53 protein-coding genes and 1 tRNA gene (2 of these 54 cut by a window edge) are annotated in these 56088 nt (G+C 75.6%); 29 read left to right on the top strand and 25 right to left on the bottom strand.

Features of this window, described 5'->3' with window-relative positions; genetic code table 11:
* A protein-coding gene (locus ACI79B_RS17535) for an AAA family ATPase (protein ID WP_456926960.1) crosses the window boundary here: on the top strand, positions 1-2547 show its 3' portion. It extends 297 nt beyond the left edge of the window; the window shows 2547 of its 2844 coding nt (coding positions 298-2844); its start codon lies beyond the left edge, outside the window; it ends in the stop codon at positions 2545-2547.
* Between the two features lie 310 nt (positions 2548-2857).
* Here the strand turns inward: ACI79B_RS17535 and ACI79B_RS17530 are convergent, their stop codons facing one another.
* On the bottom strand, positions 2858-3409 hold the full coding sequence (locus ACI79B_RS17530; RefSeq protein ID WP_456926961.1) for a TetR/AcrR family transcriptional regulator: 552 nt from the start codon (positions 3407-3409) through the stop codon (positions 2858-2860).
* Positions 3410-3484: 75 nt separating this feature from the next.
* Between ACI79B_RS17530 and ACI79B_RS17525 the strand changes: the two genes are divergently transcribed.
* Both ACI79B_RS17525 and ACI79B_RS17520 read left to right on the top strand, forming a co-directional pair.
* On the top strand, positions 3485-4150 hold the full coding sequence (locus tag ACI79B_RS17525; protein WP_456926962.1) for a GAP family protein: 666 nt from the start codon (positions 3485-3487) through the stop codon (positions 4148-4150).
* Positions 4151-4199: 49 nt separating this feature from the next.
* The gene (locus ACI79B_RS17520) at positions 4200-4784 is read left to right on the top strand and encodes an excisionase family DNA-binding protein (protein WP_457000217.1); all 585 of its coding nucleotides are present in this window, start codon (positions 4200-4202) and stop codon (positions 4782-4784) included.
* 496 nt (positions 4785-5280) lie between these two features.
* On the opposite strand, the gene ACI79B_RS17515 is transcribed toward ACI79B_RS17520, so the two are convergent.
* On the bottom strand, positions 5281-5613 hold the full coding sequence (locus ACI79B_RS17515) for a GYD domain-containing protein (RefSeq protein ID WP_456926963.1): 333 nt from the start codon (positions 5611-5613) through the stop codon (positions 5281-5283).
* Positions 5614-5989: 376 nt separating this feature from the next.
* Between ACI79B_RS17515 and ACI79B_RS17510 the strand changes: the two genes are divergently transcribed.
* Positions 5990-6178, top strand: a complete 189-nt coding sequence (locus ACI79B_RS17510; RefSeq protein WP_456926964.1) for a hypothetical protein — start codon at positions 5990-5992, stop codon at positions 6176-6178.
* Between the two features lie 15 nt (positions 6179-6193).
* On the opposite strand, the gene ACI79B_RS17505 is transcribed toward ACI79B_RS17510, so the two are convergent.
* Positions 6194-7654 carry a serine hydrolase domain-containing protein gene (locus tag ACI79B_RS17505; RefSeq protein WP_456926965.1) on the bottom strand — a complete coding sequence of 487 codons (1461 nt, stop codon included), beginning with the start codon at positions 7652-7654 and terminating at the stop codon, positions 6194-6196.
* A 183-nt stretch (positions 7655-7837) separates the two neighbouring features.
* Between ACI79B_RS17505 and ACI79B_RS17500 the strand changes: the two genes are divergently transcribed.
* Positions 7838-8404 (top strand): hypothetical protein, encoded by a 567-nt coding sequence (locus ACI79B_RS17500; protein ID WP_456926966.1) that lies wholly within the window; start codon positions 7838-7840, stop codon positions 8402-8404.
* Positions 8405-8416: 12 nt separating this feature from the next.
* Here ACI79B_RS17500 and ACI79B_RS17495 read toward each other — a convergent pair whose 3' ends face one another.
* Positions 8417-9241 carry a M55 family metallopeptidase gene (locus tag ACI79B_RS17495; RefSeq protein ID WP_456926967.1) on the bottom strand — a complete coding sequence of 275 codons (825 nt, stop codon included), beginning with the start codon at positions 9239-9241 and terminating at the stop codon, positions 8417-8419.
* Positions 9242-9349: 108 nt separating this feature from the next.
* Between ACI79B_RS17495 and ACI79B_RS17490 the strand changes: the two genes are divergently transcribed.
* Together ACI79B_RS17490 and ACI79B_RS17485 are read left to right on the top strand one after the other, a co-directional pair.
* A complete protein-coding gene (locus tag ACI79B_RS17490) occupies positions 9350-10969 on the top strand; it encodes an MFS transporter (RefSeq protein WP_456926968.1) in 1620 nt (539 codons plus the stop codon).
* 7 nt (positions 10970-10976) lie between these two features.
* A complete protein-coding gene (locus ACI79B_RS17485) occupies positions 10977-11870 on the top strand; it encodes a YhjD/YihY/BrkB family envelope integrity protein (RefSeq protein WP_456926969.1) in 894 nt (297 codons plus the stop codon).
* 159 nt (positions 11871-12029) lie between these two features.
* Here ACI79B_RS17485 and ACI79B_RS17480 read toward each other — a convergent pair whose 3' ends face one another.
* The 3 genes from ACI79B_RS17480 to ACI79B_RS17470 all read right to left on the bottom strand — a co-directional run bounded on the left by ACI79B_RS17480 (position 12030) and on the right by ACI79B_RS17470 (position 16691).
* Positions 12030-13031: a sigma-70 family RNA polymerase sigma factor gene (locus ACI79B_RS17480; RefSeq protein WP_456926970.1), complete on the bottom strand. Its 1002-nt coding sequence runs from the start codon at positions 13029-13031 to the stop codon at positions 12030-12032.
* Between the two features lie 159 nt (positions 13032-13190).
* On the bottom strand, positions 13191-14966 hold the full coding sequence (locus ACI79B_RS17475; protein WP_456926971.1) for a bifunctional metallophosphatase/5'-nucleotidase: 1776 nt from the start codon (positions 14964-14966) through the stop codon (positions 13191-13193).
* A gap of 93 nt (positions 14967-15059) precedes the next feature.
* Positions 15060-16691: a hypothetical protein gene (locus ACI79B_RS17470; protein WP_457000214.1), complete on the bottom strand. Its 1632-nt coding sequence runs from the start codon at positions 16689-16691 to the stop codon at positions 15060-15062.
* Positions 16692-16916: 225 nt separating this feature from the next.
* Between ACI79B_RS17470 and ACI79B_RS17465 the strand changes: the two genes are divergently transcribed.
* From ACI79B_RS17465 to ACI79B_RS17455, 3 genes are read left to right on the top strand one after another with little or no spacing between them, the layout of a single operon-like run.
* A complete protein-coding gene (locus ACI79B_RS17465) occupies positions 16917-18215 on the top strand; it encodes a sensor histidine kinase (protein ID WP_456926973.1) in 1299 nt (432 codons plus the stop codon).
* On the top strand, positions 18206-18877 hold the full coding sequence (locus ACI79B_RS17460; RefSeq protein WP_456926974.1) for a response regulator: 672 nt from the start codon (positions 18206-18208) through the stop codon (positions 18875-18877). Before ACI79B_RS17465 ends, ACI79B_RS17460 begins: the two co-directional genes overlap by 10 nt.
* 42 nt (positions 18878-18919) lie before the next feature.
* Positions 18920-20161, top strand: a complete 1242-nt coding sequence (locus ACI79B_RS17455) for a GNAT family N-acetyltransferase (RefSeq protein ID WP_456926975.1) — start codon at positions 18920-18922, stop codon at positions 20159-20161.
* Here ACI79B_RS17455 and ACI79B_RS17450 read toward each other — a convergent pair.
* Entirely contained in the window at positions 20158-20649 is a 492-nt protein-coding gene (locus ACI79B_RS17450) for a ribose-5-phosphate isomerase (protein WP_456926976.1), read from the bottom strand. The genes ACI79B_RS17455 and ACI79B_RS17450 overlap by 4 nt on opposite strands.
* A 25-nt stretch (positions 20650-20674) precedes the next feature.
* Between ACI79B_RS17450 and ACI79B_RS17445 the strand changes: the two genes are divergently transcribed.
* Complete coding sequence (locus ACI79B_RS17445) at positions 20675-21343, top strand: DUF429 domain-containing protein (protein ID WP_456926977.1); 669 nt, start codon at positions 20675-20677, stop codon at positions 21341-21343.
* Entirely contained in the window at positions 21340-22101 is a 762-nt protein-coding gene (locus tag ACI79B_RS17440; protein ID WP_456926978.1) for an MBL fold metallo-hydrolase, read from the top strand. The genes ACI79B_RS17445 and ACI79B_RS17440 overlap by 4 nt, the downstream gene beginning before the upstream one ends.
* Before the next feature lie 106 nt (positions 22102-22207).
* Here the strand turns inward: ACI79B_RS17440 and ACI79B_RS17435 are convergent, their stop codons facing one another.
* Complete coding sequence (locus ACI79B_RS17435) at positions 22208-22963, bottom strand: SDR family oxidoreductase (protein WP_456926979.1); 756 nt, start codon at positions 22961-22963, stop codon at positions 22208-22210.
* A 143-nt stretch (positions 22964-23106) separates the two neighbouring features.
* Between ACI79B_RS17435 and ACI79B_RS17430 the strand changes: the two genes are divergently transcribed.
* A complete protein-coding gene (locus ACI79B_RS17430) occupies positions 23107-23592 on the top strand; it encodes an ester cyclase (protein WP_456926980.1) in 486 nt (161 codons plus the stop codon).
* Between the two features lie 67 nt (positions 23593-23659).
* On the opposite strand, the gene ACI79B_RS17425 is transcribed toward ACI79B_RS17430, so the two are convergent.
* Positions 23660-24322, bottom strand: a complete 663-nt coding sequence (locus ACI79B_RS17425) for a mycothiol-dependent nitroreductase Rv2466c family protein (RefSeq protein WP_456926981.1) — start codon at positions 24320-24322, stop codon at positions 23660-23662.
* Positions 24323-24458: 136 nt separating this feature from the next.
* On the opposite strand from ACI79B_RS17425, the gene pepN reads away from it, so the two are divergent.
* Positions 24459-27011, top strand: coding sequence for an aminopeptidase N (pepN, locus tag ACI79B_RS17420; RefSeq protein WP_456926982.1), 2553 nt, complete (start codon positions 24459-24461; stop codon positions 27009-27011).
* 120 nt (positions 27012-27131) lie between these two features.
* Here pepN and ACI79B_RS17415 read toward each other — a convergent pair whose 3' ends face one another.
* Genes ACI79B_RS17415 through ACI79B_RS17405 form a run of 3 tightly spaced genes read right to left on the bottom strand, consistent with a single transcriptional unit; the run spans position 27132 to position 29486 of the window.
* Positions 27132-27584 carry a DUF5130 family protein gene (locus ACI79B_RS17415; protein ID WP_456926983.1) on the bottom strand — a complete coding sequence of 151 codons (453 nt, stop codon included), beginning with the start codon at positions 27582-27584 and terminating at the stop codon, positions 27132-27134.
* A gap of 49 nt (positions 27585-27633) precedes the next feature.
* Positions 27634-28017 carry an aa3-type cytochrome oxidase subunit CtaJ gene (gene ctaJ / locus ACI79B_RS17410; protein ID WP_456926984.1) on the bottom strand — a complete coding sequence of 128 codons (384 nt, stop codon included), beginning with the start codon at positions 28015-28017 and terminating at the stop codon, positions 27634-27636.
* Positions 28014-29486, bottom strand: coding sequence for an amidase (locus ACI79B_RS17405; RefSeq protein WP_456926985.1), 1473 nt, complete (start codon positions 29484-29486; stop codon positions 28014-28016). Before ACI79B_RS17405 ends, ctaJ begins: the two co-directional genes overlap by 4 nt.
* A gap of 38 nt (positions 29487-29524) precedes the next feature.
* Here ACI79B_RS17405 and ACI79B_RS17400 point away from each other — a divergent pair, with 38 nt between their 5' ends.
* Entirely contained in the window at positions 29525-30778 is a 1254-nt protein-coding gene (locus ACI79B_RS17400; RefSeq protein WP_456926986.1) for a kynureninase, read from the top strand.
* A 132-nt stretch (positions 30779-30910) separates the two neighbouring features.
* Here the strand turns inward: ACI79B_RS17400 and ACI79B_RS17395 are convergent, their stop codons facing one another.
* From ACI79B_RS17395 to ACI79B_RS17380, 4 genes are all read right to left on the bottom strand, one after another.
* Positions 30911-31567: a class F sortase gene (locus tag ACI79B_RS17395; protein ID WP_456926987.1), complete on the bottom strand. Its 657-nt coding sequence runs from the start codon at positions 31565-31567 to the stop codon at positions 30911-30913.
* Positions 31567-32730, bottom strand: a complete 1164-nt coding sequence (locus tag ACI79B_RS17390; protein ID WP_456926988.1) for a hypothetical protein — start codon at positions 32728-32730, stop codon at positions 31567-31569. The genes ACI79B_RS17395 and ACI79B_RS17390 overlap by 1 nt, the downstream gene beginning before the upstream one ends.
* Positions 32731-32939: 209 nt before the next feature.
* Positions 32940-33800 carry an SCO6745 family protein gene (locus ACI79B_RS17385; protein WP_456926989.1) on the bottom strand — a complete coding sequence of 287 codons (861 nt, stop codon included), beginning with the start codon at positions 33798-33800 and terminating at the stop codon, positions 32940-32942.
* Positions 33797-34324: an HNH endonuclease gene (locus tag ACI79B_RS17380; RefSeq protein ID WP_456926990.1), complete on the bottom strand. Its 528-nt coding sequence runs from the start codon at positions 34322-34324 to the stop codon at positions 33797-33799. The genes ACI79B_RS17385 and ACI79B_RS17380 overlap by 4 nt, the downstream gene beginning before the upstream one ends.
* A 228-nt stretch (positions 34325-34552) precedes the next feature.
* Here ACI79B_RS17380 and ACI79B_RS17375 point away from each other — a divergent pair, with 228 nt between their 5' ends.
* The 6 genes from ACI79B_RS17375 (at position 34553) to ACI79B_RS17350 (ending at position 42758) form a co-directional block, all read left to right on the top strand.
* Entirely contained in the window at positions 34553-36655 is a 2103-nt protein-coding gene (locus tag ACI79B_RS17375; RefSeq protein WP_456926991.1) for a prolyl oligopeptidase family serine peptidase, read from the top strand.
* Positions 36656-36708: 53 nt separating this feature from the next.
* On the top strand, positions 36709-37716 hold the full coding sequence (locus tag ACI79B_RS17370; RefSeq protein WP_456926992.1) for a mechanosensitive ion channel family protein: 1008 nt from the start codon (positions 36709-36711) through the stop codon (positions 37714-37716).
* On the top strand, positions 37713-38993 hold the full coding sequence (locus tag ACI79B_RS17365) for an MFS transporter (RefSeq protein WP_456926993.1): 1281 nt from the start codon (positions 37713-37715) through the stop codon (positions 38991-38993). The genes ACI79B_RS17370 and ACI79B_RS17365 overlap by 4 nt, the downstream gene beginning before the upstream one ends.
* Positions 38990-39424 (top strand): globin, encoded by a 435-nt coding sequence (locus tag ACI79B_RS17360; protein ID WP_456926994.1) that lies wholly within the window; start codon positions 38990-38992, stop codon positions 39422-39424. The genes ACI79B_RS17365 and ACI79B_RS17360 overlap by 4 nt, the downstream gene beginning before the upstream one ends.
* 53 nt (positions 39425-39477) lie before the next feature.
* A complete protein-coding gene (locus ACI79B_RS17355) occupies positions 39478-41067 on the top strand; it encodes a glycoside hydrolase family 13 protein (protein ID WP_456926995.1) in 1590 nt (529 codons plus the stop codon).
* Positions 41068-41219: 152 nt separating this feature from the next.
* Entirely contained in the window at positions 41220-42758 is a 1539-nt protein-coding gene (locus ACI79B_RS17350; protein WP_456926996.1) for an ATP-binding cassette domain-containing protein, read from the top strand.
* Between the two features lie 137 nt (positions 42759-42895).
* On the opposite strand, the gene ACI79B_RS17345 is transcribed toward ACI79B_RS17350, so the two are convergent.
* Positions 42896-43264 carry a hypothetical protein gene (locus ACI79B_RS17345; RefSeq protein ID WP_456926997.1) on the bottom strand — a complete coding sequence of 123 codons (369 nt, stop codon included), beginning with the start codon at positions 43262-43264 and terminating at the stop codon, positions 42896-42898.
* Between the two features lie 601 nt (positions 43265-43865).
* Here ACI79B_RS17345 and ACI79B_RS17340 point away from each other — a divergent pair.
* From ACI79B_RS17340 to ACI79B_RS17325, 4 genes are read left to right on the top strand one after another with little or no spacing between them, the layout of a single operon-like run.
* Complete coding sequence (locus tag ACI79B_RS17340) at positions 43866-44429, top strand: biotin transporter BioY (protein WP_456926998.1); 564 nt, start codon at positions 43866-43868, stop codon at positions 44427-44429.
* Positions 44426-45166: an energy-coupling factor ABC transporter ATP-binding protein gene (locus tag ACI79B_RS17335; protein ID WP_456926999.1), complete on the top strand. Its 741-nt coding sequence runs from the start codon at positions 44426-44428 to the stop codon at positions 45164-45166. The genes ACI79B_RS17340 and ACI79B_RS17335 overlap by 4 nt, the downstream gene beginning before the upstream one ends.
* Positions 45163-45828, top strand: coding sequence for an energy-coupling factor transporter transmembrane component T family protein (locus tag ACI79B_RS17330; protein ID WP_456927000.1), 666 nt, complete (start codon positions 45163-45165; stop codon positions 45826-45828). The genes ACI79B_RS17335 and ACI79B_RS17330 overlap by 4 nt, the downstream gene beginning before the upstream one ends.
* Entirely contained in the window at positions 45825-46352 is a 528-nt protein-coding gene (locus ACI79B_RS17325; RefSeq protein ID WP_456927001.1) for an MOSC domain-containing protein, read from the top strand. Before ACI79B_RS17330 ends, ACI79B_RS17325 begins: the two co-directional genes overlap by 4 nt.
* Before the next feature lie 4 nt (positions 46353-46356).
* Here ACI79B_RS17325 and ACI79B_RS17320 read toward each other — a convergent pair whose 3' ends face one another.
* Positions 46357-47457, bottom strand: coding sequence for a class I SAM-dependent methyltransferase (locus ACI79B_RS17320; RefSeq protein ID WP_456927002.1), 1101 nt, complete (start codon positions 47455-47457; stop codon positions 46357-46359).
* A gap of 146 nt (positions 47458-47603) precedes the next feature.
* Between ACI79B_RS17320 and ACI79B_RS17315 the strand changes: the two genes are divergently transcribed.
* On the top strand, positions 47604-48044 hold the full coding sequence (locus ACI79B_RS17315) for a YccF domain-containing protein (RefSeq protein ID WP_456927003.1): 441 nt from the start codon (positions 47604-47606) through the stop codon (positions 48042-48044).
* Between the two features lie 27 nt (positions 48045-48071).
* Here ACI79B_RS17315 and ACI79B_RS17310 read toward each other — a convergent pair whose 3' ends face one another.
* The 3 genes from ACI79B_RS17310 to ACI79B_RS17300 all read right to left on the bottom strand — a co-directional run bounded on the left by ACI79B_RS17310 (position 48072) and on the right by ACI79B_RS17300 (position 51002).
* Positions 48072-48485, bottom strand: coding sequence for an acyl-CoA thioesterase (locus ACI79B_RS17310; RefSeq protein WP_456927004.1), 414 nt, complete (start codon positions 48483-48485; stop codon positions 48072-48074).
* Between the two features lie 232 nt (positions 48486-48717).
* A complete protein-coding gene (gene ettA, locus ACI79B_RS17305) occupies positions 48718-50388 on the bottom strand; it encodes an energy-dependent translational throttle protein EttA (protein ID WP_456927005.1) in 1671 nt (556 codons plus the stop codon).
* Positions 50389-50492: 104 nt separating this feature from the next.
* The gene (locus ACI79B_RS17300) at positions 50493-51002 is read right to left on the bottom strand and encodes a single-stranded DNA-binding protein (RefSeq protein WP_456927006.1); all 510 of its coding nucleotides are present in this window, start codon (positions 51000-51002) and stop codon (positions 50493-50495) included.
* A gap of 181 nt (positions 51003-51183) precedes the next feature.
* Between ACI79B_RS17300 and ACI79B_RS17295 the strand changes: the two genes are divergently transcribed.
* A tRNA-Arg gene (locus tag ACI79B_RS17295) sits at positions 51184-51256 on the top strand.
* 737 nt (positions 51257-51993) lie between these two features.
* On the opposite strand, the gene ACI79B_RS17290 is transcribed toward ACI79B_RS17295, so the two are convergent.
* The gene (locus ACI79B_RS17290) at positions 51994-52467 is read right to left on the bottom strand and encodes a hypothetical protein (RefSeq protein ID WP_456927007.1); all 474 of its coding nucleotides are present in this window, start codon (positions 52465-52467) and stop codon (positions 51994-51996) included.
* 552 nt (positions 52468-53019) lie between these two features.
* Between ACI79B_RS17290 and ACI79B_RS17285 the strand changes: the two genes are divergently transcribed.
* The gene (locus ACI79B_RS17285; RefSeq protein WP_456927008.1) at positions 53020-53682 is read left to right on the top strand and encodes a DUF4333 domain-containing protein; all 663 of its coding nucleotides are present in this window, start codon (positions 53020-53022) and stop codon (positions 53680-53682) included.
* Positions 53683-53742: 60 nt separating this feature from the next.
* On the opposite strand, the gene ACI79B_RS17280 is transcribed toward ACI79B_RS17285, so the two are convergent.
* Both ACI79B_RS17280 and ACI79B_RS17275 read right to left on the bottom strand, forming a co-directional pair.
* Positions 53743-54783 carry an LLM class flavin-dependent oxidoreductase gene (locus tag ACI79B_RS17280; RefSeq protein ID WP_456927009.1) on the bottom strand — a complete coding sequence of 347 codons (1041 nt, stop codon included), beginning with the start codon at positions 54781-54783 and terminating at the stop codon, positions 53743-53745.
* A 42-nt stretch (positions 54784-54825) separates the two neighbouring features.
* On the bottom strand, positions 54826-55194 hold the full coding sequence (locus tag ACI79B_RS17275) for a VOC family protein (RefSeq protein WP_456927010.1): 369 nt from the start codon (positions 55192-55194) through the stop codon (positions 54826-54828).
* A gap of 249 nt (positions 55195-55443) precedes the next feature.
* On the opposite strand from ACI79B_RS17275, the gene ACI79B_RS17270 reads away from it, so the two are divergent.
* Positions 55444-56088 carry the start of a putative bifunctional diguanylate cyclase/phosphodiesterase gene (locus ACI79B_RS17270; RefSeq protein WP_456927011.1) on the top strand. 1389 nt of this gene lie beyond the right edge of the window, so 645 of the gene's 2034 nt are visible here — the first part of the coding sequence; it begins with the start codon at positions 55444-55446; the stop codon falls past the right edge of the window.

Here is a 56088-nt window from a genome sequence, read left to right as displayed (position 1 = left end):
CGGCCACAGCAGGAGGCACTGTCGGTCGCTCTCGGCACGGGCACCGGTCGTACAGGCGGCCGGCTCGTGATCTCCGCCGCCGCGCTCGCCCTGCTCCGCCACCTCGCGGAGGAGCAACCGGTCCTGGTGGTCGTCGACGACGTGCAGTGGGTGGACCGCTCGACTGCGCGGGTCCTCGGGTTCGTCGCCCGCCGTCTGGGAGGCAGCCGCGTCGGCTTCCTCGCCGCGGTACGGAGCGAGACCGACTCCTCCCTGCTGCACGCCGGCCTGCCGGAGCACGAGGTACCTCCCCTCGACGAGCTCGCGGCGACGCAGCTGCTGGCCAGCCGGTTCCCGGATCTCGCCGCGCCGGTCCGCCGGCACGTCATCGCGGCGGCGCAGGGGAACCCGCTCGCCCTCCTCGAGCTGCCGGCGACGATGACGGAGGACCAGCGCGTCGCGCGGAACCCCTTGCCGCCCGTCCTCCCGCTGACCGGTCAGCTCCAGAGGCTGTTCGCCCGCCGGCTGCGCACGCTGCCGTCAGCCACCCGCAGGCTGCTCCTGCTGACCGCCCTGGACGGGACCGGGGACCTCCGGGCGCTGCGTGCGGGCTCCTCCGGTGACAGCTGGCTGGACGACCTGGCGCCCGCCGAGCGGGACGGGCTGGTCCGAGTCGACTCGACCACCAACCGGGTGGCCCTCCGGCATCCCCTGATCGGCGCGGCCGCGGTGGAGCTGGCCACCACCGGCGAGCGCCGGCGGACCCATGCCCTCCTCGCCGACCTGCACGCCGACGACCCGGAACGTTGCGCCTGGCACCTGGCCGAGGCCGCGGGCGGCCCGGACGAGTCGACGGCCGCGCTGCTCGAGGTGGCCGCCTCCCGGGCCCTGCACAAGGGTGACGTCGTCCGGGCCGTGCACGCCCGGCTCCGCGCCGCGGAGCTCAGCCCCCGTGGCGCGGACCGTGCGCGCCGGCTGGCCGCAGCCGCCTATCTCGGTGCCGACACAGCAGGGAAGTTGGACAGCGTCCCCCGCCTGCTCGGTGAGGCCCGGCGCGCCGACCCGGACAGTGCGGAGCCCCTCGAGGTCACGGTGGCCGCCGCCTACCACCTCCTCAACGGGGAGGGTGACGTCGACACCGCGCACGCCATGCTCTCCCGGGTGATCGAGGACGCCGTGGAGCAGGGGCGCACCGGCCCGGCGGTCGACGAGGCGCTGCACAGCCTGATGCTGGTCTGCCACTTCAGCGGACGGGACGAGCCCTGGCGCCCGTTCGACTCGGCGGTGACCCGGCTGGGGCCCGGGGTCTCACCGGTCCTGACGGTGTCGAGCAACCTGTACGGCGCTCCCGCCGTCCGCGCGACGTCGAGCGAGCTGGACCGGCTGGACCGGCTCATCGCCACGCTCGGCGCCGAGGTCGACCCCACCCGGATCGTGCGGGTCGCCATCGCGGCCTTCTACGTCGATCGCGTGTCGGCCTGCCGCTCGGCGCTGTCGAGGGTCGTCCGGGACGGGCGCGACGGCGGGGCCGCCACGTCCGCCGTCCAGGCGCTGATGATGCTCTGCCACGACGCCTTCCGCGGGGGACGGTGGGACGAGGCGGCGCGGATGGCCGACGAGGGCATCGCCTGGAGCGAGCTGCTGGGGTACCAGCTGATCTCCCTGCCCGGCGTCTACTGCCGCGCGCTGCTCGCCGCGGCCCGTGGCGGCGACGAGGCCACCGGGTCGCTGACCGAGGAGCTCGTGGCCTGGGCGGCGCCCCGGGGCGCGACGGTGCTCGAGCACTTCGCCAACCGGGTCAGGGCCCTGGCCGCCCTCGGTCGAGGCGACTACGAGGAGGCCTACCGTCGAACGACCGCCATCAGCCCTCCGGGCCTCCTGGCGCCTCACGTCCCGGTCGCCATGTGGGTCGCCAAGGACCTGGTGGAGGCGGCGGTCCGCACCGGGCGTTCCGCGGAGGCTGCGGCACACGTCACCGCCATGCAGCGGTCCGAGGTCTTCCGGCTCCGCCCGCGCTTGGCCCTGCTCGCCTCAGGGTCAGCGGCGCTCGCGGCCTCCGGTGAGGACGCCGGCGATCTCTACCGCGCGGCCCTGGGCGTCCGCGGCGCCGAGGCGTTCCCGTTCGAACGGGCACGCGTGCAACTGGCCTACGGCGAACACCTGCGGCGGACCCGGGCGACGTCGGCGGCCCGACTCCAGCTGACCGCTGCTCGGGAGCAGTTCGAGAGCCTGGGCGCGCACCCCTGGATCACTCGTGCGGACCAGGAGTTGCGTGCCAGCGGTCTGACGCACGGTGCCCGCACCGAGTCATCCGCGGTGGCGACGCTGACACCACAGGAGCACCAGATCGCCTCGCTGGCCGCTTCCGGGCTGACCAACAAGCAGATCGGAAGCCGTCTCCACCTGTCCCCCCGCACGGTCTCCGGCCACCTGTACCGGATCTTCCCCAAGCTCGGCATATCGACGCGCGCAGCCCTGCGCGACGCGTTGACCCGGACATCCCCTGCACCACCGCCGGTGGCGGCTGACCCGGGGCCGGCTGCGCGATCCGGACGACACCCACGGTGACCTGCACATGGTCCTCGCTCTGGTCGGCTTCGACCGGGTCACCTCGCCCCGGCCCCTCTGTCGGCACTGGAGACCGCCACGAGCAGGTGCCACACACTCGTGCACTCCGGGGCCAACGACTCGTTGTGACGAGCGCACCGAGGTAGCGCCGGCGAGCCGATGAGGCTTGGCACCGCAGGGGGCAGACGCCCTTCGTCGCCATCGCCGACGCCCCCGCGGCCGGATGCACGACGTGCGCCCCTCGTGATCGTGAACAGCTCCCCTGGAGGAGCGCCCGTCGGGTCGTGCGACACGGGGGAAGGGCGGCCGGTCAGCGCCGTCCGTGTTGCCGTCTCAACGCGCTCAGGACCGTCTCGGTCACGAGTCGTTCGACCTCTCGTGCGGCGAGTCGTCCGAGCCGGACGCCGTCGGCACCGCCGACGAGCAACCACGTCACCATGATGACGACCCACTCGGCACCGAGGTCGACGCGGAACACGCCGTCCTCCTGGCCGCGGCGGACCAGTGCGCGCAGTTGTTCGTCGCTGTCGCGCACCAGGGTGAGGAGTTCCTTCTCCACCAGGTCGTCCAGCGGCTGGGACGTCAGCAGCCCGAAACGGACTCCCAGTGGCGCCAGGGCGGCGATGAGCCGACGCAGGGCGTCATCCGGCGGACCTTCCTCGAGCCGGGCGGCGTCCGTGGCCGCGACGTAGGCCTCGGCGGCCGCGCGCGCCACCGCTGAGACCAGCACCTGCCGGTTCGGATACCGCCGGAACAGGGTCGCCCGGCTGATGCCCGCAGCTGCGGCGATCTCCTCCATGGACGCGGTCGGCGCCGCCGACAGGACCTCGGCCGCGCGAGACAGGAGCGCATCCTCGGGCACACCGACACCCTACCGGCTTGAGACTCAAACGTCGCACATGAGATATCATCGTCTCGTGGCTCTCCGGGTGACGCGATGACTCCAGCGCTGCTGCTCGGCATCGCCGGGTTGGCGGCACTCGACTCGTTGAACCCGGCCACGATCGCCGGCGTCGCCCTGATCCTGCTGGCGCCTCTGCAGCGCCGGCTCGCCACCGCGCTGGCGTACGTGGCCGGGGCGTACCTGACCGTCCTCGCCATCGGGGTCGCCGTGTACGCCGGCGCGGACCTGGCCGCCGAGGTGGTCACCGGCGGGCTGGCGTGGGTGCGCCGAGGCGCCTTCGGACTGGCCGCGCTGCTCCTGCTGGTCGCGGCCGTCCGTCGACTGCGCCCACAGCAGCGGTCAGCAGTCGTCCTGCCCCGCTGGTTCGGTCCGTGGACCGCTGCCCCCGTCGGGGTGCTCGTCACGGCGGCCGACCTGCCCAACGCCTTCCCGTACCTGATTGCCATCGAGCGCCTGGTCACCGCCGACGTGCCGCTGACGACCGGCCTGTGGGTACTGGCCGGCTACGCCATCGTGTACTGCCTGCCCTGCCTGGTGCTGCTCGCCGTCGGCACGCTCCACGGGGAGCGGGTGCGCCGCCGACTCCAACGGGTCTACGACCGCATCGGCCAGGCGCGCACCGTGCCCCGCAGCATCCCCGCCGCCCTGGGCCTGGTGCTGCTCGGAGCCGCCGTGGCCGCCATCGCAGCACAGGTGTGAACGCGCCCTGCCCTTGGTCAGCCCTCCTGACAGGAGAGGCCCGGGGCTGGTGGTCCTGGAAACTCCGGGCGCCGCAGGAACACGGTTCGACGTGTCCCTCCGGGGGCCGCTTGGGGAGCAACCGTGGGCGGCGACGCACCGCTGGGCCGAAGGGAGGCCCCTGGCGGATGTCCCGAAGGCCGACCGGAGGCCGCTGACCAGGCGCCGGAACACGACGGCGCACCGCACCACCGAACAGCGACACCCCTCCGGCGATCCGCTCCCGACTGTTGCGCAGGCCGGCGAGCACCTCGGCACCGGGGAGCGGTTCGTCCGCCGGCTCATCACCGAACGCCGGATCAGTCGCGTCAAGATCGGCAAGTACGTGCGCCTCAAGCGCTCGGCAGTGGACGCCGGTGCGAGGTCAGCCCCGGCTCCTCCGAGGCGGCCGGCTGAGAGACCGGCCTGGAGCGCCGCCGTCTGGGATACCCCGTTCCCGCCTCCCGCCATCGCGCTGCGGCTCGGCCGCGTCGGGCTGCCGTCCCACCGGCGCCACCCTGGCCGCGCCTGCTGGTGCGATCACCCCGGAACTCACGCGCCGACCCGGCCACTCCCCCACCGCCGCGGCCCCGCTCGACCAGCCCACCGCCGATGACCACGACGCCGAGATCGCCCGTGCCCTCGCCGCCGTGCTGGGTGCAGCCGGCGAGTCGTGGGACGACGATCCGGACGGGGGCGACTGACAGGCTCCCGGCGCGGTGGGTCACGCGTGGGTCGTGCCGGACCGCCGGGTCGCACGTGGGTCACGAGCCCTCGTCCGGAGGTCGACCCAGGCCGCTGACCAGCATGGACAGGGTCACGGGATCCCGCCCTCCGAGCTGGCCCATGCGGGTTCGATTCCCGTCACCCGCTAACGCGTTCTGGCGGGCCGACCGGGCTGTCAGCCTCCTGGGGAAGCGCCGGAGGAGCCTCCGACGGCCGTCAGACCCCCTGCAGGGCCTCGTTCCTCTGCGCTGGCCGGGCGCTGGTCACGCCGGACGGCTCGATGCGGACCGCGCTGCCACCCGTCCACGACCTCGGGGAGCTCGCTCCGCGACCGGTGCGCCGGTCCCGATCCGCCCGGAGGACCTTCCCGGCACGTGCCCCCCGGATCAGCTCCCGGGGCGCCGGAAGGCGTCGCGCCCCCGCCTGGCCTTGTCGAGGACGGACCGCAGCTGCTCCTGGTCCAGCAACTGGTGGGTGCCGAGGCTCCGGACGTCGCCGGAACTCACCGACGCGACCACCGACGCGGTGGCGGTCTCCGCGTCCGGCGCCTCGAGGATGACCATCCCGTCCTGCTCCCCGAGCATCCAGTACAGCGCCTCCAGCCGGGCGCCGACCGCCTCGGCCGACGCAGTCGCGGCAGCGGTGCGATCGCCCGGTCGGTCGATCATCCGGCTCCACGCCTCCGGGGTGTACGAGAAGAAGACGACGAACTTCGGCATCCCGACCACCTCGTCCCGAGTCGTTGCGCCGCCCGATTGCACCAGCAGTCCGGCGGCGCGCCGCGGCCCGGCGACGCGGTGCCGCGGGAGGCGGTGCGCCCGGACCGGGTGCAGTCCCCACGGCACCGTCCGCTGCTCCACACGGGAGCGCCGTGTCGTCCAGCAGGATCAGAGCCGGTCGTGCAGGGGCGGTCCCCGGCACCCGCTGCCACCCGGCGCGGGACCGCAGCGAACCGGAACAGGCCGTCCGTTCCGCGGCCGTTTCGTGCCGAACACGGGGGGTTACGGTCGTCCCGCAGAGGGGCCCTGGATCGAACAGCGTGCCCAGGTCCTCTCCCGTTCCCCGGGCAGGTCCCCGGGACCGGGAGGCGACACGATGGAAGCCAGCGAGCGGGTCACGTGGGAGGACTGCCCGATCTGCCGGCGGCCGGCGGCCGTCGGGTGGGTCGACGGGCAGGCCGTGGAGTTCGACTGCCCGGGCGGCTGCCGCCCGAGCGCGGTGCAGCTGGAGGCCTTCGCGGCCCGGCGGGCCAGGCCGCCGGTGGTCTGGCTGACCCGCATCTAGCGCGCCGGACGACGCTCAGCCGGTGGACCCGCGGGTGAGGCGCCTGCGGACGGTCCCCTGCTGCCGCTCGGCCCGGACCGGCTGCATCTCCAGGGCCAGCCCCGTGGTGCGCCCGCCGGCGTCGCGGCTGAACACGGCACGGATGTCGCCGGTGCCGGGGAGTCCGAGGTCGAGCCGGAAGGCGTAGGGGTCGGCCTCGTCGTCCGGGTGCAGCTCGAAGCCCTTCGCCAGGACGGGCACCGGGGACAGGATGCGCAGCCAGAGCCGGCCGCCGCGGATTGAGACGTCCAGGCCCGCACCGAGGAACGCGGTGGCCCGCACGTCGGTGACCGGACCGGGGACCCGGTACCGGCCGACCAGCTCGCCCCAGACCTCCGGGCGCTGCGGCACGTCGGTGCGGATCCGGCGGTGCGGGATGCCGAGCAGGTCCTCGAGCAGGCCGCCGATCTCGCCGGGCAGCCAGAACGGCCCCCGGTGGGTGCCGTTGGTGAACGCCATCACGCCGACGCCGTCGTCGGGGGCGACGAAGACCTGCGCGTCGAAGCCGGGCATCGTGCCCTGGTGCTCGACGACGCGGTGCCCACGGCCGTCGACGCGCCAGAACGCCAGCCCCATGCCGGGCAGCCGCGGATCGGGCCGGTAGTGCGGCTCGAACACCGTGTCCAGCGTCGCGGGCTCGAGCACCCGGCCGTGCTCGTTGGCGCCGCCGCCGGTCAGCGCCGCCAGGTAGCGGGCCATGTCGCGCGGCGTGGAGTAGACGTTGCCGGCCGCTGCGGTCACCGCGTCGCGCCGCGGCACCGGGCGCGGCCCGGCCGCGGAGAGCCGGTAGCCGGTGGCGAGCCGCGGCCGCAGCCGCTCGGGGAGCACCAGGTCGGAGTCGGTCATGCCGAGGGGTGCGAACACCCGCTCGCGCACGTACCGGTCGAAGGGCAGGCCGCTGACGTCCTCGACGACCTGCCCGACCGCCGTCGGCCCGTGGTCGGTGTACCGGAACCGGGTGCCCGGCTCGACGTCCAGCGGCACCCGCCCGCGGTAGTACTCGGCCGGCGTCGGCACCCGCCCGGGCGGGAAGCCGATCCCGAAGTCCCGGCGGAAGGCGGCGGAGCGCGGCACCTCCTCGGGGACGCCGGCGGTGTGGGTGAGCAGGTGACGCACCGTCGCCGGGCGCCAGCCGGACCTCCGCGGTACGAGCCGGTAGGCGCGCAGGGAGTCGGCGACCGGCGCATCCAGGTCGACCCGCCCCTGCTCGACCAGCTGGAGGACCGCGATCGCGGTGACGGTCTTGGTGATCGAGGCGATGCGGAAGACGGTGTCCTCGGTGACGGGGGTCCGCGACGCGATGTCGGCGAGCCCGTGCGCGGCGAAGGACTCCAGGCCACCACCGCGCACCACACCGACCGCGAGCCCGACGCACGGCTGCCGGCCGCGGATCTCGGCGACCCGCGTCTCGAGCCGGAGCTCCTCCACGGCGGTCATGACCCCTCCCGGCGGACGGACGGCGACCCGCGTCCAGGCTGACCCGCCCGGGACCGGGGGGACGCGTCCGTCCGGCCTCCCCGGCCGGGGCCGGGGACCCCACCGCCCACGGCCGCACGGCCCTGGCAGCCGCCCGCCCCGCGGGTCCACGCTGCGCCCGGGCCCGCGGCGGAGGAGGACGCCATGGACGCACCCGGCACCGCGTGGGACCGCCTCCGGCCGGTCCGGGTGCTCCCGGTCCTCGCCGTGCTGCTGGCGGCGCTCCTCGGCGGCTGCGGCGGCGGGAGCGACGACACCACCCCGCCGGCGGCGACGTCCCCGGCGACCCCGTCCCCGTCCGGTCCGAGCCCCGGGCCCTCGCCGACGGACGAGCCGCCCGACGACGGGCCACCCGACGGCGGGACCCCCGACGGCGGGACCCCTGACGGCGAGGAGCCGGACGACGGGTCCACGCCCGCACCGGGCACGGCGATCCCCGGCGAGGACCTCACCGCCGAGCAGGCCGCCGAGCTGCAGGCGCAGGTCGACGGCGGGCACCAGCCGTGGCGCACCGACGTCGCGGCGGTGGCCGCGGCCTTCGCGGCGAGCGAGCTCGGCTGGGACGACGCCGAGGTCGCCCTCGCCGACCCGCACACCACCGAGGTGACCGACCCGGCGAGCGGGCACGTCGTCACCCTGCAGCTGCGTCAGCCGGCCCGGGAGGGCGAGGGCGGGATCTGGGTCGTCGTCAGCGGGGTCTGGGTCGCCTGACGGGGCCCGGGCTCAGTCGGTGAACCCGCGGGTGAGCAGCACGACGGTCACGAACGTGCGGTAGAGCGCCACCGGGTCGTCGTCGGCGATCCGGACGTCGAGGGTCCCGGCACGCTCGACCCCGACGATCCGGGCGGCCAGCTCGGCGAGGTCCGCGTTGCGGAAGGTGACCTCCAGCGTCGCCGGCAGCTCGATCGCCGGGAGGCCGGCGGCGGGCAGGCCGCGCACGGCGGCGGCCGCCCGCTCGCGGATGAGCGCGCACGCCTCGGCCGGGTGCAGGCTCTCGGCCGCGAACCGGGTCACCGACCGCTTGACGACGGCGGCCTCGATCCCCGGGCACACCGCGCGCGCCTCCTCGGCCGTCGTCTCGTCGCCGGTGACCAGGACGACCGGCACGCCGTGGCCGAGCGCGACCAGCGCGTTGATGCCCGACTCCCCCACCTCGACGCCGTTGAGCCGCACGCGGGCGACCGCCGCCGGGTTGTAGGTGTGCGACAGCACCGAGGACGGCCCGCCCATCGAGCCGTGGTAGCTGACGAGGAAGACGGCGTCGAAGGAGCCGTCCAGCCCCTCCATCATGTACATCGGCTTGTGCCGGCCGGCGAGGTAGCGGGCGTTGCCGAGCAGCTCGCCGGGCCGCAGGTTCTGCATCGTCGAGTGCGAGTCGTTGACGAGGAACTCGGTGGCGCCGGCGTCCACCGCGCCCGCGATCGCGGCGTTCACCTCGTCCTGCAGCAGCCGCCGGTAGTGCTCGTACTCCCCGCCCGGGCCCCGGCACTGTGCCCAGTCGACGACACCCGCGGTGCCCTCCATGTCCGACGACACGTAGACCTTCACGCGCCCATCCTCGGTGGTCGCTCACAGCTCCCCGCACGGCGGTCCGGAGCGCCCGCTCATGCGGGCGGGACGATGCGCCGACGTCGCCGCTGCGGTCAGCGTCGAACGGTGACGCGCTGGAGGCCGATCGTGGTCCTGGGGGCCGCGCAGTTCCTCGCCGTCCTCGACACCGCGGTGATGAACGTGTCGATCAGTCAGCTGGTCGAGGACTTCGACACGACCGTCACCACCATCCAGGCGGTCATCACCGTCTACACGCTCGTCATGGCCGCGTTCATGGTCACCGGGGGGAAGATCGGCGACCGGATCGGCCGGCGGCGCGCCTTCGCCGTCGGGCTCGTCGTCTACGCGGTGGGTTCCCTGATCACCGCGCTGGCCCCCACCGTGCTGGTCCTCGCCCTGGGGTGGTCGGTCATCGAGGGACTGGGCGCGGCTCTGGTGCTGCCCGCGCTCGCCGCCCTGGTGGGCGGCAACTACCGGGGCCGGGACCGGGCGATGGCGTACGGGGTCATCGGTGGGCTGGCCGGGGCCGGGATCGCCGTCGGCCCGTTGCTCGGCGGCTGGGTGACGACCTACCTCAGCTGGCGGCTCGTCTTCGCCGGCGAGGTCGTCGTGGTGCTGGCCGTCCTCGCCGGGCTCCGCTGGGTCGAGGACGCGCCGACGCCGGGCCCGCGTCCCCGGATCGACGCGGTCGGGGCGGCGCTCTCCGCGCTCGGGTTGGCGCTCGTCGTCCTCGGGGTGCTGCAGAGCACCACGTGGGGCTGGCTGCAGCCGCGCGAGTCGCCGGTCACCGTCCTGGGTTTCGCCCTGACGCCGTTCGTCATCGGCGCCGGCCTGGCCCTGCTGGCGCTGCTGCGGTCGTGGTTGCGCCACCGGGAGGCCCGCGGCGAGGAACCGCTGCTGCACTGGCGGCTGTTCTCCGTCCCGCCGCTGCGCGCGGCCGTGCAGACGCTCGTCGCGCAGAACCTCGTCCTGCTCGGGGTCTTCTTCACCGTGCCGCTGTACCTGCAGGTCGTGCAGGGGCTCGACGCCTTCGAGACCGGGCTGCGGCTGCTCCCGGTCTCGGTGCTCATGCTGGTCACGGCCATGAGTGCACCGCTGCTGAACCGGGTCGCCGGCCCGCGCACCGTGGTGCGGGTCGGCTTCGCCGTCCTGGTCGCGGCGTCCCTGTGGCTGCTCGCGACGGTCCGGCCGGAGCTCGACGACCTCTCCTTCGGGCTGGCGATGGCGCTGCTGGGGATCGGGATGGGCCTGCTGGCCGCCCAGCTCGGCAACGTCGCCCAGTCCAGCGCCGGGGAGGCCGACCGCAGCGAGGTCGGTGGCCTGCAGTACACGGCGCAGAACCTGGGGTCCTCGCTCGGGACGGCGTTCGTCGGCTCGGTGCTCATCGGCACGCTGACCGCCGCCTCCGTACGCGGGATCTCCGGCGACCCACGGGTCAGCGACGACGTCGCCGAGGAGGTGGGCGTGGCGATCAGCGGGGGCGCCAGCTTCGTCCCGGTCGACCAGGCGCGGGCCGCGCTCGACCAGGCGGGGATCTCCGCCGCGGAGGTCGACGCCCTGGTGGCGACCTACGCCGACGCGCAGTTGCTCGGCCTGAGGACGGCGCTCCTCGCGGTCGCCGCCGTCGCCCTGCTGAGCCTCTTCCTGACCCGCGCCCTCCCCGCGGCGCGCCTGGCACCGCCACCCACGCCGGCGGAGCCGGCGTCGGCCGCCGTCCGGGGGTGAGGGCGGCATGGTCGTCCGCGGGTCCGGGGTGGTCCTCCGGCGGCTGGAGTCGACGTTCACCGGCCGGTGCGTCGCGGCGTTCCTGGACCAGCGCGGTGTCGACCGGGCCATGGCCGTCTCCGCCCAGGCGTTCACCGCGCTGATCCCGCTGCTCCTGCTGGTGTCCCTGCTGGCCCCGGGGGACGACGGCCCCCTGGTCGCCGAGATCGTGATCGACCGGTTCCGGCTGACCGGTACGGCCGCCGCGGACGTGGAGCAGCTGTTCGCGGCGGCCGGGGACGCCGGCGTCGGCGTGCTCAGCGTCGTCCTGCTCGTGTTCTCCGGCGTCTCGCTGGCCCGCCGGCTGCAGCGGATGTACGAGCAGGCCTGGCGGCTCCCGCCGCGCGCCGGCCTGCGCGGGTCGGTCGACGCGCTGCTGGGCATCGCCGCCCTGCTGCTGGAGATCGTGCTGCTGTCGTTCCTGCACGGGCTGGTGGCTCCCGGCGCCGTCCCGCGGGTGCTGGGCTGGACCGGCCACCTGCTGGCGAACTGGCTGCTGTGGACCTCGATCCCGTGGCTGCTGCTCGGGGGCCGGCTCGCCTGGCGGCGGCTGCTGCCCACGGGCGCGCTGGCGGCCGTCTGCTCCGCGCTCTACGCCGTGGCCACCGCGGTCTACATGCCCCTGCTCATGGAGTCCTACAGCCGCAGGTACGGCCTGTTCGGCGTGACGCTCGCACTGGTGGGCTGGCTGCTGTGCACCGCGGTCATCGCCGTGGTCACGACGATCGCCGGCGCCGAGCTCGACCGCGCGCCGGAGGCGTGGGCCGTGCGGCTCCGGGGCAGGCTCGGCCTGGCGACCGCTCCGGCGACCTCGGGACCGTCCGGCCCGCTCGACGGCGAGCGGCCCGCCCAGCGGCGGTGAGCGGCGGTCAGTGGTGGGCGTGGACGACGGCGTGGCCGGGGCCGCGCCCCATCCAGCCGGCGGTTGACCGGCAGGGTGCCCCCGGACGCGCCACCGCCTCCCGACCCCGGGCGGGGTGGGAGGCGGTGGCGGGGAGGTGCGGGGTCGGCCCGAGAGAGGTCAGCCGGCGGCGGGTGCCGCGTCCGGGGTCGGCGGCAGGCCGAGGCGGGCGAACAGGTCGTTGTCCAGGTCGAGGAAGCTGGTGATGTGCCGGATCCGGCCGTCCTCGATCTCCAGCACGTGCAGCGCCCACGGCGTGTGGCCGCCGTCGCCGGTGGGGCGCCACTGCGCCACCGCCGGGCTGCCGTTGGCCTCGGTGAGCAGCAGCCGGGAGTTCCGGCAGCCGCTGCCCGGGCCGAGCATCCAGGTGCCGATGTCGGCGGCGCTGCCCAGCCACATCTCGAACGGCGGCATGTGCTGGGTGGCGTCCTCGTGCAGCAGGGCGACGAAGGCGTCGATGTCGTAGCGCTCGAAGGCGTCGAGGTAGCGGTCGAGCAGGTCCCGGTGGTCGGGGTCCAGCGGCCGCTGCTCCGGGGTGCCGCCCATGGCCGCCAGCGTGGCGCGGGCCCGCTGCAGCGCGCTGTTGACCGAGGCGACGGTGGTCTCGAGCAGGGCGGCGACCTCGTCGGCGTGCCAGCGCAGCACGTCGCGCAGCAGGAGGACGGCGCGCTGCCGCGGCGGCAGGTGCTGCAGCGCCGCCACGAAGGCCAGCCGCACCGACTCGCGGGCCACCGCGCGCTCGGCCGGGTCGCCGTCCTCGGGCAGCACCGCGCGGTCGAGGACCGGCTCAACCCACGCCTCGGCCGGCCGCTTGGCGGCCAGGGACGCCTCCACCGGCGACCACGGCGAGCCGGAGAGGTCCATGGGCAGGGCCCGGCGCTGCCGCCCGGAGAGCTGGTCGAGGCAGACGTTGGTGGCGATCCGGTACAGCCAGGACCGCAGCGAGGAGCGGCCCTCGAAGGAGCCGAAGCTCTTCCACGCGCGGACCAGCGTCTCCTGCACGGCGTCGTCGGCGTCGAAGGACGACCCCAGCATCCGGTAGCAGTAGCCGGTCAGCTCCCGCCGGTGCTCGAGCAGCCGCGGGTCGAGCTCGTCGGACACCCCGCTCAGCACGCTGGTCACGCGGACCACCTCTCCTCGGTCGCCATCCCCGTCGACGGGCGGTAGTCCACCACGGAGGACCGACGGAACGGGAGTCCCCGGCGGGCTGATCGCCCCCGGACGCCGACCGCCCCGCCGGAGGGCTCCGGCGGGGCGGTCGGGTGAGGTGGGACGGGTGCGTCAGGGCACCAGCGGCTGCCCGTTCACCACCAGCTGCCAGTTGTCGACCGCGAAGTCGGCCGGGTCGATCTCACCGGACGCCTGGGCACCGTCGATCAGCAGCTGCCGGATCTCCAGCTGCTGGTCGTAGACGACCGGTGCGGCTGCGACGTGCGGGAAACCGCCGCCGCCCGAGCGCCGGTAGTTGTTCACCGCGACCACGAAGACGTCGTCGGCCTCGACCGCCGAGCCGTCCGGGTGCTGCAGGCGGGTGATGCGCTCGCCCACCGGCCTGGCCACGTCGATGTCGTAGGAGACCCCGGACAGGACGTCGTAGTTGTAGTCCGGCGTCCCGTCGACCCCGGCGATCGCCGTGGGGTCCACAGCGGGGTCCGACGTCTGCGCGAAGTACTTCGCGGAGTACTCGAGGTAGTCGCGGATCTCGGCGCCGGTCATCTGCACCGCCTGCAGCGTGTTGTCGTAGACGTAGAGCCCGGCGATGTCGCGGATGGTCACCTCGCCCTCCGGGAAGACGGCGTCCCGGCTGAACGGCGCGGCGATCGACAGCACCGGCAGGTCCGCGTACCGCGTGCCCTCCAGGGCTGCGTCGACGGTGTCGGTCTGCACGTCCTGGATGAAGTCGAGGATCGCGGTGTCCTCGTAGCGGCTGGTCACGGCCGAGAGCTCCTCGGTGGACGTCGCCACCACCTGGTTGACGTACTCGACCGTGCGGTCGTGCGCCTCGTCGGTCGCCGCGAGCACCTCCGGGTCCTGCGGGTGGGCGTCGGTGCGCAGCGCCGTGGCCGCGGTGCGTACGACGTCCCACTGGCCGCGGACCTTCTCCAGCCCGATGTCGACCTGGGACACCGTGGCGCCCCAGCGGTAGGGCTGGGTCAGCAGGACGCCGTCGCCGGTGACCTCGTTGACGACGACCTGGCCGGGGGCGTTGCGGTGGGTGTGGCCGACCACCATCGCGTCGATGCCGGGCACCGTCCGCGCGATGACGTCGGTCGGGTTCTCCGTCGGGGCCTGCGACTCGTCGTAGGACGAACCGCCGCCCACGCCGGCGTGCGAGAGCACCACGACGACGTCGGCCTGCTCGTCGACGATCGGCACCCACTTCTCCGCCGCCTCGACCATGTCCTGGAACTCGACCCGGCCCTCGACGTTGCCGCGGTCCCAGATCGCCGAGCCCGGCGTGGTCAGGCCGAGGATGCCCACGGTGACCGGCTTGTGGCCGGGGACGTGCACCCGCTGCAGGGTGTACGGCGGCAGGTACGGCTCACCGGTCGCGGCGTCGAGGACGTTGGCGCCGAGCACCGGGTGGTCGACGTCGTCCGTGTAGGCCTGCAGCAGGTCCAGGCCGTAGTTGAACTCGTGGTTGCCGACCACCTGGGCGTCGTAGCCGATGGCGTCGTAGGCGGCGGCCATCGGGTGCTCGGCGCCGGTCTCGGTGACCGGCTCCTGCCGCGCGTAGTAGTAGCTCAGCGGCGTGCCCTGCAGGAAGTCGCCGTTGTCGACGACCAGCACGCTCTCCTCGCCGCGCGCGTCACGCACGCTGTCGACGACCGAGCCGACCCGGGCCAGGCCCGTGGCGAAGCCCGCCGACTCGGTGTACGGGGCGTCCTTGAAGTAGTCCCAGTCCTGCACCCGGCCGTGCAGGTCGGTGGTGGCCAGCAGGGTGATGTCGAGCTCGTCGGTGGCCGCTGCCGCGGGCGCGGCCGCCGCGGGCGTCGCCGCCCCGGCGGTCACCGCGAGTGCGGCCGCGACCGCGGCCCAGTACCTGCGTCGCTGCATGTGTGCGGATTCCCCTCGGTGTGCCGCCCGTGCGTCCCGGGCGCGGGGGCGACGCTAACTCCTCGGGGTGACGACTCCGTCACACAGGGGGAACTACTGGTAGCTGATCAGCTGGGGTCGCGGGGAGACCTGCGCGATCGTCTCCTCGGGCGTGAGCATCGGCGTGTCCTCGTCGTAGAAGTTCTTCCAGCCCCAGGCCAGCCCCTCGGGACCGGTGCCGTGCAGCACCCGCCACGTGTCCTGCTTGCTGCCCTGCGGGCCCTGCCCGTCGGCGTGCACCATCACGGCGACCTCGTCGCGGGACAGGTCGACCTGCTCGCGGGCGGGGATCATGTCCACCCGGAACTGGTGCAGCACGAGCAGCTTCTGCGGCAGCCGGTTCTCGCGGGTGAGGTCGGCCAGCCAGGTCACGACCCGGTTCACCTCGTCGACGCCGACCGAGCCGATCTGGGTGAGGTGGACCTGGTTCGGCGCCAGCCGCCACTCCGGGTCCAGCGCCAGGCCCACGTGCGGCAGCTCCAGCAGCGGCCGGTAAAGCTCGGCCTGGGTGACGAAGTCGGTGCGGCCGGGCTGCAGGTCCAGGACGACGTAGAGGCCGGCCTCCCCCGCTGCCTCCACCCACGGGCGGATCTGCTCCAGCGGCGCCTCGTAGGAGTAGTCGTTGCCGTCGGTCGGGAACTCCGAGGCCACCGTGGCGATGATCTCGAAGGCGGGGACGACGGTGGCGTCGGGGACCAGCGACTCGTAGGGCGCCGCGTGGTCGCGGGCCCGCTGGACCGCCGCGTCGACGTCCTGCTCGCCGAGCACGCCGAGCGCGCCGGTGCCCGGGTGGCCGTAGAGCGCCACCATGAAGTGCTGCGGGAACAGCGTCTGCCCGCCGCCGGGCAGCTGGGTGCCGGTGGCCGCGGTCTCCAGCTTCCAGTCCAGGCCGTCCTCGGCGCCGAAGCCCGCGCCCAGGGCGACGACGGTCTCCGCGCCGGACACCGCCTCGACCGCGTCGGCCGACGCCCGCGGGTCGGTCTGCCCGCCGGTCACCTGCACGCGCGCCCCGGCGGCCCGGGCGGTGGCGACGCCGGCCAGCGACTCCGGCGCGCCGTCGGCCAGGACGACGGTGCCCTCGAGCGGCTCGGCGCGGGTGACCGCGGGCAGCTCCCCGTCGGCCTCGCCCTCGGCCGCGGCGCCGTCGTCCTCGGGGCGCAGCGCGGCCGGCGCCTCGGCCTCGAGCGCGGCGACGGCGGCCGCCTCGCCGTCGGCGGGCACCGGGTCGGCGTCGGCGAGGTCGAGGCCGGTGGCGGCGGCGACCGCCTCGGCGTTCGCCGGCGCGGCGACGACGTCGGCGTCCCCGGGCGCGGTGTCGGCGCCCACGGCGAGGACCGTCCGCGCGCCCAGCCGGCCGATCTCCTCGGCGACGGCGCCGTCCTCGCCCTCGGGGTCCAGCAGCAGCGGCACGCCCAGGCCGACCGCGGCCGAGGCGCCGAGCAGGGTGGCCGCGCGGTCGTCCTCGGGGGCGACGACGACCACGCCGGCCTCGTCGAACAGCGCGCGGCTGGCGCTGACGGCCGACGCGGCGGGCTCGGCGTCGGCGACGACGGTCAGCCGCTGGCCGGGCGCGGAGGTCGCGACCGAGGCGGTGCCGCCCCCGTCCCCCTCCGCCGCCGTCGACGCCGTGCACCCGGCGGCCAGGAGGAGCGCGCTGAGCGCGACGGGCACCGACTTCGGGCGCACGGGCGGACCTCCGTCCCACCGGGCACGCGGCCGCGCGGGAGCGCGGCGCCGTCGGGCGTGCACGGGGATCGCGCCCGACACTAGCCAGGGCGCTGGACACCGGCCCGGCGCGACCGGGAGCATCGCCGGCGACATGAGGAGCGCAGCGGGTGTCGGGCCAGCCCGACAGCGGATCGACCGGCTGACGGGATCGGCCGGCCGGCCCCGCGCCAGCAGGCTCGCTGCATGACCACCGACACCCTCGTGATGCCCTCCACGACCGCCCCGCCGCACGCCGGCCTGCTGCGCCGACTGCTCGTCGACTCCGGCTACGCGCTGCTGTCGCTGCCGGTCGGGATCGCCGCCTTCGTCGTCGCCGTGACCGGCGTGGCCGTCGGCGTCGGCACGCTGGTGATCTGGGTCGGCCTCGCCGTCCTGGCGCTCACCCTGCTCGCTTCGCGCGGCTTCGCCGCGCTCGAGCGGGCGCAGCTGCCCGCGGTGCTCGGCCGCCCGGTCCCCCGCCCGGCGTACCTGACCCCCGACGGCGGCCGGGTGCGCGGGCTGCTGACCCCGCTGCGCGACCCGCAGTCCTGGCTCGACGTGCTGCACGCCGTCGTCCGGTTCCCGCTGGCGGTCCTGGCCTTCGTCGTCACGGTGACGTTCTGGGCGGGGGCGCTCGGCGGGCTCACCTACGGGCTGTGGGACTGGGCGCTGCCCGACGCCTCCGGGGACCCGGAGAACACCGACCTGCTGGAGCTGCTCGGCCTCGAGAGCACCGCCGGCCGGCGCATCCTGCTCTACACGCTGATCGGCGCCGTCTTCGCGGTGCTGCTGCCGTTCGCCGTCCGGGCGGTCGCGCTGCTGCAGGCCCACCTCGGCCGGGTGGTGCTGACCTCCCGCGCGGCCACCCAGGCCGAGATCGGCCGGCTCTCCCGCGGCCGCGACGCCGCCGTCGCCGCCGAGGCGGTGGCGCTGCGCCGGCTGGAGCGCGACATCCACGACGGCCCGCAGCAGCACCTGGTCCGCCTCGGCATGGACCTCTCCCGCGCACAGCGCCAGCTCGAGCGCGACCCCGCCGCCGCCCGCACGACGCTCGCCCAGGCCGGCGTCCTCGCCAAGGAGGCGCTGGAGGAGCTGCGCGCGCTGTCCCGCGGCATCGCCCCGCCGGTCCTCGCCGACCGCGGCCTGCCCGCCGCGCTGGCCGCGCTGGCCGCCCGCTCACCGGTGCCGGTGGAGCTGGCCGTCGACCTGCCCGACGAGCGGCCGGCGCCGGTCACCGAGAACACCGCGTACTTCGTCGTCAGCGAGGCGCTGGCCAACGTGGCCAAGCACAGCGGGGCCGGCGTGTGCCGGGTCGAGGTGCGGCGGGCCGGCGACGTGCTGCGCGTCGTGGTCGAGGACGACGGCGAGGGCGGGGCGCTGCTGGTGCCCGGGCACGGCCTGGCCGGGCTCGCCGACCGGCTGCGCGCGGTCGACGGCGTGCTGGTGGTCGACAGCCCGCGCGGCGGCCCGACCCGGACGACGGCGGAGCTGCCGTGGGCGTGAGCCCCGGCGACGAGCCGCTGCGCGTGGTGCTCGGCGAGGACTCGGTCCTGCTCCGCGAGGGGCTGGTCCGGCTCCTCGAGGAGGCGGGCACCACCGTGGCGGCCGCCGTCGGCGACGGCCCGTCGCTGGTCCGCGCGGTGGTGTCCGAGCGGCCGGACGTGGCCGTCGTCGACGTGCGGATGCCGCCCACGCACACCGACGAGGGGCTGCGGGCCGCCGTCGAGGTGCGGCGGGTGGTGCCCGGGACGGCGGTGCTGGTGCTGTCGCAGTACGTCGAGGTCGCCTACGCCGACGAGCTGCTGGCCGACGGCCGCGGCGGCGTCGGCTACCTGCTCAAGGACCGGGTGACCGACCTCGACCAGCTGCTGGCCGCGCTCGCCGAGGTGGTCGCCGGCGGCACCGTGCTCGACCCGCAGGTGGTCGCCCAACTGTTCGCCCGCCGCCGCGCCGACGACCCGGTGCGCCGGCTCACCCCGCGCGAGCGGGAGGTGCTCGGGCTCATCGCCGAGGGCCACTCCAACACCGCGATCGCCCGGCAGCTGGTGGTCACTCCGGGCGCGGTGGAGAAGCACACCCAGCGGATCTTCGCCAAGCTCGGCCTCGCGCCCGACGAGGACCGCAACAGCCGGGTGATGGCGACGCTGGCCTACCTCCGCGGCTGACCGCGGTCGCGGGCCGTCGTCCCCGCCCGGTAGACACCAGGAGTGACCGATCCCGCTGACCTCCGCCCCGTCACCGCCGAGGAGTGGCCCGCCTTCAGCCGGGCGATGCTCGAGGTCTTCGGCGACGAGCCGATCGGCGACTTCACCGAGCGGGTCCCGCCGACGGCGGAGCTGGACCGGTCGCTGTCGCTGTGGGCCGCTGACGGGCGGGTGGCCGCCACGGGCGGCATCTACAGCCGGCAGGTGACGGTGCCCGGCGCCGTCGTCCCGTGCGCGGGCGTCACCTGGGTGACCGTCTCCCCCACCCACCGCCGCCGGGGGGTGCTGACCGCGATGATGCGCCGCCAGCTCACGGAGCTGCACGAGCGGCAGGGCGAGCCGCTGGCCGCGCTGTGGGCCTCCGAGGGGCCCATCTACGGCCGCTTCGGCTACGCGCCCGCGACGCAGCGCGGGAACCTGCGCGGCTCGACGCGGGACACGGCCTTCCGCCCCGGCGTCGACCTGGGCACCGGCACGGTGGCCCCGGCCGACCCCGAGGCCTGGCGGGCCGGCGCCGCGCGGGTGCACGAGGCGCTGCGCCGCTGGGTGCCCGGCACGTTCGAGCGCGACGAGCGCTGGTGGGAGCGGGAGCTGCGCGACCCGGCCGAGCGCCGCAAGGGCGCCAGCGCCCGCCGGTACGTGCTGCACACCGAGGCCGACGGCGAGGTCACCGGCTTCGCGTCCTTCCGCGTGCGCTCACGGTGGACCGACGACGGCCTGCCCGACGGCACGGTCGTCGTCGACGACCTGCGCGCCCGCAGCACCCCCGCGTACGCGGCGCTGTGGCGGTACCTGCTCGACCTGGACCTGGTGCGGACGGTGGAGGCCGGCTACGCCCCGGCCGACGACCCGCTGCGCCACCTGCTGGCCGACCCGCGCGCGCTGCACGTGCGCCCGCTGGACGGGCTGTGGCTGCGGCTGGTCGACGTCGGCCGGGCGCTGGCCGCGCGCCGCTACCCGGCGCCGATCGACATGGTCCTCGAGGTGCGCGACCGGTTCTGCCCGTGGAACGACGGGCGCTGGTGGCTGCGCGGGCACCCGGCCGGGGCCTTCTGCGCCCCCACCGACGGCGACCCCGACCTGGTCGTCGACGTCGAGGCGCTGGCCGCGGCCTACCTCGGCGGCGTCTCGCTGGGCACGCTGCAGGCGGCCGGCCGGGTCACCGAGGTGAGCCCGGGCGCGGTCACCCAGGCCGCGACGGCGTTCTCCTGGCCGGTCAGCCCCCACTGCCCGGACCAGTTCTAGACGACGTCCTCCCGCGTGGGCAGGCCACCGGCCGGGCGGTGCCTGTTCTGCTCGTAGTCGTGGATGAGCCCGATCCGGCGGACGTGCCGCTCGTCGTGGCTGAACGGCGTCCGGAGGAACTCGAGCACCAGCGCGGTGGCCTCCTCGATCGAGTGCTGGCGGGCGCCGATCGAGACGACGTTGGCGTCGTTGTGCTGCCGGGCGAGCTGGGCGGTCTCGGTGTTCCACACCAGCGCCGCGCGCACGCCGGGCACCTTGTTCGCCGCGATCTGCTCGCCGTTGCCCGAGCCGCCGATGACCACGCCGAGGGTGCCCGGCTCGGTGACCACGCGCTCGCCGACCTCGAAGCAGAACGGCGGGTAGTCGTCCTGCGGGTCGTACTCGAAGGCGCCGCAGTCGACCGGCTCGTGCCCGGCCTCGGTGAGCGCCTGCTTGAGGTGCTCCTTGAAGTCCAGCCCGGCGTGGTCTGTGCCGACGAAGACGCGCATGCGCCGAGTCTGTCAGGGTCGGGTGGTGGCGGTGCTCGGGGTGGACGGCTGGCGCGGGGCCTGGGTCGGCGCGCTCCTCGAGGGCCGCACGGTGCGGTTGCTCCACCTCCGCGACGTCGCGGCGGTCCTCGCGGTGCCGGACGTCGAGGTGGTCGGCGTCGACATGCCCATCGGCCTGTCCGACGACGGTCCCCGCGCCTGTGACGAGGCCGCCCGCCGCCTGCTCGGCCGGGCCGGCAGCTCGGTCTTCCCCGCCCCGGTCCGCGCGGTCCTCGGCGCCCGCGACTACGCGCAGGCCCGGGAGCTCTCGATCGCGGCCACCGGCGGGCGCTCGCTGTCGGCGCAGGCGTTCCAGCTGACGGCGTCCATCCGGGCGCTCGACGAAGCCCTCGGCGCCCCGCCGCCCGGCCACGTCGTCGAGGTGCACCCGGAGCTCGCCTTTCGGCGCGGGCTGGGCGGCGTCACCGACCCGAAGGTCACCGCCCGGGGCCTGGCCCAGCGGCTGGCGGCGCTCCGGTCCGTCGTGGACGTCGAGGCGGCGCTCCTCGCCGCGCCGCCGCGGGTGCCGGCGGTCGACGCGCTCGACGCCTGCGCCGCCGCGTGGTCGGCCCGGCGGGTCGCCGACGGCGCCGCGGAGTGCGTGGGCGACGGCTCGCTCGACGCCCGCGGCCGGCCGATGCGGATCTGCTGGTGACGTTCACCGAGGTCGCCGACGGCGTCTTCGTCCGCCGGCACGGGTCGCTGGACCTCAACTGCGGGCTGGTCGTGGGTGACGGCGCGTGCCTCGTCGTCGACACCCGCTCCTCCCCCGCCGAGGCCGCCGACCTCGCCGCCGCCGTCCGCCGCGTGACCGCGCACCCGTGGACGGTCGTCAACACGCACGCCCACTACGACCACTGCTTCGGCAACGCCGCGTTCCGGCCGGCGACGGTGTGGGGCACGCGCGGCTGCGCCGCGGACCTGCTGGCCACCGGCGAGGCGCAGCGCGCGGCCCGGGTGGCCGAGCTGCTGGCCGCCGGGGACGACGCGGCCGCGGAGCAGGTGCGGCGGGCGCCGCTGGACCCGCCCGACGCGCTGGTCGACGACGTCGCGGTGCTCGACGTGGGCGGCGTCGAGGTGGTGCTGCGCTTCCTCGGCCGCGGGCACACCGGGCACGACCTGGTCGTCGAGGTGGAGGACGGCACCGTCTTCGCCGGGGACCTGGTGGAGGAGGGCGCCCCGCCGGCGTTCGAGGACGCCTTCCCGGCCGAGTGGCCGGCGACGCTGGGCCGGCTGCACGCGCTGGCCCGCGGGCCGGTGGTCCCCGGCCACGGCGCGGTGGTGGACGCGGACTTCGTCGGCGCCCAGCGGGAGGAGCTGCTGGCGGTGCTGGCCGCCGTCCGGGCCGGCCGGCTCGACCGCGGCCCCTACGACGAGGCGACCATGCGGACCGCGGCGTCCCGCCTCGGGTGAGGCGGCGGGCCACGCGCGCCGAGATCGGCGGTGTCGTGGCGATCCGGCGCTGATCGCCACGAGATCGCCGATCTCGCGGCGCGGCGGGCGGTGGACCCGCCCGCGCTCAGGTGAGGCGGCGGACCACCGGCAGCGGCAGCGCCCGCAGCAGCGCCGACACCGGCCGCCACGGCCACTCGGGCACGTAGGCGCGCACCGGCTCCCGCTCGATCGCGGCGACCAGCGCGTCGACGCCGGTGTCGAGGTCGACGGTGAACGGCCCGCGCCGGCCCACGTTGATGTCGGTCTCGATGTAGCCGGGCAGCACCGTGGTGACCCGGATGCCGGTGCCGAGCAGGTCCGACCGGATGCCCTCGGCGAGCGCGTTGAGCGCGGCCTTGCTGGCGCCGTAGGCGGTGCGGGTGCCGCGCATCCCGCGGACCGAGGCGACCGAGCTGACGACGACGAGGTGGCCCGAGCCCTGCGCGCGGAACAGCTCGACCGCGGCCTCGCACTGCGCGTGGGTGCCGAGGACGTTGGTGAACAGCGTCGCGCGGTTGGCCCAGCCGGCGCCGGTGCCCACCGACGCGCCCTTGCCGATGCCGGCGTTGGCGACGAACCGGTCGAGGCCGCCGAGCTCCGCGGCCAGCGCCGGGACGCCCTCGGCCACGGCCGTCGCGTCGTCGACGTCGAGGGCCGCGGTGACCACCCGGATGCCCGGGTGGGCGGCGAGCAGCTCCTCGCGCAGCTCCTCGAGGAGGTGCTCGCGGCGGGCGACCAGCGCCAGGTCGCGGCCGCGGGCGGCGAAGCGGCGGGCCATGCCCATGCCCAGCCCGGAGCTGGCGCCGGTGATCAGGATGCGCTGGCGGGTCGGTCGCGGCACGCCCGGCAGCATGCCAGCCGTGCACGTCCGCGGATCGGCACGGTGGGGCCCTCGGTCCCTTGCACCCCGCGCGGGCAGGGAGGCCAGTGTGGTGCCGTCAGCCGGTGAGACCGGCCGGCGACCGGACGACCCGAGGAGTCGTCATGGGACGGGCACGAGAGATCATGGACCGCATCACCGCCGCCGTCGTCGCCGGCGACCGGGACGCCCTCCTGCGGGCCTACGCGGCCGACGCCGTCGCCGAGACACCGGAGGGCCGGGACCTGGACAGCGGCGAGGCGATCGCGGACCACCTGCTGTCGTTCCGGCGGGCGTTCCCCGACCTGACCTGGGAACCGAAGACGCAGTTCGAGAGCGGCGACACCGCCATCGACGAGGGCTGGCTCGTGGGCACCCACACCGGCGTGCCGGCCCTGCTGGAGGGGGACGTGCCGCCGACCGGCCGGAGCATGCGGCTGCGGGAGTGCGACCTGCTCACGGTGCGGGACGGCGCGGCGATCTCGCACCGCATGTACTACGACCAGGTCGAGGTCATCGCCCAGCTCGGGCTGGGCCAGGCCGCGGCGGCCGTCCCGGAGCCCCGGGCCGCCGCCGGGATCGAGCAGGCGACCGAGGCCCCCGCCACCTGACCCGCCCGCCGGCCGCGCACGTCCGCGGACCTGCACGGTGCAGGTCCGCGGACGTGCGCCGGCGGGCTCAGCCGTTCCTCAGCTCCAGGGCGTCGGCCGGCACCGAGTCCATGTCCGGGCCGGCGGTCCGGGTCCGCTTGAGCTCCCAGAAGTCGGGCAGGTTGGCCAGCAGGACGGCGCCGTCGAAGGCCCGGCCGGCGTCCTCACCGGTGGGCACCCTGCTGATGACGGGGCCGAAGAACGCGACGCCGTCGATGTGCATGACCGGGGTGCCGACGTCGTCGCCGACCCGGTCCATGCCCGCGTGGTGGCTCTTCTCCAGCGCCTCGTCGTACTCGGTGGAGATCGCCGCCTCGGCCAGCTCGGCCGGCAGGCCGACGCGCTCGAGCGCCGGGGCGATCAGCTCGTCGAGCTCCCGGCCCTCGTGGTGCCGCAGCGTGCCCATGGCCGTGTAGAGGTCGCCGAGGACCTCGTCGCCGTGCTTCTCGGCCGCGGCGATCGCGACCCGCACCGGGCCCCACGCCTGCTCCATCATCCGCTGGTACTCCTCCGGCAGGTCACGCCCGCGGTTGAGCACCGCCAGCGACATGACGTGCCAGTGCAGGTCGATGTCGCGCACCTTCGCCGCCTCCAGCACCCAGCGGCTGGTCAGCCAGGCCCAGGGACACAGCGGGTCGAACCAGAAGTCCACCCGGGCCTTCGTCGGGGCGCTCTGCACTGCCTCGGTCATCGATCGCTCTCCTCTGATCCGTCGTCCTCGGGGCCGGGGCGCACCTCCGGCCACTGCCCGCTGCCAAGTGCCCCGTCCGGCCGGTTGTTCCCGGTGCCCTGCGGGCGTGTCGGCCGTCCGTGGGAGGCTGCCGGGCGTGGCCGTACCCAACCTGACCCGCGACGACGCCGCCGCGCGCGCCCGCCTGCTCGACGTCGACAGCTACGACCTCCGCTTCGACCTCACCGACGGTGAGGGGCGACCGGGCAGCGGGACCTTCCGCTCGACGACGACGGTGCGGTTCACCTGCCGCGAGCCCGGCGCCGCCTCGTTCGTCGACCTGGTCGCCGAGACCGTCCGGTCCGCCACGCTCAACGGGGTCGAGCTCGACGTCTCCACCTGGACCGAGGAGGGCGGCCTGCCGCTGCCCGACCTCGCCGCCGACAACACCCTGGTCGTCGACGCCGACTGCCGGTACTCCAACACCGGCGAGGGCCTGCACCGCTTCGAGGACCCCGAGGACGGGCAGGTCTACCTCTACACGCACTTCGAGCCGGCCGAGGCCAAGCGCGTGTTCGCCTGCTTCGACCAGCCCGACCTCAAGGGCACCTACGAGGTGCACGTCGTCGCGCCGTTCGACTGGCAGGTCGTGTCCAACACCGGCGGCCGCACCATCGAGGCCGGGCCCGCGGGCTCGCAGCTGGTGCACTTCGAGCCGACCAAGCGGCTGTCGACCTACCTGGTCGCGCTCATCGCCGGGCCCTACGCGCGGGTCACCGACTGCTACGAGGACATCCCGCTGGGGCTGTTCTGCCGGGCGTCGCTGGCGAAGTACCTGGACCCCGAGGAGCTGTTCCGGGTCACCAAGCAGGGCTTCGAGTTCTACCACCGGGTCTTCGACTACCCGTACCCGTTCGACAAGTACGACCAGGTGTTCGTGCCGGAGTTCAACGCCGGCGCCATGGAGAACGCCGGCGCGGTCACCGTGCTGGAGGACTACGTCTTCCGGTCGCGGACCAGCCGGGCGCGCTACGAGCGGCGCGCCGAGACGGTGCTGCACGAGCTGGCGCACATGTGGTTCGGCGACCTCGTGACCATGCGCTGGTGGGACGACCTGTGGCTCAACGAGTCCTTCGCCACCTACATCTCCACGCTGTGCCAGGCCGAGGCGACCGAGTACACGACCGCGTGGACGACGTTCGCCAACACCGAGAAGGCCTGGGCCTACGCGCAGGACCAGCTGCCCTCCACCCACCCGATCGCCGCGGACATGGTCGACGTGGCCGCCGTCGAGGTGAACTTCGACGGGATCACCTACGCCAAGGGCGCCTCGGTGCTCAAGCAGCTGGTGGCCTACGTCGGCCGCGAGGAGTTCCTCGCCGGGATCCGCCGCTACTTCCGCACCCACGAGTACGGCAACACCACGCTGGCCGACCTGCTCGACCCGCTGTCGGAGGCCACCGGCCGCGACCTCACCGAGTGGTCGGCGCAGTGGCTGGAGACCAGCCAGGTCAACACCCTGCGCCCGGTGTACGAGCTCACCGACGACGGCCGCTACGCCTCGTTCGCCATCGAGCAGACCGCCGTCCCCGAGCACCCCGTGCTGCGCCGGCACCGGCTGGCCGTGGGCCTCTACGACCGCGGGCCGGACGGGCTGACCCGCACCACCCGGGTGGAGCTGGACGTCGACGGCGAGCGCACCGAGGTCGCCGAGCTCGCCGGGCACCCGGTGGCCGACCTGGTGCTGGTCAACGACGACGACCTCACCTACGCCAAGCTCCGCCTGGACGACCGCTCGCTGGCCACGCTGCGCGAGGCGATCGGCGCGGTCCCCGACTCCCTCGCCCGCGCGCTGTGCTGGGCCGCCGCCTGGGACATGACCCGCGACGCCGAGCTGCCCGCCCGCGAGTGGGTGCAGCTGGTGCTGGCCGGCATCGACGCCGAGACCGAGATCAGCGTGGTGCAGTCGCTGCTGGCGCGGGTGCAGTCGGCGCTCACCTCCTACGCCGACCCGGCGTGGGCCGAGACCGGCTGGGCGGCGCTGGCGGACAAGGCGCTGCAGGCGCTGGAGTCGGCCGAGCCGGGCAGCGACGAGCAGCTGCAGTGGTCGCGCACCCTGGCCGCCGCGGCCCGCACCGAGGAGCACGCCGCGGTGCTGCGCGGGCTGCTCGACGGCTCCCGCACCGTCGAGGGGCTGGCCGTCGACGCCGACGCCCGCTGGGCCTTCCTCAACGGCCTGGTGGCCATCGGCGCGGCCGGCGACGCCGAGATCGACGCCGAGGCCGAGCGGGACGCCACCGCCACCGGGGTCCGGCGCGCGGCGACCGCGCGGGCGCTGCGCCCGACCGCGGAGGCCAAGGCGGACGCGTGGCAGCAGGCGTTCCACGACACGTCGGTGCCCAACGCCGTCCACGAGGCGCTGGTCGGCGGCTTCTGGCACCCGGCGCAGCGGGAGCTGACCGCGGAGTACGTGGACCGGTACTTCGCGGAGGTCGGCCCGGTGTGGGAGCGCCGTCCCGGCGAGATCGCGAAGAACGCCGTGCAGTACCTGTTCCCGCCGGTGGTCGAGGAGCGGACGCTGCAGGCCGCCGACCGGTGGCTCGGCCAGGAGGGGCACCCGGCGCCGCTGCGCCGGCTGGTCTCCGAGGGCCGCGACGGCATCGCCCGCGCGCTGCGCAACCGGGCGCGGGACGCCGCCGAGAGCGCCTGACCCGCGGGACGCGAGAGGCCCAGGACCCGCCGGGTCCTGGGCCTCTCCTCTCCAGCCGTCGTGTCGGCCCCCTGCAGGGCCCGCCGCGAGCCTGCGAGTGGGGGGGCGGGGGGTCCTTCCTCAGTGGGTGCGGGCGCTCCGCGGGTGGCCGGCCTGGTCGGACAGCTGCCGCAGGCCGTTGACGATCCCGCCCACGAGGTCGCCGGAGGCGAAGGAGTTCGTCATCGACAGCACCGCGAGCGCGCACGCCCGGTCGGGCAGCCGGCGGGCGGCCGAGGCACCGGTGACGACCTCGATGACCCGCTGCCCGGGCGAGACGGCCAGCAGCACCGACTCGGCCGGGTCGCCGCCGCGGGCGTGCAGCTCCTCGGCGCGGATGCGGGTCCGGGGCCCGAGGTCGCCGATCCACAGCGTGAACCGCAGGCCGGTCTCGCGCGAGGACATGGTCAGCGCCTCGTCGAGCCGCGCCAGCTCGCGGTAGCTGAAGATCGTGTCGTAGCCCTCGTCGGCCCGGTTGGGCGCGGTGTCGACCGTCCCGGTGTCGTGGGCGTCGGCATCGAGCACGCGGGTCATCGCCGGCCTCCTGAGGCGGTCGCGAGGTGGATGGGGGTCACGGGGGCGGTCACCAGGTGCCGCGGGCGCCGCCGAGCGGGCCGCCGGCGGACGGGGCCGGCGCACCGGCGGAGACGGCGGTCGCGCCGCGCGAGCCGGCGATCACGTGCGAGCCGGTGGTGGTGCCGTGCCCGCCGTGGCCCCCCTCGAGCGCCGCGGGCTCGCCGTACAGCGAGGACCCGACGGCCTGGGTGTCGCCGTGGCCGGCGGCGTGCGTCGGGGCGTCCTTCGGCTGCGGCTCGTACCAGACCGGCTCGTGCTCCCAGGGCTGACCCGGCTTGTACCGGACGCCCTGGCGCTTGCGCCCGCCCGGCAGGTAGGTCAGCGCCCACAGGAGCACGAACACCGCCAGCGGAGCCACGAGGAAGACGAGCAGGGTCTCGACGACGGTCACGCCCGGAATCTACCGGTGTCCGTGGTCGGCTGTGCGCGCGTGTCCCAGCCCGGCGGGTGCCGGTGCGCCCACGGCCGGGCCTGCTCGAGCTGGGCGGCGAGGCCGATCAGCGTGGCCTCGTCCGCGGGCCGCCCCACGAGCATCGTCCCGACCGGCAGGCCGTCGCCGGTCCAGTGCAGCGGCACGCTGACGGCGGGCTGGCCGGTGACGTTGTAGAGCGCGGTGAACGCGGCGTACCGCTTGTTGCGCTCGAAGTCCTCGGCGCCGTCGCCGTCGGCGTCGAACCAGCCCAGCGGGCGCGGCGTCATCGTCGTCACCGGGGCGACGAGGACGTCGAACCCGTCGGTGGCCTCGACGTAGCGGCGGGCGAACAGCCGCAGCGCGTTGAGCGCCTCCATCGCCGCCTGCGCCGACAGCGCCAGCCCGCGGGCGCGCAGCTCCCGGGTGAGCGGCCGCAGCTCCCCCACCCGGTCCGGCGGCACCGGCAGCGTGGTCCCCGACAGCGACCACACCCGCTCGAAGGCGCCGAGCACCTCCGGGGCGAGCAGGCCGGGCGGGACGTCGACCACCTCGTGCCCGAGGTCGGTGAGCAGCGCGGTGGCGTCGTCGAGGGCCGCGGCCACCTCGGGCTGCAGCACCGCGCCGGGCATCGCCGACTCCAGCACCCGGCCGATCCGCAGCCGCCCCGGCGGCCGGTCCGCGGCCGCGAGGAACGTCTCCCCCGGCGGCAGCGGCGGCGCCCAGGCGAAGTCACCGGTGACCGGGCCGGCCATCGCGTCGAGCATCGCGGCGGCGTCGCGGACGGTGCGGGCCAGCGGCCCGTTGGTGCCCAGCCCGGTGACGTCGCTGCCCAGCGGCCCGTTGCTGATCCGCCCGCGGGTCGGCTTGATGCCGAACAGCCCGTTGATGCTGGCCGGGATGCGGATCGAGCCGCCGCCGTCGCTGCCCTGGGCGAAGGGCACCATCCCGGCGGCCACGGCCACCGCCGCGCCGCCGCTGGACCCGCCGGCCAGCCGGGTGGGGTCCCACGGGCAGCGGGCCGGGCCGGCGACGTCGTTGTCGGTGTAGCAGGGGTAGCCGAACTCCGGGGTGTTGGTCTTGCCCAGGCTGATCGTCCCGGCGGCGGCCAGCTTGGTGACGACGGCGTCGTCGACCTCGGGCACGAAGTCGGCGAACACCGCGGAGCCGAAGGTGGTGCGCACGCCGGCGGTGTTGTTGAGGTCCTTGATCGCCGTCGGCACGCCGAGCAGGGGCGGCAGGTCGCCGCCGCGCAGCACCCGGGCCTCGGCCTCGGCCGCCGCCGCCAGCGCCCGCTCGGGCGTGACGGTGACGAAGGCGCCCAGGCCGGCGTCGAGGGCCTCGATGCGGGCGAGGGCGGCCTCCACCAGGTCGACGGGGCTGAGCGTCCGGTCCCGGACGGCGGCCGCCTGCTCCAGCGCGGTGAGCTCGTGCACCTGCGTACCGGTCACGGGCGGCGACGCTAGCCCCGCCCGGTAGACACGTCGCCGTGCACCTCTCCCGCGCGCACGCCGTGGCCCTCGACGACGCCGACCCGCTGGCCGGGTTCCGCGCCCGCTTCGCCGGCGTCGACGACGGCCTGCTCTACCTGGACGGCAACTCGCTGGGCCGGATGCCCGTGGACACCCCGGCGGCGCTGGCACGGGTGGCCGGGCAGGAGTGGGGCCGCGGGCTGGTCGGCTCGTGGGCGTCCTGGATCGACGTCGGCACGCGGGTCGGCGACGTGATCGGCACCGGCGTCCTCGGCGCCCGGCCCGGCGAGGTGCTGCTCAGCGACTCGACCACCGTCGACCTCTACAAGCTCCTCGTCGCCGCGGCCGACGCCCGCCCGGGCCGGGACGTGCTGGTCTGCTGCGCCGACGACTTCCCCACCGACCGGTACGTCGTCGCCGGGGTCGCCGCCGCGCGCGGGATGACCGTGCGCGAGGTGCCCGCCGACGTCGACGAGGGCCTGGACCCGGCGGTGCTCGCGGCCGCGCTGGACGGGCGGGTCGCCGTCGTGGTGCTGTCCGCGGTCGCCTACCGCTCGGGCGCGCTGGCCGACGTCGCGGCGGTGACGGCGGCGGCCCGCGACGCCGGTGCCCTGGTCGTCTGGGACCTCTCGCACGCGGCGGGCGCGGTGGCGCTGGACCTCACCGCGAGCGGCGTCGACCTCGCCGTCGGGTGCACGTACAAGTACCTGAACGGCGGGCCCGGCGCCCCGGCGTTCCTCTTCGTGCGGCGGGAGCTGCAGGAGACGCTGCGCCAGCCGATCTGGGGCTGGTTCGGCCAGCGCGACCAGTTCGCGATGGGGCCGGCCTACGACCCGGTGCCCGACGTCGGGCGGTTCGCCACCGGGACGCCGCCGGTGCTCGCCGCCGCCGCGGTCGAGGTGGGCGCGCGGCTGGTGGCCGAGGCCGGCATCGGCCGGCTGGCGGCGAAGGGGCGGGCGCTGACCGGTCTGCTGGTCGACCTGGCCGACGCGCACCTGGCGTCGCACGGCGTGGCGCTGGCCAGCCCGCGCGACCCGGCGCGGCGCGGGTCGCACGTCACGCTCGCCCACCCGCACGCCTGGCGGCTGACCCGGGCGCTGGTCGACCGCGGGGTGGTGCCGGACTTCCGCACGCCCGACCGCGTGCGCCTGGGCGTCGCGCCGCTGTACACGCGGTTCGCCGACGTCTGGGACGCCGTCGACCGGTTCCGGGCGCTGCTCGAGGAGGGCGGCTGGCGCGCCTACCCCGCCGAGCGCGCGCGGGTCACCTGACCGGTCGGGCGGCACCGCCGCGGTCGCCGGAGACGATCATGGGATCGTGACGGCGACACGCCGGTCGACGTCGGCGCGTTGCCCCCCGGCGCGATGATCGCCGTGGGAAGGGGCGATCCACCCCTGGAGCGGTCACGCGTGCGCGAAGACCACGAGGTTCTCGGTGGAGGCCCGCCCGGCGCGCTGGAGACAGGTGACGAGCACCAGCCGGCCGGGATCGGCCTCCCACACGTCGGCGGCGCCGACCAGCTCGTCCTTGCCGTAGCGCTCGGTCCGCTCGACGGTGTAGTCGACCGTGCCGCCGGGGGTGCTCACCTCGACGACGTCGCCGGGCACCAGCCCCTCGCCGGCGGCCTCGGCGTCCACCAGCGCGTCGAAGCCGTACCGGCCGGTGCCGGTGGCGTGCGCGGCGATGTAGAGGGTGTTGTCGGCCTCCGCCGCCGCGCCGACCGGGTCGCCGTAGGGCTCGATCCAGTAGGCCGCGGTCAGCGTCGGGGGGTTGATGACCCCGTCGCGCGGGGTCAGCGGCAGCACCGGCAGGTCCAGGCCCAGCGCCGGCACGCTCACGTGCACGTCGGAGGACGGCGTCGGCAGCGTCGTCCCCGCAGGCGGCAGCGTCGGCTGCGCCGGCTCCGGGACCGGGACGCCGGCCGTGGCCACCGGGTCGGCGGACCCGGTGGCCACGGCGGCCCGCCCGTCGTCGGTCAGCCCGGTGGCGAGCAGCGTGCCGCCGGCGATGCCGAGGGCGGCGACCGCCGCGATCGCGGCGGTGCGCCGCCCCGGCCGCATCAGGCCTCGCCCGTCCCGGCCTCGACCGCCGGACGGCGGCGGCGGGCGACGACGACGCCGCCGACGCCGGCGGCCAGCAGCAGACCCGCTCCGGCGGCGACGACCGCCGGGCTGCCCGACTCCTCGGCCGCCGAGGCCTCGTACACGCCGGTGTTGGACTTCAGCCCGGTGTTGGCGACGACGGCCTGGGTGCTCGGCGCGGCGGTGGTCGGCGCGGCGGTGGTGGTCGGCGCGGCGGCCGGTGCGGCCTCGACGGTGAGCCCGATCTCGACCACCCCCACGTTGCCCGACGAGGCCTGGTCGACGACGAGGAGGCTGTACTGGCCGGGCGCGGTACCGGCCGGGACGACGAAGCTCGCCGTCGTCCCGCTGACCTGCGCCGTCACCGGCACGAGGGCGCCCGTGGGGTTCCCGTCCGCGTCGACCGGCCCGAGGCTGAGCTCGACGCCCTCGAGGTCGGTGAGGCCCAGCTCGCGGAGCGCCGACTGCTCGCTCAGGTCGAGCGTCACGGTCGAGCCGGCCGTCACCGGGGTCGGGAAGGGGCACGGGTCCTGGGAGAAGAGAGCGCAGGGCAGCGTCGAGTAGCCGAGCAGCACCGGCGCCACGGTCTCCGCGCCAGGCGCCGCGGCGGGGTCGAACGCCAGCTCGTACGACAGCGGGTCGAAGTAGCTGAACGCCGGGCTCAGGGTCGACTCGAGCGGCTCGATGTCCAGCCGGGCGGCGTCGCCAGCGATCGGGTCGTCGGCCGGCAGGGTGATCGTGACGCTGTCGGCGGTCGGGACCACGACCAGGCGGTTCGGGTTGCCGGCCGCGAACCGGGAGGAGTAGGTCGCCTCCGGCGTGCCGTCGCCGTTGTCGTCGAAGACGAGCTCGGCGCCGGCGTCGGAGCCGTCGAGCCCGTCGGGCAGGTCCACGGTGATCGTGCCGCCGTACTGGACGTCCACGGGCGCGCCCGACGCGCCGTCCCAGCCGGTCGACGGGTCCATCGCGCCGCCGGACCCGTCGACCGGGACGGCGCTCAGCGCCACCTCGGTGGGCTCCAGCGGGATGACGACGTCGGTCGCGGCCAGGGCGGGGGAGGCGATGCCGACGAGCAGGACGGCGGTGCCGATGCCGGCGAGGCCGAAGCGCTGCACCACACGGCGCTGGGTGGAGCTGGACATGGAGGACACCTTCCGGCGACTACAGCGCCCAGGTGGCGCCGACTGGGGCGCAACGTACGGCGACGCGATGACACCTGTCGGTAGTGAACACGCGGGAAGGGGTGCGACGCCGAGCCGGGTCCCACCCGTCACACCGGCCCCACCCGGAACGCCGGATGTTGCCGGACCACCCGATCGCGGTTCGTCAGGTGCCCACGGCGACGGCGGGGTCAGCCCGGGTCGGGAGCGCCGATCGGGTTGCGGTCGGGGAAGAGCCCGGCGGTGACGACGGCGCGGCGCACCGGCACGAGGAGCTCGGCGAGCCGGTCGCAGCGCGTGTCGCCGAGCACCCGCCACGGGCCGAGCGCGAGGCGGTCGGTGTCGGCCTCGATCGCGGTGACCATGGCCAGGCCCTCCGCGGACAGCTCGTCCCCGTCCAGCCAGCCGCGCCGGGCGAGCTCCTCGCCGGCGGCCGCCCACGCGTCGTCGTCCCAGCCGCGGGCCTTCTGCAGCCAGTCGCGGTCGACCCGGCCGGCCGCGGCCACCAGCACGTGCGCGCCGACACCGGACACCTCGCGGCCGAGCAGCGCCGCGTTGTGCCCGTCGCCGCGGTGCTCCCGCAGGGTGGTGAGCGCCTGCCACAGCGCCAGGTGCGGCTCGTCCGGCTCGGCCACCGCCGCGTTCGCCGCCGCCAGCGGCCGGCCCGGCAGGTCGACCGCCTCGGCGGCGATGCGTGCGAGCTCCGCGGCCTCCGCGGCGTCGGCCGAGGACGCCCACTCCCCCAGCACCCGGCGCACGACGGCGTCGACGGCGGCCAGCCGGACCCGCAGCGCCCGCTCCGGCGTCACCGCCGACCAGACGCGGGGCACCCGGCGGGCGACGAACGCCGGCGCGAAGTTGTAGAAGGCCGCCGTCACCACCGCCGGCCCCACCGGCCCGAGCGGCGCCGCGCGCAGCGCGAAGTAGGCGGCCCAGAAGCCGGACAGGCCGGCCTCCTCCGCCGCGGACCGCGCCTCGTCGGCGAAGTAGGTGACCGCGTGGTACGGCTCGCCCAGCGCCCACAGCCGCCGGGCCGTCCCGGGGGAGCTCACGCGCTCACGCTCTCCGGCATCCCCAGCCACTCCCGCCAGCGGGGGTCCACGGCGCGCGCGCCCAGCAGCCGCCAGGCCGCGCCGCTCGGGGTCCGCGGCGGGTGCGGCAGCTGCCAGCCCATCTCGGCCAGCGACCGGTCGGCCTTGGTGTGGTTGCACTTCCGGCAGGCGGCCACCACGTTGTCCCACGTGTGCGTGCCGCCGCGGCTGCGCGGGACGACGTGGTCGATGCTCGTGGCCGACCCGCCGCAGTAGACGCAGGTCTGCCCGTCGCGGGTGAACACCGCCCGCCGGGACAGGGGCACCTGCGCGGGGTAGGGCACCCGCACGAAGCGGGTGAGCCGCACGACCACCGGGACGGCGAGCGCCACCCGCTCGGCGTGGACCACCTCCGCGGAGTCGTCCACCGGGACCGCCTTCTCGGCCAGGACCAGGACGATCGCGCGGCGGCTGGAGACCACGCACAGGGGCTCGTAGGTGGCGTTGAGCAGCAGCGTGGCCGACGTCGTGCCGGACGAGGGCACGGGCAGCCGGGGGACGGGAACGGGGTCGCGCCGCGGACCTGGGTGGCCCGCCGGCGACGACCCGGACGCGGAACGCGACACGGATCACCTCCGACACCCCGGACCGCCGTACCGGGGCGGCCGCACAGGGCTGTGCCCATCCTGCCCTGACCTGGGCCTCCGGCGCGCGGGGGAACCGGTCCCGACAGGTGCCGGGCTCCTGTCGGCCCCGCCGTTACGGTGGTGCGGGTGCGCTACCCCGACGCCGAGAGACTCGACCTGGTCGAGGACCTGCACGGTCACCGCGTGGCCGACCCCTACCGCTGGCTCGAGGACCCCGACGACCCGCGGACGCAGGCGTGGACCGCCGCCCAGGACGGCCTCACCGCCGACGTCCTCGGCGCCCTCCCCCTGCGGGCCGACCTCGCCGCCCGGCTCGAGCGGCTGGTGCACGCCGGCGCGGTCGGCGTCCCGGTGCACCGCGGCGGCCGCGCCTTCTCCACCCGCCGCGACCCCGGCCAGGAGCACGCCGTCCTGCGGGTGCGCGAGGCCGACGGCAGCGTCCGCGTGCTGGTCGACCCGATGGCGGTCGACCCGTCCGGGACGACGACGCTCGACGCCTGGGCGCCGTCGTGGGAGGGCGACCGGCTCGCCTACCAGCTGTCCACCGGCGGCGACGAGGAGTCGCGGCTGTACGTCCTCGACGTCGCCACCGGCGAGCGGCTGGACGGGCCGGTCGACCGGTGCCGCTACTCCCCCGTCGCCTGGCTGCCCGGCGGCGAGGAGCTCTTCTACGTCCGCCGGCTCGCCCCCGGCCAGGTGCCCGCCGGCGAGGAGCAGTTCCACCGCCGGGTGTGGCGCCACCGGGTCGGCGCCGACCCCGATGGCGACGTCCTGGTGCACGGCGGCACCTTCGACCCGCCCGCCCTGGACCCCACCAACTACTACGGCGTGCGCACCAGCCGCGACGGCCGCTGGCTGGTCGTCTCCGCGTCGGCCGGCACCGCCCCGCGCGACGACGTCTGGCTGGCCGACCTCGCCGGCGACGGCGCCCTGCGCGAGCTCCAGGTCGGCGTCGACGCGCAGACCGCGGCGTGGGTGGCCCGCGACGGCCGGCTGTGGCTGCTCAGCGACCGCGGCACCCCGCGCTGGCGGCTCGCCGTCGCCGACCCGGAGGACCCGGCCACCTGGGCGGTGGAGGCGTGGGCCGACGTCGTCCCGCAGGCCGAGGACGGCGTGCTGTCCGACGTCGCGCTCGTCGACGGCGCCGACGGCTCGCTGCAGGTGCTCGCCGTCCACTCGGTCGACGCCACCGACCGGCTCTCGGTCTGGGCCGGTGACGGCTCCGGCCGGCTGGCGGAGGTGACCGGGCTGGGCGCCGGCAGCGTCTCCGGCGTCAGCGCCCCGCCGGAGGGCGGGACGACGGCCTGGGTCGGGTACACCGACCACGCGACGCCGCCGTCGGTGCTGCGCTGGGACGCCGCCGAGCCGACGGCGCTCGTGGAGGACGAGCGCGCCCCCGTGGCCGGCGAGGTGCCGGAGGTGACGGTCGTCGAGACGCACGCGACCTCGGCGGACGGCACCCCGGTGCACCTGTTCGTGCTCTCGGCCACCGGGACGCCGGACACCCCGCGGCCGACGGTGCTCTACGGCTATGGCGGCTTCAACGTCGCGCTCACCCCGTCCTACTCGGCGCAGGCGCTGGCCTGGGTGGCCGCGGGCGGGGTGTGGGCGGTGGCCAACCTGCGCGGCGGCTCCGAGCACGGCGAGGAGTGGCACCGCGCCGGCATGCGCGAGCGCAAGCAGAACGTCTTCGACGACTTCGCCGCGGCCGGCGAGCACCTGGTCGCGCAGGGCTGGACGACGCACCGGCAGCTCGCGGTGATGGGCGGCTCGAACGGCGGCCTGCTGGTGGGCGCCACCCTGACCCAGCGGCCGGACCTCGCCGCGGGCGTGGTCTGCAGCGCGCCGCTGCTGGACATGGTCCGGTACGAGCGCTTCGGCCTGGGCCGCACCTGGAACGACGAGTACGGCACCGCGGAGGACCCGGAGGAGCTCGGCTGGCTGCTCGGCTACTCGCCGTACCATGCCGTCCGGGAGGGCGCCGCCTACCCGGCGACGCTGTTCACCACCTTCGAGTCGGACACCCGCGTGGACCCGCTGCACGCGCGCAAGCTCGCCGCCGCGCTGCAGGCCGCGACGAGTGCCGACGCGCCGGTGCTGCTGCGCCGGGAGACGTCGGTCGGCCACGGCGCCCGGGCGGTCAGCCGCACCGTGGGCCTGGCCGCGGACCAGCTGGCCTTCCTCGCCGCCGCGACCGGTCTGTCCGGGTGGCGCGCGGATCACTCCTGATCCGTCGCTCCGACCTGACACCATGGAGAGTGATGACTGCTCCACCCTCCGTAGTGACCGCCGCTGCTGACAGCGGGCTCGCCGGCACCATGCCCGACTGCGTCTCCGACCCGACGACGCTGTGCGCCAAGGTCTACGAGCTGTTCGGCATCGACTGGCTCGCGAACAACGCCGAGGCGCTGATCGAGAAGCCGGCGAAGATCCTGCTGGTCGTGGTCCTCGCCGCGGTCGTCCGGCTGCTGCTGCACCGGGCGATCCGGCGGCTGACCGACCGCACCGCCACCGGGTCGATGCCGACGATCCTGCGGCCGCTGCGCAACCGCACCGCCGCCGGCGGCGACCCGCTCGAGCAGGTGGCCGCCCGGCGCACCCAGCGCGCCGAGGCGATCGGCTCGGTGCTGCGCAGCTTCGCCTCGTTCGTGGTCATGGGCATCGCCGTCGTCCTCGTGCTCGGCGAGCTCGGCATCAACCTGGCGCCGATCGTGGCCAGCGCGGGCGTCGTCGGCGTCGCGCTCGGCTTCGGCGCGCAGAACCTGATCAAGGACTTCATCGCCGGGATCGGGATCATCCTCGAGGACCAGTACGGCGTCGGCGACGTCGTCGACCTCGGCGAGGCCAGCGGGACGGTGGAGGCGGTGGGCCTGCGGATCACCCGGCTGCGCGACGTCAACGGCGTCGTCTGGTACGCCCGCAACGGCGAGATCCTGCGGGTGGGCAACAAGAGCCAGGGCTACGCGCAGGTGGTCATCGACATGCCCGTCGCGCACGACACCGACCTCGAGCGGTGCCGCACCGTCATGCAGGAGGTCGCCGACGCGATGTACGCCGAGGACGAGTGGGCCGCGGTGCTGCTGGCCGAGCCGGAGTCCCTCGGCGTCGAGCAGATCCTCTCGGAGGGCGTCTTCATGCGGGTGCAGGTGCGCTCGACCAACGCCGACCAGTGGCGGGTCGGCCGCGAGCTGCGCATGCGGCTCAAGGAGCGGTTCGTCGCCGAGGGCATCAAGACCCCGCCCCCGCTGATCGGCGCGTCCTCCGGCGCCGCGGCCGTCGGCGCCCGATGAGCACCGGGGACGGTCGGCGCGCGACGTTCGGTGAGGTCTTCGCCGTCCGCGAGTTCCGGCCGCTGTTCGGCACCTACACGCTGTCGACCATCGGCGACGAGCTCGCGCGGGTCGCGCTGACCGTCCTCGTCTACCAGCGCACCGACTCGCCGCTGCTGTCGGCGTTCACCTTCGCGCTGGGCTTCCTGCCGTGGGCGCTCGGCGGCCCGGTGCTGGCGACCATCGCCGACCGCTTCCCGCGGCACCGTGTGCTGATCGCCAGCGACGTCGTCCGCGCGGTCCTGGTGGCCGGCATGGCGATCCCCGGGACGCCGCTGCCGGTGCTGCTGGCGCTGCTGTTCCTGGTGGCGCTGTGCGCGCCGCCGTTCGAGTCGGCGCGCTCGGCGCTGATGGCCGACGTCCTGGAGGGCGAGCGCTACGCCGTCGCCACCTCGCTGACCAACGTCAGCCTGCAGGTGGCGCAGGTGGTCGGGTTCCTCGCCGCCGGCGGGCTGGTGACCGTGCTCAGCCCCTCGGTGGTGCTGCTCCTCGACGCCGCCACCTTCGCCGTGTCCGCGGTGTGGCTGACCCTCGGGCTGCACCGGCGCCCGGCGCCGACCGAGGAGCTCGCGGCGCCGTCGTCGGTGTGGCGGGACGCCGCCGAGGGGCTGCGGCTGATCGGGGGCAGCCCGCGGCTGGTGGCGATCATCGCGCTGCTGTGGGTCGGCACGCTGTTCGCCAACGCCGCCGAGGGCATCGCCGCCCCGCTGACCGACGAGCTCGGGGAGGGCGCGGTCCAGGTGGGCGTGCTGCTGGCGGCCAACCCGCTCGGGGTCACCGTCGGCGGCCTGGTGGTCGCCCGCTTCCTCGGGACGGCGCGCAGCGACCGGCTGATGCCGGTGCTGGTGACCCTGTCGCTGGTGCCGGTGCTGCTGGCCGGCCTGGTCGCCGCGACCGCGGGCCCCGGCCGGGGCGCGTTCGCCGTCGTCGTCGCGCTGATGTTCGTCGCCGGGCTCGGCGCCTCCTGGACCATCCCCCTCAACGTCGCCTTCGTGCAGGCGGTGCCGCCGGCCTACCGCGGCCGGGCCTTCGGCGTCGCGGTCAGCGGGCTCTACGGCATCCAGGGCGTCGGTGCGCTGACCGCCGGGCTCGCCGCCGAGGGCCTGCCGCCGAGCGCCGTCGTCGCGCTGGCCGGCGGGATCGGGCTGGTCGCGGTCGTGCCGCCGCTGCTCGCCTACGGCCGCACCCGGGCCCTCGTGGCGGAGGACCGCCCGGCTGCGGGACCATCGGTGTCATGAGCGAGGCGAGCCGGTCCCTGCCGTCGGCGCGGACCTTCTACGACGAGGTCGGCGGGGAGCCGACCTTCCGGCGGCTCGTCGCCCGCTTCTACGCCGGCGTCAAGGCCGACCCGGTGCTCGCCCCGCTCTACCCCCAGGACGACTGGGAGGGCGCCGAGACCCGCCTGCGGCGCTTCCTCGAGCAGTACTGGGGCGGCCCCACCACCTACTCGCAGGAGCGCGGGCACCCGCGCCTGCGGATGCGGCACGCCCCGTTCGCGATCGGCCCGGCCGAGCGCGACGCGTGGCTGCGGCACATGCGGGACGCCGTCGACACCCTCGACCTCACCGAGGAGCAGGACGCCACCCTGTGGGGCTACCTGCAGATGGCCGCCCGCAGCATGCAGAACCGCTGGCCCGACGACGCGCCCGGCGACCTCTCCCCCGCCTGAACGAGGCCCCCGCCCCCGCGAGGGGGCCGTTCCCCACGTCACCTAGGAGCCCGGTGAGTTCCCTCACCCCTGCCCGCCCGTTCCGCCGCACCGACGCCGACTGGTGGCGCGACGCGGTCTTCTACCAGGTCTACATCCGCAGCTTCGCCGACGGCAGCGGCGACGGCGTCGGCGACCTCGCCGGCATCCGCGCCCGGCTGCCGCACCTGGTCGACCTCGGCGTCGACGCGTTGTGGATCACGCCCTTCTACCCCTCGCCGATGGCCGACCACGGCTACGACGTCGCCGACCCGCGCGACGTCGAGCCGGTGTTCGGCGACCTCGCCGAGTTCGACGCGCTGCTGGCCGAGGCGCACGCGGCCGGCATCCGGGTGACCGTCGACCTGGTGCCCAACCACAGCTCGCACCAGCACGAGTGGTTCCAGGCGGCGCTGGCCGCCGGCCCCGGCTCGCCCGAGCGGGCGCGCTACCTGTTCCGGGACGGCCGCGGGCCCGACGGCGCCGAGCCGCCGAACAACTGGCCGTCGGTCTTCGGCGGGCCGGCGTGGTCGCGGGTGCCCGACGGCCAGTGGTACCTGCACATCTTCGCGCCCGAGCAGCCCGACCTGGACTTCACCAACCCCGAGGTGCTCGCCGACCTCGAGGAGACCATGCGGTTCTGGCTCGACCGCGGCGTCGACGGCTTCCGCATCGACGTCGCCCACGGGATGGCCAAGCCCGACGGCCTGCCCGACATGGAGCCCATGGAGGACACCGGGCTGCTCGACGACCACGGCCCGGGCGACCACCGGTTCGACAACGACGGTGTCCACGAGGTGCACCGCCGCATCCGCGCCGTCCTCGACGGCTACCCCGGCACCATGGCCGTCGGTGAGGTGTGGGTCTCCGACGACGACCGGCTGGCCGACTACCTGCGCGCCGACGAGCTGCAGCTGGCGTTCAACTTCAAGCTGCTCACCGCCGACTGGACGCCCGAGGACCTGCGCGACGCCGTCGTCCACTCGCTGGCCACCGTCGACGGGACCCCGGCGCCGGCCTGCTGGGTGCTGTCCAACCACGACCGGCCCCGGCACGTGACCCGCTACGGCGGCGAGACCGGCACCCGGCGGGCGCGGGCGGCGGCGCTGCTGCAGCTGGCGCTCCCCGGCGCGGCCTACGTCTACAACGGCGACGAGCTCGGCATGCCCGACGTCGACCTGCCCGACGAGGTGCTGCAGGACCCGATCTGGGAGCGGTCCGGGCACACCGAGCGCGGCCGCGACGCCTGCCGCGTCCCGGTGCCGTGGTCGGGCACCGAGCCCTCCTACGGCTTCTCCGCGCAGCGGGAGACCTGGCTGCCGATGCCCGAGGGCTGGGGGCCGCTGACCGCCGAGGCGCAGGCCGCGGACCCGTCGTCGGTGCTGTCGCTGTACCGGGCGGCGCTGGCGCTGCGGGCCTCGTCGCCGGCCTTCACCGGCGAGTCGCTGGAGTGGCTGCCCGCGCCCGAGGGGTGCCTGGCGTTCCGCCGTCCCGGCGGCCTGGTGTGCCTGGTGAACCTCTCCGCGGAGGCCGTGCCGCTGCCCGAGGGCCGGGTCCTGCTGGCCAGCACCGACGTCGCCGGCGGCGCCCTGCCGGCCGACGCCGCCGTCTGGCTGCACGCCTGAGCAGGGCGGGGACGGCGCCCTCCGCCTCGGGAGGCGCCGTCCCCGCGCGCGGGTAGCATCGGGACCGGAACAGAGCGTCACGGGGGGACGCTGACGCCGCGGTCGACCGACCCAGTGTCGGCGGCCCTGTGCCGGGGGAGGCGCGCCCACCCATGACGTTGTTGCAGGTCCAGGGCCTGACGAAGTCCTTCGGGGCCCGTCGTGTCCTGCGGGACGTCTCCTTCGCCCTCGCCGAGGGCGAGATCGTCGGACTCGTCGGCACCAACGGGGCGGGCAAGTCGACCCTCGGCGACGTCATCGCCGGCATCACCCCCGCCGACGCCGGCTCCATGACGCTGCAGGGCCACCCCTACGCGCCGCTGTCCGCCGACGACGCCCGCCACCTCGGCGTCGGCGTCGTCCAGCAGCTGGTGCACATCGACCCGGCGCTCACCGTCGCGCAGGCGGTCTTCCGCGGCACGACCCAGGCCGGTCTGCCGCCGCGGGAGCTGCGCCGGCAGGCGCAGGTGCTGCTCGCCGAGGTCGCCCTCGACGTCGACCCGGACACCCCCGTCGGGGACCTGCCGCACTTCGTGCACGGCCTGGTCGAGATCGCCCGCGTGCTCGCCGAGGACACCCGGCTGGTGGTGCTCGACGAGGTGTCGGCGCCGCTGCTGCCCTCGGAGGTGGGCCGGCTGCACGCGGTCGCCGGCCGGCTGAGCCGGCAGGGCCGCGGCGTGCTCTACATCAGCCACCGGCTGCCGGAGATGCTCGAGGTGGTCGACCGGGTGCTCGTGCTGCGCGACGGGCGGATCGCCCTCGACGCGCCGGCCGACCGGCTGGACCCCGTCCGGCTGGCCGCGGAGACCGTGGGCGAGCCGGTCACGCCGCCGGAGCCCCGGGTGGCCTCGGCGCCGGAGCCCGCGCCCACCGAGGAGGCCCCCGTGCGCCTCTCGCCGCGGCTGGTGCCCTCCGACGAGGTGGTGCTGCGGGTCCGCAACCTGCGGGTGCCCGGCGCGGTCGAGGGCGTCGACCTGCTGCTGCGCCGCGGCGAGGTGATCGGCCTGACCGGGCACCGGTCCTCCGGCGTCCGGGAGATCGCCGATGCGCTGTCCGGGGAGCTGCCGGCGGTCACCGACGAGCTGCAGCTGTTCGGCGAGGAGCGCTCGCTCGGGCCCTCCGCGGACGCCCCCGGGCTGGAGCTGCCGGTGTACCGCCCGGACGAGGACGCCTACGGCGTGGACCCCGGCGAGACGATCGCCCGGACGATGACCCAGGAGGCCTGGGGCTCGCTGTCGGACCTGCGCAAGGAGATCGCCCAGCTGCGCGGGGTCATCCGGACCGTGCACCGGATGGACGTGAAGACGCTGAGCATCCGCACGGTGTTCGGCGCGCTGTCCGGCGGCGACCAGCACAAGCTGGCGCTCGCCCGGTGGATGTCGGAGTGCGCGCGCGACGTCGTCGTCCTCCACGAGCCCACCCGCGGCCTGGACGTGCGGGCCCGGCGGCAGGTCCGCCAGCTGCTGGACGAGGCGACCGCGCACGGGACCTCGGTCGTCGTCGTGTCGGTGGACCCCGACGAGCTGGCCGAGTGCTGCGACCGGGTCGGCATCGTCGCCGGCGGCCGGGTCGCCCGGTGGATCGACACCGGCGAGCTCGCCGTGGACGCGGTGCGCGACCGCATCGTCGAGGCCGCGACCGCCGCCGCCTGACGAAGGACCTCCCTGCCCCCCACCGCTCGCACGCTCGCGGCGGGCCCCTGCAGGGAGGCCGGCAGAGCGGAATCTCCGTGCTGCTGCGTCGGCACCCTCCCCGGCCCCCGTCCGGGTCGGGTGCCGACGCCGCCGGCTCAGACGCTGACGGTCGCCGCGACCGCGCGCAGCTTGTGCCGCGCCAGCGCCAGGTTGGCGGTCACGCGGTTGAGCACGAGGTAGATGAACAGGCCGGCGTTGCCCTGCCCCTTGAGCACGTTGATCAGGTGGTACTGGCTCTGCAGCGTGATCAGGATGTCCTCGACCTCGTCCTTGAGCTCGAGGTCGTTGATCGTGCGCAGCTTGGCGCGCACGACGTTGGAGTTGCCGGCGGCGGCCACGTTGAGGTCGAAGCCGGGCGTGCCGCCGGACGCGAGGGCCATGCCGCTGTCGATGTCCACGATCGCGGCGCCGTTGGCGCCCTCGATCGCGAGCAGGTCCGCGATGACGTTGTCGAGTGAGGCCATGGGAAGGGCTCCTGTCGTCTCGAGAGGGGGGCGCAGCGACGGGCTGCGCACCGGGCCGGGAGGCGACCCGGGTCGACCGGACGGGCCGGGCGTCTGGGGAGGCACGGCGTCCCGCGGCGGCTCGGCCGCCGGGGCGTCGTGTGCCGCACCCGGCGGGGCCGGGGGCGGCGTGGGCCGGGGCGCGGGCCGGGTGACCGGCTCCTCGACGGCGGGGGGCGGGGGCTGCGGCGGAGGTGCTGCCGCGGCGGACCGGCCGGCGCCGGCGCGCCCGGGCCACGGGTCCTGGTGCGGCTCCCGGGTGGCTCCCGGGGTGGCACTGCGCGGCTCGTGACGCCCCCGCGACCACAGTGCCGCCCACCACCCGGTTGCCATGCAGATTCCGCCTGTTCCTCGCCTCCGCCGAAGGCCTCAGCGACCCCAGAAAACACGGCGCGGGCGGCCCGGGCAAACCGGCGGACGTATCTGCAGGTGAGCGCGCGGACACCGACGGCGACGGGATCGGCGCGGGCCCGGAACGCCCACCGGACGGGTCCCGCCCGCCCCTCGGGTACCTTCCGCGGGGACCGCGCGGGCCCGTCCCGCCACCTGTGGAGGAGACGCCGTGAAGACCCGGGACCTCGCCTACGTCGCCCTCTTCGCCGCGATCATCGCGGCGCTGGGGACCCTGCCGGCGATCAACGTCGGGCCGGTGCCGATCACCGCGCAGACCCTCGGCGTCATGCTGGCCGGCAGCGTCCTGGGCGCCCGCCGCGGCTTCCTCGCGGTCCTGCTGTTCCTGGTCCTGGTGGCGGTCGGGCTGCCGCTGCTGGCCAGCGGCGCCGGCGGCCTGGCGCCCTTCGCCGGCGCCTCGGCCGGGTACCTGTTCAGCTGGCCGCTCGCCGCGTTCGTCGTCGGCTGGCTGACCGAGCGGGTCTGGGACCGCTACAACGTCGGCTGGGGCCTGGTGGCCAACGTCGTCGGCGGCATCGTGGTCGTCTACGCCGTCGGCGTCCCGGTGCTCAAGGCCGTGGCCGGCCTGCCGTGGGACACCGCCCTGTGGACCGGCGCCGCCGTCTTCATCCCCGGCGACCTGTTCAAGGCCTTCGTCGCCGCGGCCGTCGCCGACGTCGTCCGGCGCAGCTACCCCGTCATCGACCGTCCCCGCCGGGCGGCCGGCACCCGGTGAGGCTCCGCCGTCCCGGTCCGGCGCCCGCCGCGGACGACGTCGCGGAGCCGGGGCGCGGCATCGAGCTGCGCGGCGTCGGGCACCGGTACGGCGAGCGGGTGGTGCTCGAGGACCTCGACCTCGCCCTGACCGAGCCGCGGGTCGGCGTCATCGGCGCCAACGGCTCGGGCAAGAGCACCTTCGCCCGGCTGCTCAACGGCCTGGTCGTGCCCACCGAGGGGCGGGTGCTGGTCGACGGGCTGGACACCCGCACCCAGGTGCGCGCGGTGCGGCGCCGCGTCGGGTTCGTCTTCCAGGACCCCGACGCGCAGATCGTGCACCCGACGGTCGCCGAGGACGTCGCCTACGGGCTGGAGAACCAGGGCGTCCCGCCGGACGAGCGGGCCGCCCGCGTCGCCGAGGTGCTCGCCCGCTACGGCCTGGCCGGGCACGCCGACCACCCCGCGCACCTGCTGTCGGGCGGGCAGAAGCAGCTGCTGGCCATCGCCGGCGTGCTCGTCATGCGCCCGGCCCGCATCGTGTTCGACGAGCCGACGACGCTGCTGGACCTGGTCAACGCCCGGCGGGTGGCCGAGCTGGTCGCCGGGCTGGAGCAGCAGGTCGTCGTCGTCACCCACCAGCTGGATCTGCTCGACGGGTTCGACCGGGTGCTGGTCGTCGACCGCGGCCGGGTGGTGGAGGACGCCGCCCCCGGCCCCGCCGTGGCCGCCTACCGCGCGCTGATGGCCGCCCGGTGACCCTCGCGCTGTACGTCCCGCGGGCCAGCGTCGTCCACCGGCTGCCGGCCGGGGTCAAGCTGCTCGCCCTCGCCGCCCTCGCCGTCGCCCTGTTCTGGCTGCCCGGGCCGGCCGCGGCCGGCGCGGCGCTGGCGGGCGTGCTGGCCGTCGGGCTATTGGTGGCCCGGCTGCCGGTCGCGGTGCTGGCCCGGCAGGCGCGGGCGGTGGTGTGGTGGGTGCTGGCGCTGCTGGTCGTGCACGCGCTGACCACCGACCTGCGCACCGGCGCGCACGTCGCGCTGCGCCTGCTCGCGCTGGTGCTGGCCGCGGCCGTGGTGACGGCGACGACGCGGGTGAGCGCGATGGTCGCGGTGGTCGAGCGGCTGGCCGCCCCGCTGCGCCTGGTCGGCGTGCGGCCGGCGCGGGTCGGGCTGGTGGTCACGATGGCGCTGCGGTTCATCCCGGTGCTCGTCGAGCGGGCCGACCGCATCCGCGAGGCGCAGGCCGCCCGCGGCGGCTCCCCCCGCGGCCTGCGCGGGCTGCGGACGACGGTCGCCCCGCTGCTGGTGCAGGTCCTGCAGATGGCCCACGACGTGAGCGAGGCGCTCGACGCCCGCGGCGCCGACGACGTCCCGCCCCCGCGCCGCGGCCGGCGCTCCCCCGCCCCGGAGGTCCCGCGATGACCGTCCTCGAGATCTGGACGACCCCGGCCGCCGCCGCGCCCATGCGGCGGGTCCCCACCGCGCGGCTGGTCGCCGGCCGCGGGCTGGAGGGCGACCGCTACGCCCTCGGCGGCGGCACCTGGGCCCGCTACCCGGACCTGGAGAAGCAGCTCACGCTGGTCGACGCCGACGACGTCGCGGCGGTCGCCGCCGAGGTGGGCGTGCCGCTGACGCCCGGGGACACCCGCCGCAACCTGGTCACCACCGGGGTCGACCTGCCCGCGCTGGTGGGCCGGTGGTTCGCCGTCGGCGACGCGCTGTTGTTCGGGGTGAAGCGCTGCCCGCCCTGCGCGCACCTGGAGCGGCTCACCGGCGCCCGGCTGGTGAAGGCGATGGTGCACCGCGGCGGGATCAACGCGGCGGTGTTCGCGGGGGCGGAGATCGCCGAGGGCGCCGTCGTCCGGCCGGTGCCGGACGAGGAGGCCGCCCGGCGCGGGGCGCCGACGGGGGCGGACCGGCCGGTGCCGCGGATCGTGGCCGGCTGAGGGCTCAGACCAGCCGGTAGAAGCGGAAGACCTCGTCCCGGACGTCCAGCACCTCGACGTCGGCGAAGCCCGCCTCGCGCGCGTACCGGCGCAGCGTGGCCGGCCGCATGACCGTGCCGGTCGCGGCCGAGGGCCGGGTGGAGAGCGCGTCGGGCAGGCAACAGACCAGGCTGTAGCCGTACATCAGCCGCTCGACCTCGTCGCCGGGGGCGGTGAACTCCTCGGCCACGCGCTCGTCCACGACCAGGACCGCGCCGCCGTCCCCGGCCAGCCGCCGCAGGGCCGCGAGCACCGCCACCGGGTCGGGCAGGTCGTGGACGCACTCGAAGGCGGTGACGACCTCGTAGGTGCCCGACACCGTCGCGGCGTCGGCGACGGCGAACCGGACCCGGTCGGCGACCCCGGCCTCGGCGGCGTTGCGGCGGGCCGCCTCCACCGACGGCGCGTCGACGTCGAAGCCGTCGACGGTCGCCGCGGGATACGCCAGCGCGATGCCGATCGAGGACCAGCCGTGCCCGCAGCCGACGTCGGCGACCCGGCCGCCGCGCCGCAGCGCCGCGTCGACGTCGGGGATCGACGGGAGGTGCTCGCGCCCCAGCGGGCCGAGGAACAGCGGCCGGTTCGCGGCGGCCTGCGCCTCCCGGACGTCGGCGCCCTGCTGCGCCCAGGAGAGGCCGCCGCCGGTGCGGTGCGCCTCGGCCAGCGCGTCGGCGTGCCGGCCGGTGGCGACGGCGAAGCGGACCAGCGGCAGCAGGTGGTCGCCGCTCAGGACGTCGAGCAGCGGGGCGCGGTGGCCGGGCGGGAGGGTGAAGCGGCGGGCGCGCGCGTCGCCGGGGCGGTCGGGGTCGTCGGCGGCGGTGAGGATCCCGGTGACCGCCTGCTGCTCCAGCCACTCGCGCACGTAGCGCTCCGCCGTCCCGGTGCGCCCGGCCAGTTCGGCGGAGGTCAGCGCGTCGCCGTCGGCGAGGGCGCGGTAGTAGCCGAGCCGGTCGCCCAGCGCGATCGCCTGGGCGTCCAGGCAGGCCAGCACGGTGTCGAGCAGGCGCCCGGCGAGGGCGCCGGTGGCCTCGTCCTCGGCGGCGGGGGCGCGGGTGTCGGTGGTCATCGCGGACCGGCTCCTCTCGGGTGGCCCCGGCCGGTCGGCCGACCGCGCCGGCGGTCGCGATCCTGCCGTGGGCGGGCGCCCGCCGTCCGCCCGCGGGACGCCCCGCCGGCGCGGAACCCGGCGCGCCCGCGGTCCGTCGTCTGTGTGTGGACACCCTCCGCACGCTGCTGAACCTGGTCTGGCTGGTCCTGCAGGGCTGGCTGCTCGCGCTGGCCTACGCCTTCGCCGGCGTGGTGGCCTGTCTGCTGGTGGTGACCATCCCGTTCGGCATCGCCTCGTTCCGGCTCGCCGGGTTCGTGGCGTGGCCGTTCGGCCGGACGACGGTGCGGGCACCGGGCGCCGGCGTCGCCTCGGCGATCGGGAACCTGCTGTGGTTCCTGATCGCCGGGTGGTGGCTGGCGCTGCTGCACGTGGTCGCCGGGATCGCCTTCTGCGTGACGATCATCGGGATCCCGTTCGGGATCGCGTCGTTCAAGCTGGCCGCCGTCGGGCTGTTCCCGCTGGGCAAGCGGGTGGTGGACACCGCTCCCCCGCGCGACTGGATGCACGCCGGCAGCGGCGTGGTGCAGGGCGCACCCGCCCGCTGACGACGCCGGCGCCCGAACCTCTGGGGCTCAGGCCTCCGGCTCGTCGGCCCAGCGGGCGAGGAACTCCTTCTCGTCCGGGGTGAGCCGGCGCGGCCGTTCGATGGAGAAGTCGAAGGGCACCAGGAGCGTGCTGCCGGTGACGGCGAGCCGCTCGTGGTCGAAGACCTCGTAGTGGCAGGTGAAGGCGGCCGCACGCACGTCCGACACCCAGATCTGCACGTCCAGCGGCCGGGCGGAGTAGACGACCGGCCGCTTGTAGGCGATCGCGTGGGCGGCGACGACGGTGCCGCGGCGCAGCCCTGTGCGCTCCTCCAGCGACGCCCGCTCGAAGAACAGCGCGACCCGCGCCATCTCGAAGTACTGCAGGTAGACGACGTTGTTGACGTGGCCGTAGGCGTCCATGTCCGACCAGCGCATCGGGACCTGCACCGTGAACCGCACGGTCCGACACCCTGCCGCACGCCGCCCGCACCCGTCGACCGCGGCTCGTCGCGCCGTGTGCCCGGACCGCGCCGTGTGCACGAACCACGCCGGGGAGGTCGGGACCGCGCTGTGTGCACACACCGCGCCTGCAGACGGCGACGGCCGGCCGGAGCACGTGCTCCGGCCGGCCGGTGAGGCCCCCCTCCCCCTCAGCCCTCGCAAGCTCGGGCCGAGCCTCCGGAGGGGGCCGCTAGTCGCGGGTGAGCTTGCGGTAGGTCGCGCGGTGCGGGCGGGCGGCCTCGGGGCCGAGCCGCTCGACCTTGTTCTTCTCGTAGTCGGCGAAGTTGCCCTCGAACCAGAACCACGTGGACTCGCCCTCGTAGGCGAGGATGTGGGTGGCCACGCGGTCGAGGAACCACCGGTCGTGGCTGACCACCACGGCGCAGCCGGGGAACTCCAGCAGCGCCGACTCCAGGCTGGTCAGCGTCTCCACGTCGAGGTCGTTGGTCGGCTCGTCGAGCAGCAGCAGGTTGCCGCCCTGCTTGAGGGTCAGCGCCAGGTTCAGCCGGTTGCGCTCACCGCCGGAGAGCACGCCGGCCGGCTTCTGCTGGTCCGGGCCCTTGAAGCCGAACGCCGCGACGTAGGCCCGCGAGGGCATCTCCACGTTGCCGACCTTGATGTGGTCCAGACCGTCGGAGACGACCTCCCACAGCGTCTTCTTGGGGTCGATGCCGCTGCGGGTCTGCTCGACGTAGGAGATCTTCACCGTCTCGCCGACCTTGATGTCGCCGTCGTCGGGCTTCTCCTCGCCGACCAGCATCTTGAACAGCGTGGTCTTGCCGGCGCCGTTGGGGCCGACGACGCCGACGATGCCGTTGCGCGGCAGCGTGAAGGACAGGTCGTCGATGAGGATGCGGTCACCGAAGCCCTTGGTGAGGTCGTGGCTCTCGACGACCACGTTGCCCAGCCGTGGGCCCGGCGGGATCTGGATCTCCTCGAAGTCCAGCTTGCGGAACTTGTCGGCCTCGGCCGCCATCTCCTCGTAGCGCTGGAGGCGGGCCTTGCTCTTGGCCTGGCGGGCCTTCGCGCCCGACCGCACCCACTCCAGCTCCTCGGCCAGCCGCTTCTGCCGCTTGGCGTCCTTGGCGCCCTCGACCTTGAGGCGGGCGGCCTTGGTCTCCAGGTAGGTGGAGTAGTTGCCCTCGTAGGGGTAGGCCCGGCCGCGGTCGAGCTCGAGGATCCACTGGGCGACGTTGTCGAGGAAGTACCGGTCGTGGGTGACGGCGACGACGGTGCCGGCGTACTTCTCCAGGTGCTGCTCCAGCCACGCCACGCTCTCGGCGTCGAGGTGGTTGGTGGGCTCGTCGAGCAGCAGCAGGTCGGGCGCCTCGAGCAGCAGGCGGCACAGCGCGACGCGGCGGCGCTCACCACCGGACAGGACGCTGACGTCGGCGTCGCCGGGCGGGCAGCGCAGCGCATCCATGGCCTGCTCGATGCGGGCGTCGAGCTCCCAGCCGTCGTGCTGCTCGATGACCTCCATGAGCTCGCCCTGCTCGGCCAGCAGCGCGTCGAAGTCGGCGTCGGGCTCCCCCATCGCCGCGCTGACCTCCTCGAAGCGGGTCAGCGCGTCGCGCAGCGGCTTCACCGCCTCCTCGACGTTGCCGCGTACGTCGAGCTCCTCGTTGAGCGGCGGCTCCTGCAGCAGGATGCCGACGGTCGCGTCGGCGGCCAGCATGACGTCGCCGTTGGAGGGCTGGTCCAGGCCGGCCATGATCTTGAGGACGGTCGACTTGCCCGCACCGTTGGGACCGACGACGCCGATCTTGGCGCCGGGCAGGAACGACAGGGTGACGTCGTCAAGGATGACCTTGTCGCCGTGCGCCTTGCGGGCACGGGCCATGGTGTAGATGTACTGAGCCACTGGGCGTTCGAGCCTTCCGTCGGTGCGCGAGGAGGGGCGGGCCGGCGCGTGCTCCGGCCCGGCCCCCGTGCGTTCTCGTCCCCGATCCTCCCAGTTCGCGGCGGCTAGCGGAGAGCCGGTTCCGGCAGGGCGTCGAGCGCCGCACCGGCCGCGGACGAGTCGGGGTCCAACTCGTACAACGGCTGCACGGGCTCCGGATAGTCCCGCTCGTCGGCGGCGTCGTCGACCGGCTCGGCCGGCGGCGGTGCGGCCGCCGGCCGCCGGGTCTTGCGGAACTCGGCGGTGCCCTTGCTGAGGTCGAAGCCCACGGTCCGGGCCCGGACCCGCGGCCGGCTGTGGCGGCCCGTGTCGTTCTCCCACTCGTCGGTGCGCAGTGTGCCCCGGACGATGACCGGGTCGCCCTTGCTGACGCTGTGCGACACGTTGCCGCTCAGCTCGTTCCAGCACTCGACGTCGACGAAGAACGACGCGCCGTCGACGAAGCTCCCCGCGGTGCCGTCCCAGCGCCGCTCGGTGGAGGCGACGCGGAAGTTGGTGACGGTGCCGCTCTGCGTGCGCACGCGGCTGGGTGACGTGACGACGTTGCCGACGACGGTGATCTCGGTGGTGCTCACGGTGCTCCTCGGGTCCCAGGAGCCGGCACGGTGCCGGTCCGGGCCCGACCCTCGCCGCCGCTCAGGCGCCTGTGGCGGCGCGGGGAGCGACCTGTGGAGCGCCCGGCGCCTGTGGACGGCGAGCGGCCCGACCGTCACCGGCTCACGCCCGCCGCAGCGGAGGTGTCATCATCGCGGCCGAGCGCCCGTAGCTCAGCGGATAGAGCAGGTGCCTTCTAAGCACTTGGTCGCAGGTTCGATCCCTGCCGGGCGCGCTCGGCGAGGCCCAGGAGGTCCGCGGCGGTCGACGACACGGTCGTCGTCGCGCCAGGGACCGGAGCGGTCGGCCACGCGGGCGGCTCCGTCGTCGAGGGTGCAGCCGGCCTGCCGCTGCGCATCGCCTCCGGCGTCACTCCAGATCGCCGGCGTCTGGCCGTGCCGAGCGGGGGCGTCGGTCGTCGCGTGCCGGCGGGATACCGGGAACAGAAGTACCGGGAGGGCCGTCGGAGCTTCCGGCGACGGGTGGCCCTGGGGCTGAGCCTCGGTCTCCCACCGGTCAGGGTCACGCCCCTCTTGCTCTCGTGGCTCGGTGGGGGAACGTGGCGATGGGCCGGTTTCGTGCTCGGTGCGCCGATGGCCTTCTTCATCGCGGCGTGGAACTCCCCGCCGGACGACGTGGAGCGCCATGCCCGAGCGACCGCAGGTGAGCGGCGCACTGCGAAGGCACTTCGCGAACCGGAGTGCGACGGCCGGCACGCCGTCCACGACGTCGAACGGCGGGTGAACGGCAACGTCGACCACATCCTCATCGGGCCCAGGGACATCCGGGCGAGCTACCGGCGAGCCTCGTCGCTCAGCCTCCGCACCTCGTGGTGGGAGCGGTGCAGCCACCCCCGGCGCTCGGCGTGGTGGTCACGGGGGACCTCCCGAGAAGTGGTGCGGCGGGTGGGCTCACGATCTCCCCGTCCCGATCCCGGACGGGTGAACAGGGACCCACCTGGCGCCTGCGTCCTCAGGGCCCGGTGCACTCCCCGGCGGGGTGCCCGGAGCGGGCGAGGCCGGTGCCGTCCGCCGCCAGGACGTCGACGGAGGGGTCGGTCGCCCCCTGGGCCTGCAGCCAGGCCACCGCGCCCTCGCACACCGCGAGCGCCTGCTGCACCTCGGGTCCGGCCGCGGCGATGCTCGTCCGGACCTCGACCCGGCCGGGCGCGGTCTGCTCGGCGGAGACGACGGCCGCGCCCCAGACGGCGGCGCCCGCGGCGGCCCGCAGCTCCTCGGTGGCGTCGCCGCCCCCGGACACCGGCGGCACCTCGCCACCCGTCGCCGACGGGACGGCGGGCGCGCTGCCGGTGGCCGCGGAGCTGCCGGCGTCGCCGTCCGCACCGGTCAGCAGGACGCCCACGAGCGTGAGGACCGCGACGACGCCGACCGCGAGCAGCGCCCACGTCATCCGGCGCCCACCGGTCCGCCCCGGTCCCCCGTGCATGGCACCGCACCCTAGCGGCGGGGACGCGGGCGCCGCCCGAGGTCGTGCCCCGCCCCTGCGATCGGGGCCCGCGACGATCCGATGCTGCCGCCCGCCGGGGCCGTGCAACGACGTGGCCACGACGTGCGCTGGGGCCACCGGGGCCGACAGCTGCGGCCGGCTGCACGCGGCCGGAGTGCGGACGTTGCCCGCCGGCGTCGAGCAGGACGTCCTGCCGACGCCTGTCCGCTCCACCCGAGGACACCCGCCGGCTGCCCCGTGAGCGGCTGCCGGACGGGTGTTCGGGCGCCTCCTCGGCCGCATCGCGGCACCGGCGATGCTGAGGGACCTGCTGCCGGTGGTGTCCGAGTGGCCCCCTGACCTCGTGGTCCACGATGCGGCCGAGCTCCCTCGGCCGGCTCCCCCTCCGACGCGCCCCACCGCGCCGTCGCCGGCGGGTCCGGGTCACTGGCGGTGGGCTGCAAGTGATCTCGAAGAGCGCCGCAAGCGGGCGGCGGGACGGTGCTCCCGAGCACCCGGGGACGGCCCCGGGACCGCACCGAGGAGCGCCCCGTGACCCAGGTCCACGACCCCCGCAACGCCCAGCCGTACGCCCCGCAGGGCCCCTACGCCCCGGCGCCCTTCCCCGCCCCCAACGGCTGGGACGGCCCCGGCTCCGCCCCGGGTGCCCCCTACGGCCAGCAGCCCCCGAAGAAGCGCACCGGCGCCATCGTCGGCAGCATCCTCGCGGTGCTCGTCGTCGCCGGGCTCGGCGTCGGCGCCTTCTTCCTCCTCGGCAGCAAGGTGCTCGACACCGCCGAGGCCGAGCGGCAGATCGCCGCCGTCGCGCAGGAGCAGGCCGGCGTCACCGTCACCGACGTCAGCTGCCCGGAGGACGTCGAGCTCGCCGCCGGCACGGTCACCACCTGCACCGCGCAGCTGGAGGGCCAGGAGGTCACCTTCACCGTCGAGCAGACCGACGACGAGGGCAACGTGACCATCGACAGCGACCAGGTCTACGTGCACGTGACCGACGTCGAGTCCGCGCTGTCCGAGCAGTTCGCCGCGAGCACCGGCCTCGAGGTCGTCTCCACCTGCGACGCCGGCGACCGCACCGTGCTCGTCGCCGAGGACGGCCTGACGCTGGACTGCCAGGTGGCCGCGGCCGACGACCCGTCCGACAGCGTCGTCGTCGTCGCCACGCTCGACGCCGAGGGCAACGTCAGCTTCGAGTGACCCGCAGGACGGAAGAGGCCCGGGACCGCACCGCGGTCCCGGGCCTCTCGCGTGCGTGCGTCAGCGCGCGGCGGCGAGCGTCCAGCCCAGCGCCGGCGCGACGTGGCGCGCGACGTTCTCCAGCAGCCGGGCGTTGTACTCGACGCCGAGCATGTTCGGCACCGTGAGCAGCAGGGTGTCGGCCTCGCGGACGGCGGCGTCCTTGGCCAGCTCCTCGGCCACCTGGTCGGGCTCGCCGGCGTAGCTGCGGCCGAAGCGGGCGCGCACGCCCTCGAGCAGGCCGACCTGGTCGGACGAGCGGCGCTCGTCGCCGAAGTAGGCGCGGTCGAGGTCGGACACGATCGGGATCACGCTGCGGCTCACCGACACCCGCGGCGCGCGGTCCCACCCGGCCTCGGCCCAGGCGGCGCGGTAGCGGGCGATCTGCTCGGCCTGCAGCTCGTCGAAGGGCACGCCGGTGTCCTCGGACAGCAGCGTCGAGCTCATGAGGTTCAGCCCCTGGCGGGCGGCCCACTCCCCCGTCGCCCGGGTGCCGGCGCCCCACCAGATCCGGTCGGCCAGGCCCGGCGACTGCGGCTGGACCGCCAGCCGGCCGCGGGCGCCGCCGGTCATCCCCGGGTCGGCGTCGACGACGGTCGCGCCCCGGGTGGCGGCGAGGAACAGCGCCGTCTTCTCCCGCGCCAGGTCGGCGTCCGAGGACCCCTCCGGCGGGACGTAGCCGAACGCCTCCGAGCCGCGCAGCGCCGTCTCGGGTGACCCCCGGCTCACGCCGAGCTGCAGCCGGCCGCCGGCGAGCAGGTCGGTGGCCGCGGCCTCCTCGGCCATGTACAGCGGGTTCTCGTAGCGCATGTCGATGACGCCGGTGCCGAGCTCGATCCGCGAGGTCCGCGCGGCCATGGCGGCCAGCAGCGGGAACGGCGAGGCCAGCTGCCGCGCGAAGTGGTGCACCCGGACGAACGCGCCGTCCAGGCCGAGCTCCTCGGCGGCGACGGCGAGCTCGACGGTCTGCACGAGCGCGTCCCGCGCCGTGCGCACCTCCGAGCCGGGCAGCGGCTGCCAGTGACCGAACGACAGGAACCCGATGCGCTTGCCGACGTCCATGCCCGGCACAGCGCGCGGGCCGGGCGCGGGATTCCCCGGCGGTCAGCGCGGCGGCAGCTGCTGGACCGCCCAGCCGTTCCCGTCCGGGTCGCTGAAGAACACGAACGACCCCCACGGGAGGTGCTGGACCTCGCTGACCTCCACGCCCCGCCCGGTCAGCTCCTTGTGGGCCAGCTCGACGTCGGGGACGACGAGCTGCAGCCCCTGCGCCGCTCCGGGGGGCACGTCGAGCAGGCCGGTGCCGATCGCGATCGAGCACGCCGACCCCGGCGGGGTGAGCTGCACGAACCGGACCTCGTCGCTCACCCGGTGGTCGTGGTCGAGGTGGAACCCGGCGCCCTCGGTGTAGAAGGTGATCGCCCGGTCGACGTCGCTGACCGGCACGGCGACCAGCTCGAGCTTCCAGTCCATGACGTACTCCTCCGCTCGGGGCGCCCACCCTGCTCCCCGGAGCGGGTCGTGGGCACCCTCCCGGGCGCGGTGGAGGAGACCCGGGGGTCCGGACGCCGCGGGTCCGGGTGGAGGCGCTGCTCACGGCGACGTCCCACGCGCACCGGACGACACGGCAGCCTCTCGCCGTGACGGAACGTGAGCGACCGACCACGACTCTCCGTGTGCGGGTTCCGCAGCTCCGGCCGTCCGGTCGGCCACCCTGTGGAGGTGACTCTCAGCGCCCCCGACGTGCCCCGGCCCCGGGCCGACCAGCCCGGCGAGCCGAGCGGTGCACCGGCGGGGACGAGGCTGCGGGCCATCGACACGCTGCTGGCCGACCGCGGCCAGGTGTTCCGCGCCCTGTTCCTCAACTCGCCGGTCCCCAAGGCCCTGGTTGGCCTCGACGGCCACCTGCTCGTCGTCAACGACGCGCTGTGCGCGCTGTCCGGCCGCGGCATCGACGACGTGGTGGGCCGCCACGTCGACCTGCTCGCCCACCCCGACGAGGCCCCGATCCCCGACGGCGACGGCGCTCCCGGCGACGAGGCCGCCCTGGACCCGTGGCTGCGCCGGGACGGTGAGCGCCGCCTGCGCCGCGCCGACGGCACCGAGCTGTGGGTGCAGCAGTCGCACACCGTCGTCCACCGGACCACCGGCGAGCCGCACTTCGTCGTCCTGTCGCTGGTCGACGTCACCGACCGGCGACGCGCCGAGGAGGACCTGGTCCGCCGGGCCTTCACCGACCAGCTCACCGGGCTGCCCAACCGCCGCGCGCTCACCGACCGGCTCGCCCACGCCCTCGCGCTGTCCCGCCGCCGCGGGCTGCAGGTGGGCCTGGTGCACCTGGACCTCGACCGGTTCCAGGCGGTCAAC

The organism is Geodermatophilus sp. SYSU D00879 (genome assembly GCF_054050375.1).
Note: the sequence above shows the minus strand (reverse complement) of the source record. Positions and strands in the feature narration are given on the sequence as shown.

Coding starts and splice junctions, on each gene's coding strand:
- ACI79B_RS17525 (WP_456926962.1), top strand. CDS start 3,485: ATGACTCCAGCGCTGCTGCTCGGCATCGCCGGGTTGGCGGCACTCGAC.
- ACI79B_RS17515 (WP_456926963.1), bottom strand. CDS start 5,613: ATGCCGAAGTTCGTCGTCTTCTTCTCGTACACCCCGGAGGCGTGGAGC.
- ACI79B_RS17510 (WP_456926964.1), top strand. CDS start 5,990: ATGGAAGCCAGCGAGCGGGTCACGTGGGAGGACTGCCCGATCTGCCGG.
- ACI79B_RS17505 (WP_456926965.1), bottom strand. CDS start 7,654: ATGACCGCCGTGGAGGAGCTCCGGCTCGAGACGCGGGTCGCCGAGATC.
- ACI79B_RS17500 (WP_456926966.1), top strand. CDS start 7,838: ATGGACGCACCCGGCACCGCGTGGGACCGCCTCCGGCCGGTCCGGGTG.
- ACI79B_RS17485 (WP_456926969.1), top strand. CDS start 10,977: ATGGTCGTCCGCGGGTCCGGGGTGGTCCTCCGGCGGCTGGAGTCGACG.
- ACI79B_RS17475 (WP_456926971.1), bottom strand. CDS start 14,966: ATGCAGCGACGCAGGTACTGGGCCGCGGTCGCGGCCGCACTCGCGGTG.
- ACI79B_RS17465 (WP_456926973.1), top strand. CDS start 16,917: ATGACCACCGACACCCTCGTGATGCCCTCCACGACCGCCCCGCCGCAC.
- ACI79B_RS17450 (WP_456926976.1), bottom strand. CDS start 20,649: ATGCGCGTCTTCGTCGGCACAGACCACGCCGGGCTGGACTTCAAGGAG.
- ACI79B_RS17430 (WP_456926980.1), top strand. CDS start 23,107: ATGGGACGGGCACGAGAGATCATGGACCGCATCACCGCCGCCGTCGTC.
- ACI79B_RS17425 (WP_456926981.1), bottom strand. CDS start 24,322: ATGACCGAGGCAGTGCAGAGCGCCCCGACGAAGGCCCGGGTGGACTTC.
- ACI79B_RS17415 (WP_456926983.1), bottom strand. CDS start 27,584: ATGACCCGCGTGCTCGATGCCGACGCCCACGACACCGGGACGGTCGAC.
- ACI79B_RS17395 (WP_456926987.1), bottom strand. CDS start 31,567: ATGCGGCCGGGGCGGCGCACCGCCGCGATCGCGGCGGTCGCCGCCCTC.
- ACI79B_RS17390 (WP_456926988.1), bottom strand. CDS start 32,730: ATGTCCAGCTCCACCCAGCGCCGTGTGGTGCAGCGCTTCGGCCTCGCC.
- ACI79B_RS17365 (WP_456926993.1), top strand. CDS start 37,713: ATGAGCACCGGGGACGGTCGGCGCGCGACGTTCGGTGAGGTCTTCGCC.
- ACI79B_RS17360 (WP_456926994.1), top strand. CDS start 38,990: ATGAGCGAGGCGAGCCGGTCCCTGCCGTCGGCGCGGACCTTCTACGAC.
- ACI79B_RS17350 (WP_456926996.1), top strand. CDS start 41,220: ATGACGTTGTTGCAGGTCCAGGGCCTGACGAAGTCCTTCGGGGCCCGT.
- ACI79B_RS17345 (WP_456926997.1), bottom strand. CDS start 43,264: ATGGCCTCACTCGACAACGTCATCGCGGACCTGCTCGCGATCGAGGGC.
- ACI79B_RS17325 (WP_456927001.1), top strand. CDS start 45,825: ATGACCGTCCTCGAGATCTGGACGACCCCGGCCGCCGCCGCGCCCATG.
- ACI79B_RS17320 (WP_456927002.1), bottom strand. CDS start 47,457: ATGACCACCGACACCCGCGCCCCCGCCGCCGAGGACGAGGCCACCGGC.
- ACI79B_RS17290 (WP_456927007.1), bottom strand. CDS start 52,467: ATGCACGGGGGACCGGGGCGGACCGGTGGGCGCCGGATGACGTGGGCG.
- ACI79B_RS17280 (WP_456927009.1), bottom strand. CDS start 54,783: ATGGACGTCGGCAAGCGCATCGGGTTCCTGTCGTTCGGTCACTGGCAG.
- ACI79B_RS17275 (WP_456927010.1), bottom strand. CDS start 55,194: ATGGACTGGAAGCTCGAGCTGGTCGCCGTGCCGGTCAGCGACGTCGAC.